This is a genomic window from Neobacillus sp. FW104-15D2, assembly GCF_058790155.1.
Genome location: NZ_JBYTCJ010000034.1, coordinates 1 through 57,671, shown reverse-complemented (window position 1 = coordinate 57,671; position 57,671 = coordinate 1). Strand labels below are relative to the sequence as shown.

The following is a 57,671-nucleotide window of genomic DNA, read 5'->3' as shown; positions in this document are numbered from 1 at the left end:
GTTCCATGTTTTAACGAAGAAGAGGTATTGAGGGAGACTTCAAACCAGTTATCGAAAGTAATAAACGACCTGATAGAAGATTCACTAGTCTCAAAGGAAAGTAAAATTTTATTTGTGGATGATGGAAGCAGAGATAGGACCTGGCAGATAATTGAGGAAGAATGTTTAATTAAAACCTTTGTAACAGGGTTAAAGCTTGCCAGAAATGTTGGACACCAGAACGCACTGATTGCTGGGCTTGAAACAGCTGCAAAACAATCGGATTGTGTAGTATCAGTGGATGCAGATTTACAGGATGATATCAATGTAATACTTTCATTTGTTGAGAAATATTGGGAAGGATACGACATTGTATACGGAGTAAGAGATAAGCGTGATGCTGATACATTTTTTAAAAGAAATACAGCTCTAGGATTCTATCGGTTTATGGATAGGATCGGTATAAAACTTGTTCCTAACCATGCTGATTTCCGGTTAATGAGTAAGCGTGCATTGGATGAACTATTTAAGTATCAAGAGGCAAATATTTTTCTTAGGGGACTAGTCCCATTGGTAGGTTTTAATTCCACTAATGTCTATTATGATCGAAAGGAACGGTTTGCAGGAGAGTCCAAGTATCCTTTAAAAAAGATGCTCGCATTTGCTTTTGATGGGATTACTTCCTTTAGTGTTGCACCCATCCGGTTTGTTACTTTCTTAGGCTTTCTTTCATTGGTTTTAAGTGTTTTTGCTGGAGGATATGCTTTAATACAAGAAATTATAGGTCATACCCAAACTGGATGGAGATCATTAGTTTTATCGATTTGGTTTGTCGGTGGTTTGCAGCTTTTGGGTATTGGAATCATCGGTGAGTATATTGGTAAAATATATAGTGAGGTTAAACGGCGTCCAAGGTATGCAATAGAAATTGATAGATTCTCTTCTAACACCAGGGCAGAGCGTAGTTTAATTCAGAGATGATTTGAAAAAACCAAGACCGCTATATCTTCTCGGACATAGTTTTTAATAACCACTATAAAATAAATACCGAAAGCTTCAATTTATTTAGGTATTTATACTCTTAGCCCTTAGTTGGTTCCTCCTTTGTCAATCTCTGGAGTGGATTTAGTGCTTCTGTCTTTTTGGTTAATATCTCAAATTCCTGCAGAACCAAGACTTTGTTCAAGGTAAAGACCGGCAAAGAAATTTGTATTACCCCATCTTCCTTTGCCAAGCAGCCGAATGCAGCATGCTGTGTAACAATTTGTTTTGCGAGGCTGTTTTCTTTAAGGTTTTCTATATACCTGATCCAAGGCCGAAGGTTTAAAATAATCGAATGCTGAAATAGCACAGATAAAGAGAAAAAAGTTAACGATTTGTAATGGAATCCATATTGTTACAATCTTCATCCTATGTATTAATTTACCACACAAATCGTTGGGATTAATGTGGATATCCTTAGGTAGATCGTTTTCTTCAGGAAAACTTCCTTATTTCTTTTTATCAGACATGTTCATAAAGTAAGTATTTTTTAATTATCTTTTATTAATTCCGTTAAGCATTTTGCTTTGTGAGCCAAAAGTGAGTATATGTTAATTTACTATTTTTCCCGAGTTTCGATAAGACATACGCTACCGATTCTGGCGGAGCACTTATAGATAAATCTATCAGCTATTAAATTAATAATATAATCCCATCCTAACTCATATAAATGATTTCAGGAGGGATGTCTCAATGAACTTAATCAAAAATACTATACTTAAATATACTTCTCAATCCATATTACTAGTTTTATTTATGTTCCTGACTATTTCAATTGTTGTTATCACGAATGTTAAAATAACCTCTCAAGATCTCAATAATTCCATTGGTATATTTAATACAGAAAAACTTTTTGTTCAATTTATTAAATCTGAAAATCATGCCTTTTTTCCTGAAACGGATGAACCTACAATCACACTATCAAGAATTTCAAATATAGTTTTTCAGCTATTCACGGCGATAAAGCCAACCGATGCGAGGACATTTTTAGGAAATGAATTACCTGGGTTAATGCAATATGATACAGAGGTAGTAATCGCTGGAGAAGGAACTAACCTTACGAATCTTCCATACGAATCCTCTCCACCTGCTGAAGTTTTATTAAATGAAAAGAAGGTAGCGGAGGAAAAATTAAATCAGAGTCCCTCAACCGAGGCTCCTGTTACTAACCCGGAACATAAATCAGTATTTATTTATCATACACATAGTTGGGAGTCCTATCTTCCATTATTAAAAGATGCAAAAGTTCCCAACGACGCAATAAGTTCTGATAATAGGGTAAATGTTGTTAGGTTAGGAGAAAGATTAGCAAATGATTTAATGAAAAACAACATAGGTGTGCAGCAGGATAAAACAAATATGACTCAAGATTTAAAGAGTAAAGGGTTGAAAACAACACAAGCTTACTCAGAATCACGGAAAATTGTTCAGGAAGCAGCAGCACAGAATCATGTGTTAAAATATTTTTTTGATATTCACCGTGATTCAGCCCGAAGGAATGTTACTACTAAAACAATCAATGGAGTAGACTACGCTCGACTCTATTTTGTAATAGGAAAAGAGAATAAAAATTATTTAGAAAATCTAGAAATGGCAAAAACACTGAATCAGGAGTTGGAAAAAAAGTTCCCAGGTATTAGCAGAGGAGTTTTCTTAAAAACCTACAATGAAGGGAACGGAGTATATAATCAAGACATATCCAATAAAGCAGTATTGTTAGAAATAGGCGGTGTAGATAATGATCTGGATGAGCTCAACAGAACAGTGGATGCATTTTCTGAGGTACTAACAGACTATTATTGGAAATCAAACGAAGCAAAAGAAGTAAATGGGAACGGATAACATTTCCATCATTGAAATGGACTGAGGGCAGCTGCTTCAGTCCTTTTTCTTATTTGGAAACACAAAAACTATTTATTAGAAAAAGATTAGAAAATGATTAAATTTTCAAAAAATAACCAGTATTAGCTATATATGAAAGGATTAATAAATTACACCCCCGAAATATTGATCTAGTGAGAATTTAGATTATCTAAATACCTTGCTAGATGACATAAAGGGGCGAAGAAAAATGAAGTGGAAGAAATCAGCTTTAACTATTGGGACGGCAGCTTCTCTGTTATTAGGAACCTTGCCAGCAGTATCTTTTGCACGACAGAATGACAAAGTAGTGCTACAGCAGGGGAACGGGGCAGGAATCTTATCAAACGCCAATTACTTTGGCGATCTGGACCCTAGTACAGTTGTATCAGTAGACATTGTCATGAAAATCAAAAACAAAGACAGTCTTGCCCGCTATATTAATGAAACAACAGACCAAAGCAGTAACCACTTCAGAAAGTATTTAGATGTAAGTGAATTTAAAGCGAAGTATGCACCATCTCCAAGTGAAATTCAAGTAATCACTAAATATTTGGATTCGTATGGAATTGAGAGTAATACCTATCCGGATAACCTGATCATTACGGCGAAAGGAACCGTTGATCAATTTAATAAAGCATTTAATGTCGATATTCAAAAAGCTAGTTATAAGGGGAAAAGCTTCCATGCTACAAAGAAAAATCCGACAGCTCCCAAAAATGTGGCAGAAAATATTCTTTGCCTTTTAGGGCTAAGTGATTATTCCAATTTCACAGCCAATTCAGTTAAACGTACGGATACAATAGAACCTCAGGACTCACCTAAAGGACCACTAAGCCTGGCACCGAAGGATCTAGTTGAGCAATATAATGTAGGACCACTTTACAATAAAGGGGCAGATGGCTCCGGCCAGACAATAGGAATTGTCAGCTTGGCTGATTTCAATGTGGAAGATGCGTATTCTTTCTGGAATCAAATGAAGATAAATGTTAAACCTGATCGTGTTGAAAAAATTAATGTTGATGGCGGCACCGACTGGAATGGATATGATGAAACAACATTAGATGTACAGCAATCGGGATCACTTGCGCCAAAGGCGGACATAAAAGCATACTTAGCCCCGAATTCCGATACAGGCTTTGTAGATGGTTTTGCAAAGGCCATTAATGATAATAAAGTTCAATCACTTTCTGTGAGCTGGGGATTAAGTGAAACGATACTTCAAATGGGTGTCCAGGAAAAGTGGGAAACACCTGAATATGCAGAATCCTTTAATCAGCTTTATATGGAGGCTGCTGCCCAAGGTATCTCGATGTTTGCTGCAGCTGGTGATGCAGGGGCATATGATACAGGCAGAAATGGTTACTATGACCTCTCTGTAGACAATCCTGCTGATAGTCCATATATTACAGCCGCCGGTGGCACAACACTGCCTTTCCATTTCTCTTCAGCATCAACTGGTATTACCGTTTCTGTTGAGAAAGAGCGTGCCTGGGGATGGGACTATTTAGGTAATTATTTCACAGCAAGAAATCTACCGTTTTCAAGGCTAGTAGAAGGTGGTGGAGGTGGTTTTAGCACACTCTTCCCAACACCTGACTACCAAAAAGGTGTCAGTGGCGTAAATAGTTACTCTGCTGTACAAGATTTTACATTCAGTGATGACTTATTAAAAGTAACTGGGTTCAACAGTAACCCAGAAGTACTTCATGGTACTGCCACAGGACGTAATATGCCTGACTTATCTATGAACGCTGACCCATACACGGGTTATTATGTATACCTAAGCAACCCAGGTGCACCTGGGGAAAACAGCGGCTATGCTGTCTATGGAGGAACCAGTTTCGTTTCGCCGCAATTAAATGGTTTAACGGCATTGATTAATAGTGCTAACCATACACAAGTCGGTTTCTGGAATCCTCAAATCTATCGTTACGCACAACAGAAAGATTCTCCATTACATCCATTAAACGATGCTGGCGCATCGAACGATAACGGCTACTATACTGGAACTCCAGGCACTATCTATAATCAGGCAACAGGTTTAGGTACACCAGATGTAGCTAAACTAGCTGAAAAATTCGGTAAATAAATTTATATTTTTTTAGAAAGCTTGCAAAGATAATCTATGCAGGCTTTCTTTTGTTTAAAGAACATCCATTATTAAACGGATTAAGCATCCGATTCAATTATTGTATTAGCCTTGTTATATGACTTTATAAAACTTATCACCTAACTTGAAATAGTGAACAAGCCCCTGTTGATTAAAGGAAGAGGGACTAATCTGCATAGTTATCATGCGAAGTTGTGAGAAGATCACTGTCCTTTAATAGAAACAAAGGAATCCAGGAAACTACTCAACATTCAAATTGATAAAAAAATAACCTTAACTCTTTAAAGGAGCTAAGGTTAAAGGTCTTTCTTCTTTATTTTATTTTTTGAATGCGATCTCCAGTTGTTACATTAATTGGAGCTGTTTGTTTTTGTACATAATCAACTAAAGCATCCAAATCTACTTGGCCTGTTACTTGATTTTGACCTGAAGCAAAAGCGGTAAATCCATCGCCGCCACTTGCTAAGAATGAGTTCATGGCAACAGAGTAAGTCTGAGATGGTTCGATCGGAGTTCCGTCTTCAAGCGTCAATGAAACTACTTTGTCTGTTCCTAAAGTGCTGTCATAAGAGTACTTCATACCTGAGATTTGGAGTATACGGCCTGTAGCCCATTGCTGGTTCAATGCCTGACGAATCTGTTCTCCAGTTAAGTTCATTGTAATTAATTGATTATTAAATGGCTGAACAGTGAATAATTCACCCCATGTAATTTCTCCGCTGTTAATATTAGCGCGAATGCCTCCAGGATTAGTAATGGCAATTTGAGCATTCGTTGAAGCACGCTGTGCATCAGTAATAAAATCTCCAATGTTTGATTCACCGCTTGCATTCTGATCCTGTGTTAATGCTGTTGCTGCACTGCCAACCACTTTATTAATTAAAGGTGCTACCTTTGCTTCGTCATTATCTATCATTTGTTTAACCTGAGGGTCAGGCTGAATGGCATCTTGATAGGTATTTACAATTTCTGCATCACTTTTTACTACATCCTTGGTTTTTGGATCAATCCAAAGATGAACATCATCAAAGGCGGTACCATAGGAGTAGGCTTGAACCACTAATTTTCCGTTTACTTTTGTGTTCATGTACGCATGGTTATGGCCGCCAAAAATAACATCCACCTCTGGGTCTATATTTTGAGCAATATCATAGACTCTGCCATTTGCGTTGGAACCGTCCGTTGCTGAAGTTCCTGGATCATGTGCCAGTACAACGATTGTTTTAACGCCTTTTTTCTTTAACTCTTTCGCATATTTATTAATAGCTTCTGTTTCATCTGTAAATTCGATGTCTTTTACATTTGAAGGCATCGTAATAGTAGGAGTTTCAGTTGTTACCACTCCGATAAAACCAATATCCACACCATGGACTTTTTTAATCATATAAGGAGGCAGAATTGGTTTTTTATTGCTAGTATTAACGACATTTGCGCAGATGTATGGATAATTAGCACCCTCAAAATATTCACCGGTATTAGGGTTTTTTCCGCCATAAATTTGACGAAGCATTTCATTCACTCCGTGGTCAAATTCGTGGTTTCCAATCGTACTAACATCGAAATGAAGAGTGTTAAAAATATTAATGGTCGGCTCATCCTGCAAAAGAGCAGATACAGGTGCTGAAGCACCAACATTGTCACCGACAGCAAGCAATAACGTATCTTTAACCTTGGCTTGTTCTTGTTTTAAATAAGCTGCAAGATAATCAGCACGTCCAACAGAACGACCATTTACCTTACGAGTAACATCCAATTGACCATGAAAATCATTGACACCAAGAAGCTGAACTTCAAATGGATGCGGAGTTGTTATGGATGACGCAGTTTGATTCATCTCCGCATGGGTAGTATTTGTAAATGGTAATGTTAATAATGTAGCCAAGCTTGCTGATAAAACCATTAGTCCTTTTTTACGCAAATGAACCCTCTCCCGATAGCATAATAGTTTACGAGAGTTATTATATTATGCGAACAATAGATATATCAAGTAAAATATTGTTCGTATTTACGGTTGATTATAGAACGTGGTATTCATATTAATTACTTTTTAATTGTAAAATGCATATCTTTAGATTTTAATAGAAAGTAATTTATTAACGATTAAAAAACGAACGATTTGTTTGTTTGACAAATTATTGTTCGTTTATTATACTCAGTTTTGTGTTTTTGTGAAGCAAGGATCCTCCATTGTATTAAATGAATAAACTTGTTCCACTTTTGGCAAAATATTTCTATTCGATGGTTAATTTTTATATGCAGTGGAACGAAAGTAATGCTTGCTCTACATTAGAAAAACTTGGCATTCGCCAAGTCCCTTTGGCGGATGACCTAATTTTACTTATGCGTTCAGAATTTAGGGATATAAATTCTGATTAGCTAAAAAAAGCGGAGGTATAACAACATGAAAAAACAAAAACTGGGAGTGGCACTCTCACTGCTGCTGGCGGCTGGAACGCTTTTAGGCGGATGTGGAAAAAATGCCGACAACAACAAAAACAATGCAGGTGGAAAGAAAGGCTTTACGGTTGGAATGGTCACTGACATCGGCGGGGTTGACGACAAATCCTTCAATCAATCTGCTTGGGAAGGCTTGCAGGCATTTGGTAAAGCAAACAACCTGACTAAAGGCAGAAACGGATATGATTATCTGCAATCAACTTCGGATGCAGACTATGTTCCAAACCTAAATACACTAGCACGCCAAGGCTATGACCTGGTATATGGTATTGGTTTCTTAATGCAGGATGCAATTGATGAAATTGCAAAACAACAAAAGGATACTAAATTTGCGATTATCGATTCTGAGGTAAAAGAACCTAACGTAGCAAGCGTTCTTTTTAAGGAGCAGGAAGGGGCCTTCCTTGCAGGTGTCGCTGCAGCAATGACAACAAAGTCTAACCATGTCGGTTTCATTGGCGGTATGAAAAACGCCGTAATTGAACGTTTTGAAGCAGGTTTCATAGCAGGTGTCCATGCAGCAAAGCCTTCAGTAAAGGTTGACTCTCAATATGCTGGCGCTTTTGATAAAGCAGAACTTGGACAGTCTATTGCGTCTAAAATGTATGCAACGGGCGCAGATGTCATTTTCCACGCATCAGGCGGTACAGGCAATGGACTTTTTAAAGAAGCCAATGACTTAAAGAAAAAAGATCCTAAACGTGAAATCTGGGCAATTGGTGTTGACCGAGATCAGAGCAATATGGGTGAGGATGTGGTTCTGACTTCCGCTCTTAAACGTGTCGATGTAGCGGTACAAGATACGGCTAATAAAGCAAAGAACGGCAATTTCCCAGGAGGAAAAGATGTTCTTTATGGATTAAATGAAGGCGGCGTAGGATTAACACCAATTAACGCGAAGGCTGCCAATAAAGATGCAATTGATAAAGCTGTAAAAGATTGGACAGATAAAATCAAGTCTGGAGCGGTAAAAGTTCCCGGCACTCTGGCTGAATTGAAAACATTTAACGCAAAATAATATTGAAAAAGAAATAAGCGGGGGGCTAACCCGCTTTTTCATTTGTTATCGAGCAACAGAATTTATTAAATTTTTTATGCAGAACAGTGTGTTCTCTCTTATAAAGGAGTGTAATAAATGGAAAATGTTTTTGATTATGAGGATATTCAATTGATTCCGGCAAAAGCGATGGTTAATAGCCGGTCGGAGTGTGATACATCCGTTAATTTTGGTGGACGCACGTTTAAGCTCCCTGTAGTGCCTGCTAATATGCAGACGATTATAGACGAGAAGATTGCGATCTATTTAGCAGAAAATAATTATTTTTATATTATGCATCGTTTTTACCCGGAGAAGCGGTTGGATTTTGTAAAAGATATGAATTCTCGTGGGTTATATGCCTCGATTAGTGTTGGGGTGAAGGAAGAGGAATATAGATTCATCCAACAATTAGCAGAGGAAGGTCTATCACCTGAATACATTACTATTGATATTGCTCATGGACATTCTAATGCAGTAATCAATATGATTCAGCATATAAAGAAACTTCTTCCTTCAAGCTTTGTTATTGCAGGAAATGTCGGTACTCCTGAAGCAGTAAGAGAATTGGAAAATGCCGGTGCAGATGCAACGAAGGTAGGCATAGGACCAGGAAAGGTATGTATTACTAAAATAAAAACCGGTTTTGGAACAGGCGGCTGGCAATTAGCGGCCCTTAGATGGTGTGCAAAAGCGGCAAGCAAGCCGGTTATTGCAGACGGGGGCATCCGCACACATGGTGATATAGCGAAATCGATTCGGTTTGGAGCTTCTATGGTTATGATTGGCTCATTATTTGCCGGACATGAAGAGTCCCCAGGAGAAATGATCGAAAAAGACGGAAAGCTATGTAAAGAATACTTTGGATCGGCTTCCGAGTTTCAAAAGGGTCAAAGGAAAAATGTCGAAGGCAAAAAAATGTATGTTGAGTATAAAGGTTCTTTAAAGGATACCTTGAATGAAATGAAGGAGGATCTTCAATCGTCCATTTCCTATGCGGGGGGAAATAAGCTGTCAGCAATCCGTACTGTAGATTATGTTATTGTAAAGAATTCAATCTTTAATGGTGATAAAGTATATTAAATAGGGGTTAAACCTATTTTAATTGTGGTTAAAAATGGTTAATGCTGGTGGAAACTATATATCTACTCGCTCCATAGAGTAAATGAACTGCTGAGCAGCTGTCCAGTGCTGGATAGAAAAGAAATGTAAGTTAAAAACGATTTTCTTAGTACTTTACATTTTTTAATCGTGTGCTATAGTTTACTTTATTCCAACTTAATATTATGATCGAATTACACTAGGGGGGCCTTTGGCTGAGATAGAACATTGTTCTAGACCCTTTGAACCTGATCTGGATGATACCAGCGGAGGGAAGTGGAGCGAATCTTTATGTCAGCCTCATTTATTTTGACATTAACCTTCAAACCATTCATTTCTCTGGAAGTGGGTGGTTTTTTATTTTGTATTTTATTAAGGAGCGAAGAAAATGAAGGCTATATCCGGAGATTTATCTCAAAAAATTGCACACGAAGTGGAATCAAGACAAGAAGAATTAATGGAGCTTCTTACCAAATTAATTTCTTTCCCAACAGTAAGTCCGCCTGCCAGGAATACAAATGACATACAAGAATTTATTCAAGACTACTTAAAAGACCTGGGCTTTAAAACGGAAAAGTGGGATGTTTACCCAGGAGACCCTAATGTTGTTGGGATCTTAAAAGGAAAAGTTTCTGAGCAATATAATAGTTTAATCATAAATGGTCATGTGGATGTTGCAGAAGTAGGTGATGATAAAGAATGGAATAAATCTCCCTTTACTACCTATTTTAAAGACCAATATATTTATGGACGTGGTGTTGCCGACATGAAAGGTGGCATTGCAGCATCGCTATTTGCTTTTAAACTATTAAAAGCACTCGATATTACTCTTCAAGGTGACTTGCAATTTCAGTCAGTGATCGGGGAAGAAGTGGGTGAAGCGGGAACACTCGATTGTACAGAAAAGGGGTATACTGCTGACTATGCAGTAGTAGTCGATACAAGTGATTTACATATTCAAGGCCAAGGCGGGGTCATTACCGGCTGGATAACGATTCAAAGTAAAGAAACCTATCACGACGGTTTGCGCAGGAAAATGATTCATGCAGGTGGTGGCGTGAAGGGGGCTAGTGCGATTGAGAAAATGATGAAAATCATCTCTGGCCTTCAAGACCTGGAACGCCACTGGGCGATTACGAAAAGTTATGAGGGCTTTGAACCTGGTGTTAATACCATCAATCCTGCTGTGATTGAAGGTGGCAGGCATGCCGCATTTGTTGCTGATCGCTGCGCACTTTGGATTACGGTACATTTTTATCCGAATGAAGATTATGAAGAAGTTATCAAGGAAATTGAACAACATATTAATGCTGTAGCCGCTGCGGATCCGTGGTTAAGAGAAAATCCGCCAGAATTCAAATGGGGAGGAAAATCGATGATTGAGGATCGTGGAGAGATTTTTCCTTCCTTGGAAATTGATTCAGAGCACCCTGGGACGCTTCTTTTAGCCGATTCGTATGAAAAATTATTAATCCAAAAGCCAACAATAGGAATGTCACCTACAGTTACTGATGCTGGATGGCTAGGACGGGCCGGGATTCCGACTGTCATTTTTGGGCCAGGAAAATTAGAAGATGCACATTCTGTAAATGAAAAGGTGGAAGTTCGTCAATTACTAGATTTTACGAAAGTATTAGCCACATTTATTGCAGAGTGGTGCAACACTAGAAAGGAGGAATAAACAAATGAAATTTACAGACTTTCTTTTTGAAAAAGTAAATGAAATCTGGCAAAAAACTCACCAGCATCCTTTTGTGGTGGGGATGGGGACAGGAGATTTGCCTGTTGAATCGTTTATTCGGTACATGAAACAGGACTATGTCTTTTTAATCGACTATTCCAAGCTTTTTGCACTAGGTGCGGTCAAGGCAAAAGATATCGAGACGATGGCCGCTTTTGCAAAGCTGCTTCATGAGACATTGCATGGGGAAATGGATTTGCACCGCCAATATGCTGAACGATTTGGTATTACCAACCAACAGCTTGAGGAAACGAAGCCACTCCCAATGAATTTTGCCTATACGCGTTATATGCTATATGTGGCTCAGAATGGTTCTCTTGAAGAATTGATCTCTGCGCTGCTGCCTTGTATGTGGAGCTATTGGGAGATTGGCAAGATGCTTGCTGAAAAGTATCCAGGATCTAAAGAGCATCCTTTATATGGTGAATGGATCAAAATGTATTCATCAGATGAATTTGGTTCCTTGGCCACCTGGCTGATTGATTTGTTAGATCAATTGACTGATGGGAAACCGGACCGGGAACTAGAAGACCTCGAAGACCATTTCCTGACGACATCCAGGTTTGAATATATGTTCTGGGATATGGTCTATCAGGGGGGCGAGTGGCCTGTCTAGTTCACCCATTTTATCAATAAAAGAACTTTCGTATGCTTTTCCCGGTGAAGCTAAGGGAAAGCCCGTTTTTCAAAACATTTCAATGAATGTGCTGCCAGGGGAGTTTGTCTCAGTTATTGGCGCGAGTGGTTCAGGGAAAAGCACGTTATTCAAACTGATTGCCGGATTATTGGAGCCTGACCAGGGACAAATCTGGATTAATGGCCAACAATCTGGAAAGCGATTAGGAAAAGTCGGCTTTATGCCCCAAAAGGATCTGCTTTTGCCGTGGAGAACTGTAGCGGACAACGTTATGCTGCCAATTGAGCTTAGCAAGGAAAAAAAGCAAGAGAAAATGAGTGAAATTATTGAAGGGTTAAACAGATTTGGCTTAGCTGGTTATGAAAAAGCCTATCCCCATGAACTTTCCGGTGGAATGAAGCAACGGGTCGCCTTTTTAAGAACGATTATGACTGGAAGAGAACTTTTATTATTAGACGAGCCGTTTGGCGCCCTCGATTCAATGACGAAGCATAATATGCACAGCTGGTTGTTAGAACTTTGGGAAGATCTGCAAAAAACAGTATTGTTCATAACTCATGATTTGGAAGAAGCGATTCTGTTAAGCGATCGAATTTATCTTCTGCCAGATAAAGGAGCGGTAAAAGAATTAAAGGTGGAGATGCCGCGGCCGAGACGTTCTGACCTTATATATCAAACCGAGTTCATTGCAATGAGAAAAGAATTGGAGCTGCTGATTCACAATGAAAAATAGATTCAAGAATTGGGCAGAGAACTATGGACTGTTTCTATTGGTTGTTGTTCTCCTTATATGTGTATGGGAATGGGTCATTAAACAAGGATTTATTCCATCCTTTATTTTGCCTGCGCCCACATCCATCTGGCAATCATTGATGGAAAATCGGCAGCTTTTGCTGGAACAGCATTTACCTGCCACCTTAAAAGAGGTATTGCTTGGTTTTATCCTGTCCTTAATCGGTGGGGTGATAATTGGGGTTGGCATGCACTTTTCACGAGCGTTAGAAAAAGTACTTTATCCATTTCTCGTTATTTCACAAACAGTGCCGCTGATTGCGATTTCTCCTATTTTTATCATGTGGTTCGGCTACTCCATTTGGAGTAAAATTGCCGTTACCATACTAACGGCGTTCTTCCCAATCGTTGTTAGTACATATGATGGGCTTAAAACTGGGGGAGAAGAGTACCGGGAATTATTGTTAACCATGGGGGCCAATCGCTGGCAAATTTTCAAGAAAGTCCAGGTGCCGCTGGCGCTGCCTGTCTTTTTTTCTGGATTGAAAATGTCTGTTGTTTATTGTGTTGTCGGGGCCACGATTGGAGAATGGCTGGGTGCGAGTGAAGGATTGGGATACTTTAGCAGAAGAATGTCTGGCAATTTGCAGGCGGATGCCGTGTTTGCCTCCATATTTTTGCTGTCATTAATGGGAATCGTGCTCTTTTTACTAATTGGTTTGGTAGAAAAGCAATTATTGAAAAATAAAATTCGTTAAACCCAGAAGGGAAGTAAAAGGAAATGAAAAAAAGTTTTTTGGTTATAATCAGTTTGTTTTTACTATTATTAAGTGCATGTAGTGCTGGAAATAAGGATAACCAGACAGGCACGAAAAATACTTCAAAGGAGAAAGTTCAGAAGGTTACCTTAATGTTAGACTGGTATCCGAATGCGGTTCACTCCTTACTTTATGTGGCAAAGGAAAAGGGATATTTTAAAGAGCAGGGCATAGATGTGGATATCAAGATGCCTGCTGATACAAACGATCCTTTAAAATTGGTTGCTGCAAACCAAGTTGACATGGCTATCAGCTATCAGCCTGAGGTACTTGTAGCAAGAGGAGAAAATATTCCAGTTAAATCATTTGCCGCTCTTGTTCGTCACCCGTTAAATCAATTGATGGTTCCTGCTAATGGTCCGATTAAATCACCAAAGGACTTAGAAGGAAAAACCATAGGTTATCCTTCTATTCCACTGGATGAAGCCATTGTTCAAACGATGGTAAAATCTGATGGCGGTGATCCACAGAAGATTAAAATGGTCGATGTAGGATGGGATTTAATTCCGGCAATGGCAACGAAAAAAACAAACGCGCTTATAGGCGGTTACATCAATCATGAGAAATTGTTGCTTGAAAAAGAGGGACACCCAATGCTTGCATTAAACCCAAAGGAGTATGGCGTTCCAGATTATTATGAATTAGTTTTGGTTGGAAGCGAAAAAGGACTTAAAGAAAAACCAGAAGTGTTTAAAAAGTTTATGGCTGCTATCACAAAGGGACAAAAATATGTTCAGGAAAATCCAGAAAAGGGTCTTTCTATTTTATTGAAGAACGCAGATAAATCGTCACCGCTGGATAAGGATGTTGAAACAAAAAGCTTACAAATTCTTCTTCCTTTAATGGATGCAAAAAATAAAGCATTTGCTTATCAAGATCCACAAACATGGAAGAATGTTGCGGAATGGCTGAAGGACAACAAAGTAGTAAAAACGAAAGTAAATAGTAAAGATGCATTTGTAAATCTCTAAAAGGCATCAGGTACCATCCATTAAGTTGGGTGGTACCTTTTTTGCCTAATAATTAAAATTTTTGACTAGCCACATTTGAAAATAATATATGAAAATAACAAGTGAATTAGTTAGTCAGGAATTAAAACTTAAAAAACCAGAATTCAATTTCTAAATTATATTCAGCAAATTACCTTACTTACTATTTGTTTTTTTAAAAAATTCCTTTTAAAAAAATTTTTTAAATAATTTTTCGTTGACTGGTTTCTAATATAATTACTTTGGAAAACAAAATAACCTCATATAATCATGGCAATATGGGCCATAAGTTTCTACCCGGTGACCGTAAATCACAGGACTATGAGGGAAAGCATTTATTTATTGAGTACAGGTATATTTAATGTTGTCCATTAAAGCCTCGTATTCAAGCTTTCTCTCGGAGAAGCTTGAGTACGGGGTTTTTTGTTATTAAAACTTCTAGGGGGATAACAGCAGTGAAATTAAAAAATAAAACGTTCGTAGCTGCAGCATTTGCATTTGGGTTACTAGTTCCACAGGGAGTAACAAAAACAGCGAATGCAGAGACTACCAGTAATCCGGTTGTTAAGCTTCGTATTCTTGAAACTTCTGATATTCATGAGAACTTGATGAACTACGATTATTATCAATCAAAGGAATGATAAATCGCTTAACGGTAGCGTTAAGCGATTTTTTGTAACGATATGGCCTTATTCCACTAAAGCATCCTTTAGTTTAAGTGAAAATATTCACAATATAATATAATTAAATTGTGACCTACAAAATGCAAATTGCTGTTTTCCTCTCTGCCGCTCACCATTACATACTTCTATTTCTTAATGCTTCCCTGTCAACATTTTGTGGCGGTTGTTCCATCCACCTGTTTTCAATCATCAATTTAATGCCATCATTTGCATATTGGAGTATTTCAGCCACTAATCTTGTGTAGTGTCCTCCTAAATCCTTTCTAAGGCTTGCTCCAATCGCTGCCCCATAACCCGCTACACTAATTGCAGTTAGACTACTGGTTTGAACCATCATTAACTTATCCGAAAAGGGTGCATCAATTGATTTAGAAATGGTTGAATCCCACGTACTTGGCATTGGCACTCCATCTTCTATTAAAACCTGCCTAAACACTGTTTCGTGCTTTGAAGCTATCTCCGTACCTCTCTCCATATATTTTCTAACTTCAGGTGATTTAGCAGTTTGAGAAAAGCCAACGACAAATGTTCTGCCAATGGAGTTGGTTTCTGAATTTTTTGAAATATGGGCTAGTTCAATGACAGTTAACGGACGATGCTTTCCGATTAATCCTGATAAAAATGATTCACTTTGAAGGTATTCAGCTTTTTCCATTGGAGCTATCATAGCAGAACGGACAAAAGCTCCCTTCTTAAGAAGTAAGTCACAAGTATCATTGTAAAGTTTCATAAACATTTGGGATGTATTCGAAAAAAGATCTCTTACGTCGTTTCGTGCCAATACCTCAAGTAAAGCGGCGGCGGCAGCTGTTCCAGCAGCAGCCATATATTTTATGTATCTCAAAGTAAAAAGGTCTGAATATAATCGACCAGCTTTTAAATTTACATCATCTTGTGAGAATCCAATGGGTATTGCGTGATTTTCTTTTTCAAAGATTAATTTGACTTCATTTACAACATACGAACAATTTGTTAAAGCGGTTTGAATAATATCTGTACTTTCAGGGTCTTCATTTACATTGGCAAAATGCTGTACTATACAATAAACCATTGAATTCTGCATATAAGCACTCCACAATGCAGCAACCTCTGAAGAAACAAGTTTCGGGTTATGCTCCATTTTACTCCAGTCTCCTTTATTTTTTTCTTAATATGCACAAAAATGATGAGAACTATTAATTCCAGGTGAAGAAAAAAGCTTGAATGAAACAGAAATGGTTCTAACCATTTTTAAACAAAGCTGCCCCGTATGTTCAATAAGAAATTCAGCAAAAAGGGCGTAAATCCCTCAAAGTAAGGTGTTTATAGATATCTCAAAAAAAAGGACCAAATTGCCAGCATAGCAATTTGGTCAACAAAACCAATAACATTTTTATATACAACAAGCTTTACTTTTTGCAATGTAGTTTCACTTTCTGTGATAATAGCATGCGCAACTCACTTATTGTAAATTGTTTACCATATAAACAGTCCAACCACCATGGCACTTAACAGGGAGACTGCCATTCCGCTTAAAAGTAACTTCCAGACGTTTCTTCCGATTATATGAGATTTTTCTTCATCAACGACGGAATTGAATGTACCATAAATCATCCCCACTGTACTGAAATTGGCAAATGACGTTAAGAAGGTCACTGCAACAGCGACTGTATGCGGGGCAAGGGTACTAATTTTATCCTTAAGGTCCAGCATTGCCACAAACTCATTGGTAGCAAGCTTGATTCCCATTAATTGAGCGACATACAAGGTGTCCTTACCAGACAAACCGAGCAGATAAGCGAATGGGCTAAAAATAAATGAGAAGATTTTCTGAATGGTTAATCCATGAACAAAGAATCCTAAAATTCCATTTAAACCCGCGGTTAGTGCTACATAACCGATAACCATTGCCGTAATGACAATAACCATCCGGATACCAACAAGCATACTGTTGGAGACGGTGGAAAAGAAATCCTTGCGCTGACCTTTCTCAGGTACAAATACGATATCTTCTTCCTTGCTCACTTCAACGGGATTTAACATATTTGCAATCAATAGGGCATTCAAACAGTTTAACGGTATAGCTGCAAATACATAAGTCGCAGGAACCATTGATAAATAAGCCCCTATGATGGACCCGCTGATACTGCTCATGCTCATGATCCCAAAAGTTAACAAACGCTGCTGACTTAATACACTGAGCTGCTGACGGATAACGGCAAGCGCTTCTGTGTTTCCTAAGAACATCATTTGGATAGAGAAGAAGCTCTCAAGCTTTGGCAATCCAGAAACCTTAGCAATTAACCAGCCTACTTTGTCAATAATCCAGGTCAGGATACCGAAATAGGAGAGGATATCAAAAAAGGTAATGATGAAAATAATAGGCATCAAGGCGCTAAAAAAGAAATCCACGTGCTCATTAGCCATGGCCGATGGGAAAACGAAAGAAATTCCTTCATTCGCACAGGAAATAAGCCATGTAAAGAAAGAGGCAATTTTATTAATAGTCCATGTTCCAATCTGGGTTGATAACATAAACCAGGTTATTAGAAACTCTACAATCAATAACAACACGATGAATTTCCACTTAACATTTCGTTTATTTGGTGAAGATAGATAAACTAGTCCTAATACAACTAAAACTCCTATCGCATTCAATAGAAAATACAAGGTCAAAACCTCCCATAAATATTATTCCTATAAACATTTTCCATATACAAAAAAGGCTCCTATTTTTCGCACTTTCAGCCCATAGGACAGAAAGTATGAAAAATAAGAGCAGGGTATGTAACATAGCTTCAGTAAAATGCAAATGAACCATAGAAACTTCACACTGATATTTAGCACACTTCCTCGTAGTCCTGCACTTTACGGCTGCCGGGTAGAAACTATCAGACCATGATAACTGATATTATACAAGGATATTTATTTTATAGGATAGATATCAGTATATCTTTTAGTTTGAATATATCAATATGTTTAGGAAATGTTGTAATTATGATTCTAGTATAAATTTTATGATTATAAATTTTTAGAAGGGGGGTAGCGGTAGAGGAAATATAGGGCAATTAATATTTTCAACGCGGCAAATCAAATATCTTCTTTAAATGAAAAATAACTGTGCCGGTGGAAGGCAGCAAAGCGATTTTTGAAAATACAAGGAATTATATCCACTGTGTGGGTGAGTAGACTTTTCATATTTATATATTCATTTTCTAAAACAGAAAGCGATAATTTGCTTCCTGTTTTCCACTGCTTCTCTTAGTAAATTATGCAATTTGAAAGGTCCTTTCACATTTTAATCTAAAAGCTAAAAAGTCATTAGAGATAGAAAAAGTACTAATACGAGGAACCACAGGGTGCCAATTACCTTTAATACTTGTTTTTCAAGATAATTTATAGCTTCATTTGCTATTTTTTTTCTTCCCATTATCGCTTATAATGAAGAATAAATATTTTAACTTTTCTGACAAATTGTATTTTTTTGGGAATTACATTGAAGAGACTAGTAGAGGTGAGCAGAGAAGGATGAATAACACTATATATTCAGAACAGGTGAATGTTGAGAAGAAGCTGCTTAGTTTAATCAATTCAACAAGAATTCTTACTTCCACACGCGATCTTAATTTAGTGCTTGAACGAATCATTGAAGAAGCTATTCAAGTGATTGAACCAGCCACTATTGGTGTCTTATTTTTATATGATGCCAAATCGAGGGCCTTAATTCCAAAAAGCAATGTTGGATTTGACCATGAATTTATGCGTTCGATCGTTTTAGCAGAAAATGAAGGAATGACAGGGAAGACCTTTTCTGCTAAAAAAGCCACCATTTTTTCCCACATCAAAGACACCCATTTAGCCATGTCAGATTTGAGCTCTGAGAACCATGATTTGTATTTTAAAGCCCTTGGTGTCCTGAAATATCCGGTTAGCACAATATGTGCCCCGCTTCTTTCATATGGAGAATGTATTGGAGTCTTAACAATCGATAGTTACTCGGATGATGTTAATTTTACTGAAAATGAGTTAATGCTTTTGGAGACATTTGCCAATCAGGCTGTCATAGCCATAGAAAATGCCAGACTATTTTCGCAAAATGAACGGGCTACAAAGGTATATACAGAGCTATCAAAAGTTTCGCTATCCAAAAAAGGTCTCCAGGAATTTACTTCATCACTATCGTCACTCATTAATCAAAAAATTGGTATCTTTAATGAATTTTTTGATGTAGTCTCTTCATGTTCTGACGCCGCACAATCCCTTGCCGTTGTGTTAAATCAAACCAATCCTATCTCTTTAAAAAAAGCTTTTCGGCGGAATGCCTATTCACATGAATGTCTCAATTTAAATGGAGTGGAGATAGAAGTTTTCTATTTTCCGATAAAATCGGATTTCATTAATATCGGCTTGCTAACGATTTTTGCCAATAAGGAAGGACTGGACCCCCTCGATATTTTTGCCATCGAACAGGCGATGATACTTTTTGGCCTGGAGATGGTTGCCCAGGAGAAAACATTGACAAACCGTTTTAAATATGAAGGCTACGTACTGGAGCAGTTGTTAAATAATCATGAGTCAGTGGCGGATAACCAAAACTATTTTTCAGAAAAAGATTTGTATATTTTTGTGAAGCTTGAGATTCAAATTTCACAACTTCCATTGGATCAAATAGCAGTCCGGATCCAAAAGTTTGGACGGTTATTATTACAGGAGCTGAGTTATTTTGATTTTAAGTCGCTTGTTTTAGAAAAAAATAATCAATACCATTTGTTATTTATAATTAAAAACCGGCCGTCGGAATATGAAATTATCAAGAAAATCAAAGTGTTCTTCAACCATTTGGACAGGAAAAGCCAAGAAGCGAATATTTTGGAGATGGTTGTGGGAATTGGCAGGATGTTTAACGAACTGCGAAACATTCAAATGTCGTTATACGATTCGGACAAATGTATCGATTATTTAAAGCTCGGAGCGGGCGGCAAGAATATTTTTTCCTATGATGAACTAGGTGTGCACCGCTTGCTTCTAAATGTAAATCGGCTTGACCTAAAATATTATGTCCAGGACAAATTGGGCGGAATTCTAGAATATGACCGAAAAAACAATTCTGAATTGCTGCAGACTTTAAAAGCTTTTCTGGATCGCAATCAAAACTTGAAAGAAACGGCGGAACAGTGTTACGTCCATCTGAACACTGTCAAATACCGGCTGCAGACCATCAAAAAAATTCTCAACGTGAAATCAATTTCTGGAGAATCCTTTTTTGAATTGCAACTGGCTATATATGCCCACAACTTTTACTTAAAATAATCTCAACCTATACAAAAAGGACAAATAGCAGAGTGGCTATTTGTCCTTTTTGTATATTTTTATATTATTCGGACTATTCTATAATTTTTCTAAACAGTTACTTTACATCATAACAGAAAGGAAGTAATGCTTTGACGTTTTCGATTACCGCACGCTGTAAAGAAACTGGAATGGTTGGAGTTGGGGTTTTAACAAAAGCTTTTGGTGTAGGATTCCTAGTTCCGTTTGTAAAAGCGGGGGTAGGGGCAATTTCAACGCAAGCATGGGTAAACACTTCGCTGGGATACAAAGGCCTTGAGTTACTCGAGAAAGGATTTAGTGCTGAGGATACTTTGGCCAAGTTAGTTGAGGAAGATCCGGGGAGGGAAGTAAGGCAATTAACGATTGTTGATGCAAAGGGAAACACGTTTGCCTTTACAGGGAGTGAAACCAATGATTGGAAAGGCCATATGATTGGCGACCAATTTGTCTGTGCAGGCAACCTGTTAACTGGTAAGCAGGTGATTCAGGAAATGGCCAAAGCATTTGAAAACTCCTCGGGAGAACTGGCGGAGCGTCTGCTTAAGGCTATTGAAGCGGGTCAAATGGCGGGAGGCGATAACCGCGGGAAGCAATCCGCCGCGCTGGTTGTCCAGAAGGATCCTTATTTCCCATATGTAAATCTAAGGGTGGATGATCATGAACACCCGGATTTTGAAATCAGAAGATTATTTGAAGTTCATAAACAAGGGCTACTGAAAATCTACGATGAATGGGTGGATGCCATTACGACAGGAAAGGACCCGGCAACCGTTATTAAATAAAAAGGGGGAAACGAAATGATGAAAAATAGACGATTTTTCGTCCAATTTACAGCCTTAGTTTTATTGTTTGCCATGATCTTGAGCGGCTGTTCAAGCCAATCTTCAACTAAAGCGAATAATAGCACGGTAGGATCAGAGGACAAAGGAGCATCCAAACCGAAGTCAGGCGGAATTTTAAAAGTGGCGGTCGTTACAGACCCAGTTGGATTGGACCCTCACTTGGCAAGTGCTGCTTCCACAATCCGAATTATTGAGAACGTATATAGCAGCCTGCTGCGCCTCGATACAAAAAAATACGGTGATCTCCAGCCGGATTTGGCTGAAAAATGGGAGATTTCAACGGATGGAAAAACATATACCTTCCATTTGGTACACGGAGTGAAATTCCATAACGGCCGTGAAATGAAAGCCGATGATGTAAAGTATTCATTTGACCGGATTATGAATCCAAAAACTGCTTCACCCCGGGCCTATCAGTTTAAAAAAGTAGAATCAATCAAAGTTGTTGATGATTATACAGTTGAAATTAAATTAAAGGAACCGTTTGCCCCTTTATTAACGGTACTCGCGGCGCCTACAAGTGCGATTGTTCCAAAAGAAGTCGTTGAAAAAGAAGGTGACCTGCAAAAAGTGGCTGTCGGTACAGGTCCATTCAAGTTAGAAAAGTATATCCCGCAAACAGAAATCGATCTTGTGAAAAACAATGATTATTACGTAAAAGGTCTTCCTTATCTGGACGGAATTAAAATCACCCCAATGTCAGATGAGTCCTCAAGAACTACAGCTCTACGTACAGGAAACGTTGATTTAATTGAACAGCTTCCAGCAAAGGATGTTGACATTCTCAAAAAAGACAGTAATGTCATTGTCCAGGGCGGACCAGGTACAACCTATGATTATCTTGGTTTTAATATGAATAAAGCTCCATTCAATGATGTGAAATTAAGACAGGCGATTTCTTATGTCATTGACCGCAAAGAACTAGTTGATTCAGCGATGTATGGACATGCTACTGCAATTGACGGCGGACCAATTCCAAAAACGCACTGGGCTTACCACGACTTCACCGCGTATAAGCCAGACATCAAGAAAGCTAAAGAGCTACTAAAAGAAGCAGGATATGAAAAAGGTTTGAGTTTCACCATTAAAGTAGGTTCTGCTTACAAAATGCAGGTAGCAATGGCACAAATCGTTAAGGAACAGCTTCAGCAGGTCGGAATTAATGCAAAAGTACAGCAAATGGAATGGGGCCTCCTATTGGATGACTGGAATAAAAAGAACTTTGATGCAATGGTTCTTGGCTGGGTTGGTGCCGTTGACCCTGATGAATGGCTATACTCCCAGTTCCACTCCGGCGAAGATTGGAATGCCTACGGTTTAAACGACCCTGAAACAGATAAGTTGCTCGAACAAGGCCAGATTGAAACCGATCAGGAAAAGCGTAAAGAAATTTACGGTAAAGCGGAAGAAAGAATCGCTGAAATGGCGCCATATGCGTTCTTTGAAGTAGAAGACCAGTATGAAGGCTTAGTGCCACAATTAAAAGGCTATAACACTATGCCAACAGGCTCCTTCATTGGATTTAGAGATGCCTGGTTAAACCGTTGATAACTTCATAAAAGAGAATAAAGCCCATATCAATTGGGCTTTATTCTTTAGGCTTTTAAACTTTATGAATGTAATGCTGCAGGGCGTAATGTGCTTCATTAGATTGGAAGAATAGCAGGTTCAAGGGGTGGACATTTCATTGATAGAGTCGTTGGTCGAAAAATTAACTGATTCATAACGTGAGACATCATACCTTGTCCACTTTAAGCAGTGGAAATTGAAAAATCCCACATACGATAAAAAGGAGGATGAACGATGGGAAATTATATTTTGAAGAGACTGGGAATGCTTATACCGGTATTAGTAGGGATTGGTACGATTGTATTTTTTTTAATAAGCCTAATTCCCGGAGATGCGGTTTCAGTCATGCTTGGAACTAACACGGATCCGCATGTAGCAGCGCAGCTTCGTAAACAGCTTGGTCTTGATCAGCCTGTCTATCTCCGTTATTTCACATGGATGCTAGGAGCCATACACCTCGATTTTGGAGAATCGATCCGGACAGGTAACCCTGTAATGGAGGAATTCTTTTCCAGGCTACCGGCGACATTGGAGCTGGCCTTTCTTTCAATGATAATCTCGCTGATTATTGGTATTTCAACAGGTGTTTTTTCCGCTTTTAAACGGAATTCTATCTTCAGCCACATCAGTTCCACACTTTCCTTAATAGGAATTTCCATTCCGGGATTTTGGCTTGGAACCATGTTAATTCTGCTTATATCGTTAAAATTTAATGCGATTCCACCAGGCGGATTTGTTCCGTTTGCTGAGGATCCGCTGCAAAATCTGAAACTGATGATTTTGCCATCATTAACACTCGGAACTGCAATGGCCGCCGTTGTTATGAGGATGACACGGTCTGCCATCTTAGAAGTCATCGAACAGGATTATATGAAAACGGCACGAGCCAAAGGTGTAACACCGCATTTGTATAAATACAAACACGCGTTTAAAAATGCGCTGATTCCAGTCTTAACAGTTGTCGGCATCCAGGCGGGGTACCTGCTGGGCGGAGCCGTGATAATCGAGGAAGTATTTGCGCTGCCTGGAGTAGGGCGCCTTGCGCTGCAGGCAATTAACCAGCGTGATTATCCGCTAGTACAGGTAACCGTGCTCATGTTTGCCCTGGGATTTGTTCTGATTAACCTCATTGTAGACCTGATTTATGCCCTTATTGATCCAAGAATTAGATATGAGTAAAGGAGTGGTTACGGAGTGGAAACAACAAAAGTGCCAGAGATTCCTAGTATACTAGCCCTTGAGAAAAAGGAACAGGAAGAGGTTTCACAAGGTTTTTATCTTCAATCCTTTAAAAAGCTGGTTAAAAACAAGCCCGCGATGATTGCGTTGATATTTGTCCTTTTAATGGTCTTAACCGCTGTTTTTGCCAAATACATTGCCCCGTTCAGCCCGACTAAGATGTATGCTGTCCACCGACTTGAGGGCCCGTCATCCAAATTCCTTATGGGGACGGATGAATTTGGACGCGATATATTAAGCCGTGTGATTTTTGGTACGCAAATCTCATTAAAGGTCGGCTTGATTTCCGTTGGGATCGCCATTGTATTTGGTGTAAGTCTTGGCTTGCTTGCCGGTTATTATAAAGGCTGGATTGACAACATCATTTCAAGATGTATGGATATTTTATTCGCGTTTCCGGATATTTTGCTCGCCATTGCCATCATGGCCGTATTAGGCTCCAACCTAACAAATGTCATGATTGCGATTGGAATTGTGTCAATTCCGATTTTTTGCCGCATCACCCGCGGAGCCGTCCTTACAGTAAACGAAGCCCAATTTATAGAAGCTGCGAAGTCACAAGGGGTAAGGGATATTGTGATCATGGTCAGGCATATTTTACCGAATATCGCTGCTCCTATTATCATTCAGGCCACTTTGAGCCTGGCGCTGGCAATCCTTGCTGAAGCAGCCCTTAGCTTTCTTGGCCTTGGAACCCAGCCCCCGGATCCTTCTTGGGGAGTGATGCTCAATACTGGCCGCGGAATCATGGAAATCGCTCCTTGGGCAGCCATTTTCCCGGGGATTGCCATCATGGTTACCGTGCTAAGCTTTAACATACTTGGAGATGGATTACGGGATGCACTGGATCCACGCTTGAAAAAATAAGAGGAGTGGTTATAGATGGAAGCATTGCTCGAAGTTAAGGAATTAAAAGTAACCTTCCCAACAGAAAACAAACGCCGGATCAGAGCGATAGACGGAGTCAATTTATCCGTAAGAAAAGGAGAAATTCTTGGTCTGGTAGGGGAATCAGGTTCAGGTAAAAGCATTACCAGCTTATCCATCATGGGCCTAATTTCTGAAAGCGCCAAAATTGAGGGTGAAATTAATTTTTATAAGGAGAATTTGTTGAAAAAATCAGAGTCAGAAATGAGGAAGGTGCGCGGGGAAAAAATCTCAATGATTTTCCAGGATCCAATGACCTCTCTGAATCCTGTCTTTACGATAGGCAACCAGATTAGCGAAGCCATCACATTACATCAAAATGTTTCAAAAACGGAAGCCGAAAAGCGCGCTATAGAACTATTAAAACTGGTAGGGATTCCATCGCCCAAAGAGAGGCTTAAGGAATATCCACATAAATTCAGTGGAGGGATGAGGCAAAGGGCTATGATTGCCATGGCGCTTGCTTGCGAACCCGACTTACTAATCGCCGATGAACCGACAACTGCCTTGGATGTAACGATCCAGGCGCAAATCCTTGATCTATTAAAAGATATTCAGCAGAAAATGGGTATGTCCGTCATCCTCATTACCCATGACTTGGGAGTGGTTGCGGAGACATGCCATCGAGTGGCTGTTATGTATGCTGGCCACATTGTCGAGGAAGCAGATGTTATCACCCTTTTTAAAAATCCCCGCCATCCCTATACAAGGGGACTCATTAATTCGCTGCCAAAGTTAGGCTCGAGCGAAAGGCTGACACCAATACAGGGGCAGCCTCCGCAATTATCTGAGGAAACTGTAGGCTGCCGGTTTGCTTCAAGATGCCCATATGTTACCCAGGAATGCTTGCAGCATGACCAGGTTCTTCAGCAGATTGGCGAAGGCCACCTAGTTCGCTGCCATAAGGAGGTTGGCTAAATGGAACAATTACTCGAAGTAAAACAACTCACAAAGCATTTTGAGATTAAAAATGGCTTGTTCGGTCGCAGCAAAGGATATGTAAAAGCCGTAGACGGAATCGATTTATCGGTAAGAAGAGGCGAAACACTAGGGCTTGTTGGAGAATCAGGATGCGGGAAATCCACGCTGGGTCGGATGCTGCTTCGTTTAATAAATGCCGACAAAGGCGAGATCCATTTTGATGGAAGTGATCTTTTAAAACTGAATAAAGATCAGCTCCGCAAAAAACGCAGGGATATGCAGATGGTGTTCCAGGATCCCTATGCCTCTTTAAACCCAAGGTTATCAGTAGGTGAAATTATCCGGGAACCACTGCGGACGCACGAAAATATGAGTAAGGAAGAGCAGTTGCAAAAGATAAGGGATTTGCTGGAAGTAGTGGGGCTTAATAAATCGCATCTAAACCGTTATCCACATGAGTTCAGCGGTGGGCAGCGGCAAAGGATTGGCATTGCCCGTGCGCTCGCACTTAACCCAAAACTGATCATTGCAGATGAACCTGTTGCGGCATTGGATGTATCCATACAGGCTCAAGTATTAAATCTATTAAAAGACCTGCAAAAAGAGTTTGATTTGACGTATGTTTTTATAGCCCATGACCTTAGTGTTGTACAGTATATCAGTGACAGGATTGCCGTGATGTATTTAGGGAAGATTGTGGAGATTGCGGAAAATGAGGAACTGTACAAAAATCCAAAGCATCCATATACAAAAGCCCTGCTTTCAGCGATTCCAATACCGGACCCCACCATTAAACGGGATCGGATCATTTTGAAAGGCGATCTGCCAAGCCCATTAAATCCGCCTACCGGCTGCCGATTCCATACACGCTGTCCGTTTGCCCAGGAAAGATGCCGTCAGGAAGAACCGGAATTGAAATATGTTGGCGGCTCTACTCAGCAGGTCGCCTGCCATTTCGCATAAAAGAGGAGGAGTTTTTTATGTATGCAAAAATTCTATTCTTTGATATTGAAGGCAGCGGCTATGTTCCGCAGGGAGATAAAATGGTGACAAAGCCAGCGATGTTTATTTTGCACGGCGGTCCCGGCTGTGACCATACATACTACAAGCCCTGGCTCACGCCACTTTCAGAGCACTTACAATTAATTTATGTGGACCATAGAGGTAACGGTTTATCAGAAAGAACGGATATAACCACTTATACGATGAAGCAAATGGCGGACGATGTGGATGAACTGCGCAAATATCTCGGTCTTGAAAAGGTTTATATTTTTGGGAATTCTTTCGGCGGCATGCTCGCGCAGGTTTACGCTATTAATTATCCGGACAGCGTGGAAAAATTAATTCTGGTCACAACGAGCCCAAGCTCAAACTTTGCTGAAGAAGCTTCTGCTATGGCTGAGAAATTGGCTAATCCGGAACAGCTTGCCGTTGCCAATGATATTTTTGAAGGGAAAGTGAAAACAGAGGAAGAGCTGGCTAACTGGTGGAAGGTGATGACCCCTCTTTACTTTTACAACAAGGATGAAAAAATCATGGCTGAAATGGGCGGTCGGATGATTACTTCGCTTGAAGTTGGCGATTATATGTTCCGACATGAGCTCTCGAACTTTGATTTGCGCGAGCAGCTGAGAAAGGTGCAGATAGAAACACTGGTAGTTGGAGCACGGCATGACTGGGTGACGCCTGTCTCGCAGGCGGAAGAGATTCATTCCCTTCTGCCGAATTCAGAACTGGTAATCTTTGAAAACAGCGGCCATATGCCTTTTATTGAAGAAAATAAGAACTTCAATCAGCTGCTGCTGAGCTTTATTCGGAAAGTTGCTGCTGTAAACCCGGCGTAAACTATTTGGGACAAAATTGCTTTCATTTTGCGGAAGCAATTTTGTTTAATAAGGAGGATGTTTGATGGTTGAAATAATTGATTCCCATACCCATGTTGATAAGCTTGATGATTTTGGTTTTGAAGATTCGCCAGAAAAATTAATAGATTTAATGGATGAAGCGGGAATAAAGAGGGCAGTCATCATGACTTATTGTGACGCACCGGTCCTGAAGGAGAATGGCCTTGATTATATCGTAGAATCTGTAAAAAAGTTTCCAGACCGCTTAATTGCATATGCCAGGCTACACCCCCTTGCCAAAGGAAAAGCAATGAAACTATTGGAACAAGCAGTGCGCGACTGGAATTTCAAAGGCCTGAAATTCCATCCTGAAAGCATCACGGTCCATCCGTATCATGAGCTATCGATTGAACTGATCAAAAAAGCAGGCGAGTTAAACATTCCGACCTTATTCCACTGTGGGGATGAATCATTGAGCCTCCCGCTGCAAATCGCGGAAGCAGCCGAAAAATGCCCCGGCTCGAAAATCATCCTCGGGCATATGGGTGGTTATTTCCATGTGGACGATGCCATAAGGGTTGCGGAGAAATATGAAAATATTTATCTCGAAACCTCTGCGATGCCTTATCCTGAAAAAATTAAAGAATCAGTGAGGCGTATTGGCGCAGAAAGAATATTGTTTGCAAGTGACGGGCCAGGCTGCAATCCGGATCTTGAAGTCAAAAAGATTAAGTTTTCCGGAATCAACGATAAAGAATACAGGCTGATTATGTCTGAAAATTATGAGCAAATATTGGAGCGGGTTGGTACAAGATAAGGAGGGATCGAGATGATTATAGATTCACATGTCCATGTTGGAAAATCAATCTTTGGCTACGAATTGGCTCTTGAAGACCTATTAATCACTATGGAAAAATATGAAATTGATAAATCGGTCATTTGCCCTGTTCAGCCGTTTTCTTATCATTTGGAGCCGGAAAATGACTTTATCGCGGAATTGGCCGCCAAGAATTCAGATAGCTTAATAGGATTCTGCCGGGTAGATCCAAGGCAGGGTGACAAGGCTGTTAATGAAGTTAAACGGTCAGTATTGGAACTAGGATTAAAGGGGCTGTTTTTGCATCCATGGGAAGAAGGATACAGGATTACAACAGATTATGTGCTTCCTGTAGTAAAAGAAGCGGCTGACCTCGGGATACCAGTAATGATTGCGAGCGGGTTTCCATGGCTGTCGCATGCCTTGCAGGTTGGAGCGGTTGCTGAGCAGTTGCCGAATGCCAACATCATCATGACGAATGGCGGACAAATCAACATCAGCGGATTGGCCCAGCCGGACTCTTATTTAGCGATGCAAAAATACAACAATCTCTATTTTGAAACTTCAGGTGTGTACCGCCAGGATTTCATTGAAAACTCGATTCAGAGGTACGGATCGGGTCGGGTTTTATTTGGCAGCAACGCACCGAAATTGAACCAGGGCTTTGAGCTTGAGCGTGCCAAGTCCGCAACAAAACGGAACGAAGCTGCCCGGGGGGATTTACTCGGGAATAATATAGCGAAGCTGCTGGGGATTGCCGAAGCAGTTTCGTCCTGAGTAAGTATGAGGCGAAACTCCGCACATTTTCGAGTGGTGGAAAATCAACACGGAGAGTTACTGAAGAAATCTGAGTATTTAGATAGGTTCGTATAAAGGAATGGTCAAACAATCTTATCATCTTTTAATAGGAGGGGTTTATCAAAATGATAGGTTCACAAACAACAGGAAACCAATTTAACAAAAGCACGATAGACAAAGTCGTGATTGGAGTGGGAGCTTTTGAAAATCATGGTTCCCACATGCCTTTCGGGACTGACGCTTTGATTTCAAATACACTTGCAGAAAAGCTGGCTCATCGTGTTGAAGGGTTAATGGTTCTTCCTCCCATCAACTACGGATTAAGCCAGCATTATAATCATCTTTCTTTTACCGTCAGCCTTAGCCCCGATACAATCATTAATGTCATAAAAGATGTACTGAATGAAGTCGTCCGCAATGGAATCAAGAAAATATTAATCATAAATGGACATGACGGCAACATCGCGCCTATCGAATTGGCTGCCCGTCAGGTAAAAGTGGAACACCCCGATGTGACAATCGCCTCCTTAAACGACTGGTGGGTGGCAGCAGGAAAAATGGTGCCTGAAGGATTTTTTGATAAATGGGGTGGCCTTGGCCATGCGGGAGAAGGAGAAACGTCAATGGGATTAGCTCTGTTCAAGGATTTGATTGAAATGGAGCATGCCAAAGGTGTCATTCCTCAACTGCCGGAACATGTTGAAATAAAGTGGAGATTCGAAGAGCTGACTAATACAGGGGCCTCAGGTGATCCAAGTGTTGCGACAGTGGAGAAGGGTAAAATTCTCGAAGAAAAAGTGTTAACCGTATTGGAGAACTTTATCCGTGAAATGGACGAGACAGATTGGTCTTATGGCCTAAATGAAAAGATATCTGAAAAGTTGTAAGGGGCCTGAAGCAATGTTCAATTTAGAAAATAAAGTCGCCATTGTTACCGGGTCGGCCAGGGGAATTGGCAAGGGAATTGCAGCACTGATGGCGAATTTGGGTGCAATTGTCATCGTTAATGATCTAAATGAGGAACAGGCAAGAGTAAGCGCCTCCGAAATGGGGGCTGCTGAAGCGATAAAAGCAGATGTTACCTGCCCGGATGAAGTTAATCACATGGTTAAAAGAGTGATAGAAAGGTTTGGTAGGATCGATATTCTGGTCAATAATGCCGGCATTATCGGCATGGATAAAGTAGAAGACCTAACTTTGGAGAAATGGAACAGAATGCTTAGCGTGCATTTAACCGGAACCTTTCTTTGTTCTCAGGCAGTCATCAAATATATGAAAGAAAAAGGATCTGGAAAAATTATCAATATTTCGTCCAATTGGGGCCAGAGGGGGGCTGCCGAGGCAGTCCATTATTCAACAGTTAAAGCAGGAATCATTGGTTTCACCAAGGCTTTAGCCAGAGAGGTAGCCGGAAATGGGATTTTGGTAAATTCGATAGCACCCGGCCCGATTGACACTGAAATGATTGCGGAAGAAGCAATGCAGTTAGGTGTAAGTGAAGAGCAAGTAAGGTGCAATTTGATTAAGAGCATACCGATAGGCAGGCTGGGGGAAACGAGAGAAATTGCAGGTGCAGCAGCCTATCTGGCCAGCGATTATGGGAACTTTTATTGCGGCCAGATTATTGCACCAAATGGCGGGGAGGTCATGTAAATTTTAAAAGATAAAGTGGCCATTGTAACAGGAGCTGGATCAGGGATTGGCAAAGCAATTGCCCTAGCGTATGCGGACGCTGGAGCCATTGTCGTGGTTGCAGAAATCAATGATCAAACAGGGAACGAAACGGCAGAAGAGATGATCCAAAAAGGGCAGCAGGCACTATTTATCCACACGGATGTATCCTCTGCCAAAAGCATGGAATCTTTGGTATCTTCAACAATAGAAAAATATAAAACGATAGATATTTTTGTGAACAATGCCGGCCTTGAATACTTTACCTCCATTGAGGAGACATCGGAGGAACAGTGGTCCAGGACAATGGAGGTTGACCTGAAGGGTGCTTTTCTTGGTATGAAATATGCCATTCCGATCATGAAAAAACAAGAAGCTGGCAGCATCATAAACATTGCATCTGTAGCCGGGCTGGCTGCGTGGCCCGGGCTTGGAGTTTATTCCGCAGCCAAAGGCGGGGTGGTTCTTTTAACAAAAGCAGCGGCTGCCGAAAACGGAAAATATGGTATTCGAGTCAACTGTATTTGTCCGGGATCGATAAACACTCCTTTATTGCAGGAGCAATTTTTCGGACCGCAAGGCGACAGGGAAACAGCGGAAAAGGAACTGTTGAAACATTATCCTTTAAATCGATTAGGCGAACCGGGTGAAATTGCAGATGCAGCCATTTACCTTGGGAGCAAACTTTCTTCTTATGTGACAGGCCACACGTTAACGGTCGACGGAGGACTTAGCTCCTTCGTTGGGGATTTAATCTAAACAAAGGGAGAGAAAAAAATGAGTAAAAAACTTATTAAATCAGAAAATCTTTTTCAGATTGAATGGCCGAGCACTCCAACGATTTCACCTGATGGACAGCAGGTGGTTTATGAAAAAACTATCGCCCGCAAAGAAGAAGACGATTATGTGACCCATTTGTTTTTAGCAGAAAGTAACGGAAAGTCAAGGATGCAATTGACTTCTGAAGGAACAGTCAATATCTATCCGATTTGGTCGCCAGATGGAAAAACCGTGGCATTTCTTTCTAATCAATCCCACGGAACACAGCTTTGGCTTCTGCCGTTAAATGGGGGAAAAAAGCGTCGACTAACCAATTTTAAGCATGGAATCAGTTCAATGGTATGGTCACCCGATGGCGAAAAAATATATGCACTTGTACCGGTCGAATCAAGCTGTGTTCCGGCAGTTTTTGAAGAAGGAATTTCATCGGAAAGAGCCCAGGAACAGTCTGCAGATGAAACCAAACAGTGGGTGAACGGACCTAAACGATATAACTGGCATCATTATAAAAACGATGGCGCTGGGTTGCAGACCAACCGAAAACGACAGATTGTTGCCATTGATGCTGCTACTGGAGCATTCCAGCAATTAACTGAAGGTAAGAATGATGCATCCGAGCCTGCTGTTTCGCCAGATGGAAAATTTATTTCTTTTATTACTACACCAGTAGAGGATAATATATTGTTTGGCGGGCAAATTTACCGTGTTCCTGCCTCAGGAGGGGAAGTGGAAGTGCTTTATTGTGAAACGAAAGCCAGCACTCCTTCATACTCTCCTGATGGAAAATGGATTGCATTCTTTAGCGACCATGCCCATCAGAAGCAGCTTGCAGTAATTCCTGCCAATGGCGGCCTGGCGAAAGTGGTAAGCAGGGAATATGACGATACCCTTTTTGACTGGACGATTACCGATGTCCGTTACTTCACACATCCGCAGCGTGCACAATGGTCAAAAGATAGCAAGTCGATACTGGCTCTAGGCACCAGGGAAGGGCGGAATGAAATTATTCGTTTTCATGTAGAGCATTCCGGCTCTGCCATCGTAGTCGGCGGGGACCGTGCCATTTTTCACTTTTCCTTCGATGGTCAAAATACCGTAGCCGCGGCATACTCCACAGTCGAGCATCCAGGTAAAATTACCGCGATAACTCTTGATGAAAATCAGACAGCGGAGTGCCGGGTGAGAAATCCAGAAGAAGAGTTTTCGGCACTAGAAGTTGCCCTATTTCCGACTAGAGAAGTGCGCCTTGATAATAGCAATGATCAGTTTGTTGAAGAATTTAGCGTTGTCAAACCTGAGGTGTTTTCATACAGATCGGTAGATAATTGGGTGGTTCAAGGATTTATCCTTAAGCCTGCCAATTTTGAAGAGGGTAAAAGATACCCAGTCATCGTGGACATTCACGGCGGACCTCATGGAATGTTCAGTTTTACCTATTACCACCAGCTTCAGGTATTCGCCGCCCAGGGATATGCTGTTGTATTTGTAAATCCAAGAGGAAGCACAGGTTTTGGTGAAGAATTTACCAATGCTGTTCATGCCGATTATGGCGGAAAAGATTTGGAGGATATCCTGAACGGTCTGGATGAGGTGCTCAACCGATACGAGTTCCTGGATGGGGAAAGGGTGGCGGTTAACGGGCTAAGCTACGGCGGCTTTATGGTGAACTGGATTGTAACCCATACAGACAGATTCTTTACAGCTGTTTCGGAAGGGTCGATTTGTAACTGGATATCGATGTATGGAACCAGTGATATTGGCACCTTCTTCGTAGGGGATGAGCTGGGTGGAACCGATCTTGAAACATTGTGGAATTTCTCTCCGCTCGCCTATGTAGAAAATGTAAAGACACCACTATTGCTAATTCATTGCGAAAATGACTTGAGATGCCCAATCGAGCAGGCAGAGCAATTTTACGCCCACATCAAGAAAAATGGCGGAGAAACAGAATTCCTCCGCATCCCAAATTCCAGCCACCTGCTGCTTCAAACTGGCATCCCTTCGCTTCGAATTGCAAGATTGAACGCCATGACTGAATTCATCAACGACCACAAGCCAGCCGAAGTACTGCAGGCAAACTAAGGAGTGATAGCCATCATCCAATCCATATATAGGATGGTTGAAATTCTCGATACGTTATGTGAGGCTCCCAATTCAATTTCTAATAGTGGAAGGGCATGACTTGCACACCGTATATTAGTGTCTCTGGTCGGAATGTATACTCATGCTGGTGTTCGCAATCATCATCGTATCTTTACTGATTGTCCCGGTCTAGTAAAGCTGTTGCATAAAAAATACTGCCCCTGTGATATTGGGGCTGTATTTTTGTTCAGTACTGCTGGGTACATGAAGGTACTAGAAAAACAGATGAGAGCCAGCACCGGTTGGAGGTTTACAAAGGATAGCGTCCTGATGCCTGTCACCACCCGAAATTTGTCAAAGATGACCGGGATTTTGAAATAATTAAAGAACTTGGAGGGAGAAGTGATTGACAACCACTTCTCTTTTTTTGGCTAATAAGAATTTATATCCATAAATTCTGAACGCACGACGGACAGGAAGTCCTAGTCAGGCGAAAGGCACAGGATGTGCCGATTTGAGCGTGATAAGCAAAACTAAGGCATCCGCTAAAAAGGACTTGGCGAATGTCGAGTTTTTCTAATATTTCCAATTATCAGGACTGACGTCCATCACAATTAGTTATTTAGGTGGACATGATTGACTGTACCCAGAGAAATTTTAAAATACTTATAATCAGAATATTGAGGCTATTGATGCTATAATTCTATTAATAAAGAATCTAAATACATAAAGAGAATGGAGAATTAAAAATGGAAAACTATAGTTATTACTGCAATACAAGAATTGAGATGGGACTTGGGAAGTCGAATGAATTGCCTGAGCTTTTAAAGTCCATGCAAATCGGTTCGTCCGTTTTGCTGGTAAGTGACCCAGGAGTTGTTAAAGCAGGTTTAGTAGGGCCCATTCAATCCTATTTAGAGGAGTCTGGATACCGTGTAGTTCTTTTCGAATCCGTCTCTCAAAACCCCAGAGACACAGAATGTATAGCGGGTGCAAAGTTATTTAACGAGGAAAAGATGGAGGCGGTTATAGCTATTGGGGGCGGCAGTGCAATGGATACGGGAAAAGCGATTGCTCTTCTTGGCCCGAATGGCGGCACACCTGTTGAGTATGTCGAGGGTAAAAAGGAATACGCGAATATTGCGCCGATTATTTGTGTTCCAACCACAGCAGGTACTGGTTCGGAAGTGACCCGTTCCTCGGTAATCACTGAAGCCGCGACACATCGAAAACTCACACTTAAATCTGTTTTATTACGTCCGCTGATGGCCGTGCTCGATCCTCAATTAACGTTTAGTGTTCCCAGATCTGTGACTGCTGCAACTGGTGTGGACGCACTGGTACATGCGATTGAGGGGTATTCGTGCAAAGTCACAAACCCAATTTCCCAAGCATTCGGAGCAAGGGCGATGGCTCAAATTATTTCATCACTGCCGGCTGCTTTCCGGGATGGTGAAAACAAGCAGGCACGCTACTCCATGCTTGAGGGCAGCCTGTTGGCAGGATTATGTTTTGGTTCAACCGATGTTGCGGCTGTGCATTGCCTGGCTGAGGCACTTGGGGGTCTGTATGATACTCCCCATGGAGTGGCCAATGCAGTATTTTTGCCTTACGTGCTGAAATTTAATGCTGAAGAAGAGAAAGAGATTCACGCCGATATGGCGCGGTACATGAAATTTGCATCTGACTCTGATTCAGACGAGAGTGCAGTTGAGAAGCTGATTGTGGGGATACGGGAATTCACAACTACTCTGGAGATTCCTAAATTAAGAGAGTTGCCAGGCGTAAAGGAAGAGGATTTTGACAGGATTGTGGAGTTGGCGGTACAAAACAATTCTACACCAAGCAATAGTAGAACTATTGGAGCGGACGAATATAGGCAAATTCTTGAAAACGCGTATCTTGATATTTTTTAAAATTAAAGGAAAGAAAGAGATAAAACAAGCATTGCTATTTTTCATTAGGGATTTTTCACTTTCATATTGACGAAATGATGGCGATTGCAGGTTAAATGCAATCGCTTTTCTTTTTGATTTTTTCAATTTAAGTGACAGTTATCTTTTATCTCTTAGTAAGTGCATTATCAATCAGTATATCCAAAATATTTCAAAGTTGGAGGAAGAAATTCTCATATATATCAAGTATGATCGTTATTTCATTTTTAATGTTAATATGCGTTCAGCACGATGAACCAAGTCAACGAAGAAAAAAGTATTCCTCCTGTTTTAGTAGGGATTACTCTAAAGCTATCCCTGAAAATTTTATAACAGGAGGGGAGTAAGTATTAATTTTTAATAACTTGACCTTGTTTACTGGACGAGCTTGGTGCCGTAATTTCCGATTGTTCAGCTTTACAATTCTCCGAATGCTTCTCTAAAAATAAGCAGCATTGTTCTGCGATAAACTCTTTGTCATTATCTAATGAAGCGACATGATAGGAATTATATAGGCGAATAGTTTCTTTTATTTCTGAACGGATATGCGTGATAATATAATCTGTGTTTTCTGGTGGTACAACATGATCCTCATCCGACCGGAATGCTAATGTAGGGCAGTGAATGCTAGGAAGCTTTTTCCTGGTATAATCCATTAAAGAAAGCAATTGTTTTATAGACCTTAAAGGAGTTTTGGTATAGGTTATTTCATTTACATTTTTCGCTTTAATATCCGGTTCTCCTTCTTCTATAAATTGCGGGTATTGTTTAGATTTATATTCATTCATAATTGGAATGGAGCTTATTGCTGCATTTATGAGGATTATACCTTTGATATCCGGAAATTCGGATGCGAGATTCAATGTGAGAGTGCCGCCCATTGATTGTCCGATGATAAAGATCCTAGTACAAAACTGCTTCAGTAACTGATATCCCTCTTCCACATTTTGAATCCAATCCTGATAATTGCAATTTTCCATATCCTTATAATCAGTTCCATGACCATCTAACCTTACACCATAAACAGTGTACCCTTTAGATGCGATATATTCCCCTAAAAATCGGACGCTTTGTGGAGTTCCTGCGTACCCATGGGAGATGAGAATTCCAGTACTGTTTCCTTTATAGAAGAAAGGCTCAGCCCCTGGTATAATGATGGGAAAATTTTCAGCCATAAGTTTTGACTCCTTTCATTTATATAAAATAAAAGCACCTACCACATAATGGGGTTAGGTGCCTTTGGTTTTCCAATCAGCGATAAATATTTAAGTAAAACCATCATATACTTAACTAATCCGATGAGTCAAGTGGGTTATAATTTTTTTTACAAAATTTATTGAAGAAATCAAATGAATGCAGAGCCTTAAAATTCTATAGGATAGTCAATGCATTTTAAGGGGGATTTTGAAAAGGATACCTAATGCACTATTTCCTTGTTTCTTTTCGTATAACGGGTGCTACTTCCGTTGCCAATCGTTCAATATTTTCGGAAACTTTATTAAAGGGCATACCACCAATGTCCATTTGGGCCATAAACCGCTGGTGGCCAAACAGCTCATATTGCCGCATGATTTTTTCAATGATTTGCTGTGAGCTTCCTACAAAAAGGGCGGTTTCTTTTCCTGACATCTGATCAAACTCGGCTCTAGAGAAGGTATTATTTTTCCCATGCTGGCGATTGAGGTGCTGCCAATAATTCGAATGATAGGGGTAAAATTCATCTATTGCCTGCTTATACGTTTTAGATATATAAGTGTGCCCGGTTACTCCAACCTTCATTTTTTCAAGATCATGACCGGATTGAGCAGCAGTTAACCGGTATAGGTCAACTAGTGGTTTAAATAAACTTGGATCCCCGCCAAGTATCACTATGGCTAACCCAGTACCTAATCTGCCCGCACGTTCTGCACTTTCCGGTGATCCTCCAACTCCTACCCATACTGGAATCTTTTGTTGAAATGGACGCGGTGAAATTTCTGCATCCTGTAATGAGGAACGATACCGGCCATTCCAGGTAACTAAGTCCTTCTCATTTAGCTTTAGTAAAAGCTCCATATGTTCTTCAAACAATTCGTCAAAATTTTTTATATCGTATCCGAAGAGGGGGAAGGAGTCTAAAAAAGCCCCACGTCCAGTAATGATTTCGGCCCGCCCATTTGATAGAAGGTCAAGTGTAGCAAAATCCTCGAATAAGCGAACGGGGTCTACGGTGTTTAAAACCGTCGTGGCACTTGTCAGCTTAATTCGTTTTGTGACTTGAGAAATGGCTGACAAAACGACTGGCGGTGCGGATACAGCGTAATCTAAACGGTGATGTTCTCCTACACCAAATACATCCAGTCCTGCTTCATCCGCCATTTTTGCTGCTTTGATTATTTCCTCTATTCGCTGCTTGGCGCTGACGGCTTTCCCTGTTAATGGATCAGGGTATAGTTCCGCTAATGTATAAATCCCAATTTCCATACCACATTTACTTGCTTCCTTCAATTTCATCTCCTCCACAAAAATTTAACATGCTTTTGCTTAATACTATTCAATTTTAAAAAAAACGGTATTTGCCATGTTAAATTTTGATCCTGTGAATCTAAGTATTTAAACTATCGGATGAACGGAGAAGGTGCATTTCGCAAAAAAGGATGCGATTTACGAGAAAGCGAACAAGACCAGCATGTGTCAAAAAAAACATGCTGGTCCCGTTAGAAGTTCTTTTTGCATTTCGGGCATTGTTGTTCATATTTTTGCCGCTTCATTTTGGTTTGGCAGTTGGTACAGATGACAACATTCGATTCGGCTTTAAGCATGGCCCCTCTGTCAAGTCCAATGGCTCTGCTTGATTCTAAATTATTAGCTGTGACAATAATGGCAATTGCGGCTACTACTATTCCGATAAAAATCCACATTCATTTCACCTCAAAAAGTCTATGATACTATTATAATCCACTTCCAATTATTTGAAAAATCAGAGCAGGGAACAATCATCTAATAACATTAAAAGGGCCATAATCTGTTACGATTAAGGCCCTTCATTTTATTTAAATAAAACTCCTCACATTGTTATTCCGTCCAAACTTATATATGGCAATCATAAAAAACACAAGGGCAAAAGCGAATAAGGTTGCAAGATTTAAGGAAAGGCTGCTGAGAGTGTGCCCTTTTTGAAGCTCGGTAAGAGTGTCAAGAAGCCATCTTTGCGGCAGGAAGTCGGCGATTTTTTGTGCCGTTTTTGGCATAATTTCTACTGGCCAGAAACATCCGGCAAGCAAGCAGGTTGGCGTCATAATCAGGTTTTGTAATGCACCTGCTGAGGTCGAACTAGTTGCAAAAGCCGTAATCACTAATGATAATCCGACAGAAACAAGGGCGAAAAACATCATAACACCGGTCATTTCCCAGAACGGAATTCCCGCTGATATACCAAACACTTTCGTCATAACTGTCAAGGTGACAAAGACTTGAATAGTCATGATCACCATGTTGACAATGATGTTGGAAAGAACATATTTTTTGCCGTCAATAGGCGCTGACATTAACCTAAAATAGGTGCGGTTTTCTTTTTCTTTTAAAATTAATTCCGATAAACCGCCTGCAGAATTCAGCATAATCATAAGCAGGAAGCCAATCGTCTGAATGGTCATATCATTGTTTTTCGAGGTATCTTTTAAAGAATGAGCAGAAACCTTAAACTCGGCATTTTTGTAATTTTGATAGAGATCATTAAAGACAGCAGTATCCCCACTGGCAGCGATGCTTAACGATTGAAGATTTCCTATATAGTTATTAAGATAGGCTTTTATAAAAGCAGTGACCTGAGCGCCTTTTATAGATACAATTTCTACCTCCGGTTTCTCTCCGTTCATAATAGCCTTCGAAAAACCCGCCTCGAGAATAATCGCGCAATCCAGGGAACCGGAAGAAATCTTACTTTTCATAGTGGTTTCAGATAAATTACTCATCTTAACATTTTCAAGCCCACCAATAAAGCTGGCGGTACTTTTTGAAAGTGTGCTTTGATCCAAATCTACAATACCGGCCTGAAGATTGGCGGGACCTGTATCGCCGTATGCCATAAAGGCAATGAAGATTCCCAGCAAAGGCACTAATAAATAGGAGAAGATTCTCCGCTTATTCGTAAAGATCGAACGTAATGAATTGGCTGCTAGCCATAAAACTTCTTTCATTTTACAGGCCCTCCCGACGTCTAAATGCAACAACTGCGAACAGCAGGAATAACAGTGAAATTCCCAAGTTTAATGAAATGACAGGCAGTGCGGCAGTTAAATCATTGTTATAAATAATTTTGGTTAAAGCTTCCCTTGACCAGGTGAGGGGAGATAAATTCATGATAAACTTTAAAATCCCATCCGCGTTTTCAATTCTGAAATAGGCACCGCCAAAGAAGGCAGCAAGCTGGAGGATAATCATCAGAATCGATCTGATGCCCTGATCGGTTTTAATGATATAGCTAAGTCCAAGCCCGAAGCTGACTGCCAGAAACACTTCTGTAAAAAGAATCAGAAGGACCATTCCTGGATGGATGCCCCAGTCTGCGCCGAATACGAAACGGCTGAATGCCATTACAGCTATGATGCAAACCAGGTTAAGTGCGAGACTGCCAAGAATTTTCCCCAGGAAAATCTCCATTTTGTTGATGGGAGCAATGATTAAACGCACCGCAGTATTGCGGATTCTTTCACTTCTAATAAGGTTACTGGCAGATATTGCACCGTATAAGGCAATCATAGTGGTCATCGCTACAGCATAATAGTCCATTGAACCGGGTGCTTTATCAGCATTTAGGCTAGTTTCCTTTACATAACTGCCTGGAGTGGTGCTGACACTTGCCATTACGGTTTGCACTTGGTCTGGATTTTCCTTTGCCACTTCCGTAATCAGGTTGTATTTATCGGTAAAAGCGGATAACATACCTTCTGCGATACTCGCCTGAATGCTGTTCCGCTCACTGCCGTAAAATTCAATACCTTTATTTGTGACGACAACGTAGGCATCATAATGGTTTTGCTTTACTGCCTTTTTTCCATCCAAGCCTTCTGGAGCTTTATTAAAATGGATATCCTGCTTTTTCGCTTCTTTTATAAACCCATGGAAGGGGGAGGAGAAGCTGCTGTCATTTTTTTCGGTATATAAAACATTGATTTTACCAATTTTGATATTCTTGTCAAAGGCGTTAGATAAAGCAGTGCCAAGAATCAGCATCATCACTATTGGAAAGGCCAGCATAAATACCAGAGTCCGGACATCGCGAATGGTATGTTTAAATTCAATCAGCGCAATATTGAAGATATTCACAGTGATTTCCTCCTTAATCCCTTAAATTTCTGCCGGTCAAAGTAAGGAAGACCGTTTCAAGGTTAGGTGCCTGTTCCTGCAGTGAGCGGATTTCAATTCCTCTGCTTATAAAATACTGAATAATATGGTTCAGGTTGTTCACCTCAGATTGGGAATTAATTTTGATTATGTTTTCCTCAATAGAAATGGAGTTAACTCCTTTGATTTCCTTTAAAGCTGCTTCTTCGAGGTTTTCAGTATTTTTCACTTCAACCCAGATATCTCTTGTATCAGTAATAATGGCTTTCAGCTGCTCCTTTGTTCCTTCAGCAATGACCTTGCCGTGATCAACGATGGCGATACGGGAACAAATCTCTTCAACTTCTTCCATATAGTGACTTGTATAAATGACCGTACAGCCCATCTCGTTGAGCTTACGGACCGAAGTCAGGATGTAGTTCCTTGACTGAGGGTCAATTCCAACCGTTGGTTCATCCATAATAATTAGCTTTGGACGGTGGGCAATAGCACAAGCGATGTTCAGCCTGCGTTTCATACCCCCTGAAAAGTCCTTCGGAAAGCTTTTTTGCTTATCGATGAGTCCAACAAACACCAGTGCTTCCTCAACCCGTTCCTTCAGTTCCGCACCTCGGAGTCCGTATAACCCTGCAAAGAATCTAACATTCTCGTAAGCTGTCATATCTTCGTAAATGGCCAGATCCTGTGGCACAATCCCGATATTCATCTTGGCAAACTTGCTATGAGAAGCAATGTTTTTCTCTAGAATTTTAATTTCTCCTCCGTTGGTTTGGAGGAGACCCGCTATCATATTAATCGTCGTACTCTTACCAGCACCATTCGATCCAAGGAAACCAAAAATCTCTCCTTCCTGAACTGCCAACGACATATTATCAACAGCAATAAAATCGCTAAATTTCTTCGTTAAATTTTTAATCTCCAACACATTCATACTTTCACCTCATATAGTTTTATCGTGCCGTGCCCATTAACATTATTGACCGTCATACACCAGATGAAGATCCTGTCGGTTCACCCGTGTTTGGTTTCTACACATTCCATGCGTTTTCAAAGTTATTGTTCTATTTATTGTCATTATAAGGAAAAAGGGTGAACCAGCATAAGTGCATTAGTTCACCCTTTTTACATGAGAAATTTCACGTCTTTGAAATGAAAATCTTCATTATGCAATCGGGAGGAGGGTGGTAACCGAAAATCCATTGGTACCATCCACGATAATGGTGCCTTTGAGGGAGGCTGTCCGTTCTTCCATTCCAACTATCCCGAGCCCTTTAACCACTTTACCCGACCCAATCCCACGTCCGTTATCCCTGACTTCGACCCGAACCAGCTTGTTTAACACATGAATGTCAATGGAAATTTCAGTAGCACCTGAGTACTTTAATGAGTTCGTCAATGCTTCGGTGAAATTTTCAGTGATAATCTTCCATTGTATCGGCGTAATTAAATCAATATTACCTTTATACACAAACGGCATCCGAAGCTGGTGCTGGATAGAAAATTCTTCTAACATCAGCTTCAAACGCTGCAAGCCCATTTGCTCAGTTGGAGGCTTCATATTTTTTAACGTAATCCGGATATCCTCAATGCCTTCCTTGGAGATGTTAATGGCATTTTGGAGGAGTTCGCCTGCTTTAGCCTGGTCAATGGCCATTAAAGTCTTGGCGGCTTCCATTTGTATCAGTGCACCTGTCATGGAGTGGCCGATGCTATCATGAATCTCTTGGGAGATGCGGTTGCGTTCCTCGAGACGATAGGTATATTCCGAATGCCTAACATACTCCTGATTTTCATTCAGGCTTTTCGAAAGCCGCTGTATATCAAGTCTCATCTTGTCGAGATTATTCTCATAGGAGGTCAGCCGTTCAGTATAACGGCCAGTCATAAAAAAGACTAAAAAGCTAAAGAGGGCAGTTAATCCGTAAACGGCCTGATTTCCTTCTATGAAAAAAACAGGGAGCAGTCCCAGCAGCAAAAAAGGCCACTTTTTCACGAGGAAAGGTGATGCCGCTTCATAAAAATTCATTGGCAGCAGCAGAAGGAACAGCGGGTTCACTTCCTGAATTGAATAACAAATGAGCATGAACGATCCCAACTGTATGCACAGTTTTATTTTTTCCTTTCGAACAAGATAGAGGGGAATATTCATGCTAATGTAAAGAAGAATTAAGAGTATACTCCATGCGAGATTGCCGGTTTCGGAATGAACATAAGAAAAGGCTAAAAATAGGATGATAATTAGCTTGCTGAAAATGATCCATATTTCCATATTCCAAACCTCTTAATCTACTGAACCGGTTAGGTAGTATATAGCAATCTGTGTTCGATGCTCAAGCCTTGTTTTTCCTAAGATGGAGGTAATATAGTTGGCAACCGTACCTTCAGAGATAAACACTTGCTTAGAAATCGCTTTGTTGGAATAGCCTTTTGCAATCAGGGACATAATTTCCATTTCCCGCTCGGTAAACAGACTTTTATCTATTTTTGTTTCATGCTTCCTGCTGCTGGTCATATTTGTTTTAATCTTATCTAGTACAACATCCTGCATCACTGTATTTCCAAAGTACACACTTTTAATCGCATCACGAATCCGTTCCGGGTCTGTGTTTTTTAATAAATATCCCTTGGCTCCATTTTTAATCGCATCCAATATGTATTCATCATCATCAAATGTCGTCAGGATTATCGGTTTCGTTTTCGTTGTTTCAGTTAGGATTTTAGTTGCTTCAACACCGTTCATATTCGGCATCCTAATATCCAGCAGGGCAATATCTACGTCATGGCTTTGACAATAATTGACTGCCTCGCTGCCATCACCGACCGTTTCCAGCACCTCAAAGTCTCCGTAGGTACTTAGAATGATCTTCATACCTTCACGTATAAATGAATTATCATCAGCTATCAAAATTTTAATTTTCATACCTCAGCAGGAAGCCCTGCCAGTCACATCCTTAAAAATTGGTATTATATACCTTTAACATAACAGAAAGAAGGTTTTTTGAGGAGTACTTATAGGAATAAATAAAAAAGAAGGAAAGACAGAAGGGGAAGTTATAATAAAAGGAAGTAGTTCGATAAGTTTATATTATTCATAGTTCTGATTCATAAACATATTAACCTGCTGACAGCTAGTCTTAATTATTTTTAACAAAAAAGGCTCTGATAAACATTAATGTTGATTTATCTACAACAGTTTTGGTAACCCGCCATTTAGCTGGTTTACCCTGACTTTTCTCGATTTACAGTAAGATGTAATTGACAATGGGAGGCAAAATTAATAGTAGTACCGAGGAGGATGTTAGAAAATTAGTAACTTTGGAGGGTAGCTTTTCTTTTTCTTTTCCATTGTAAAAACCTGTAAATTGCCATTTGTTCCTGTAAATAATAAACAACAATAACAGAGTACCTAAATAACCAAACCATTCATATTGGGTTACTCCTAATGATTTGTAAACATTGTTAAGAACGGTATAAAATAACCCCTCAAAAAAACCAAATATCAAGATGATTCGTATTAATTCTAATATAACTCTCATTTCACATCTCTCCCTTGTATTTAAGTTATACAACAAAATGATTTGTGCAATTTAACAGATTTTGAAATAATTAACAGGTAACCAGTTAAATTTAGCCACTGGTATCAAATTTCGTCAATTTTTTAACAGAGACAAAAAAAGGAACCCTTAGAAAGGATTCCTACTTTCATTTTTAACTGTGTAAATACTTCCTTACCAATAGTCCTTGCATTTTGACGACTGCAGGAATGGCCATCCCCAAAATAAGAGTTGGAATAAGCTCAAAAAGAGTTAAAGGCGGAGTTATTAACATATTAAAAGTCTGGATGGCATAAACTCCAATAAAATATAGGCTGCTTCCTATTAACCCAGTCTTCCAAGAAGATTCCTTTAACAACATAAAAGCAAGCGGGATGAAAAGAATAGTAATCGGTACATAGGATGTCGGATAGTGTACCAGATAAAATATTGATTTTGCAAAAAACCTGCACAGGATATACAGTGTGGCAGCTGCCATGGATATTTTTTGATCTCTGAAAATTCTATTTACAATAACAACAAGGAAAGTTACGGCTGCAACGGAATAAGTGGGATAAACCCAAGCCGGAATTCCACCAAAGATTTGTGAAGATGGATTAGAGATTAACTTAAGTATTTCCTCAGAAGCGATGGAGTGATGATGGATATACTGTTCATATGAAATCGCTCCATTTTCTTGCTGCATATTCGGAAATAATAGACATTCCAAAAGAAACATCATAAACCAGGTATGAAGGGATTTCCAAGAAGGTGTGGTGTCATATGTGTACAAGTAATATGCTCTCCAAACGCCAAATATCATAATTCCCGTAGAAATATAATAAACAAAATGAGTAGGGCTCCAAGTTGTTAAATCAATTCCAAAAGCATAATGATAACTAAAGTCCAAGGGTATACCAATCAAAAATAAAATATAACCTATAGTTGTTATATTCCTTGAAAAAGCGTCCATGTACTTACCGTGTTTCCATTCTTGAAAAAGAAGAAAAAGTCCCAGTAAAAGACCCGAAAAGTTTACTAAATGCGGAATTGAATATTTTTCGAATAAATATTTAAAGTGATAAGAAGCGTCCCAGGCGGACCCGGCAAATTTCAGCAGAAATGCTAATACCCAAAAACGAAAATATTTCATAACCTCACCCTCAATCATCCAAGTAATTCAGATAAACCACCATAAAATGCAATCACTATATAATTAACAGCCAGTATAATAGCAAAAAAAATGGCAGTCCTTTTCATTTTTGCCTGCCTAAATAATTTATAAATCAAAATTATACCGAAAAGCACCATTATTACATTGCACGTAAGCAGGATTACGGACTCGATGTTAGAATGCACATGGGTTTCTGGGGCAATGTGTGAAAGAATAAACTGGTTCATTTCAGCACCTCAAATAGATGAATAAATACAATTGTACCATTTAAATCTTAATTTTTTCTTAAATTTTTAATGCGATATAGGTCTTTTTATTTAAGTTTTTACCGGAATTAGACTTTTTATAAGGGGAGAATGTTGATGGAACATGAAGTAAGAGAAGTGATCAATAAGTGTGACCTGGCAATCAAACAGGAGGATTTTGAAACACTGATGAATTACTATACGGATGATGCCATTCTGGTTGTTAAACCAGGAACAATAGCCAGAGGTAAAGAAGAAATAAAAAAAGCCTTTATAGCCATCGCAAAATACTTTAATAACAGTATTGTCCCAACACAAGGGGAAATGCTTTTATTAGAAGCGGGAGACACTGTGTTAGTAATTTCCCAAACTCTGCTAGCTGCTGATAAAAAGGACTCTGAATTTTCGATGGAGAGAAGGGCAACATACGTTTTTAAAAACAAAATGGTCAATGGCTTTGTGCGATCGACAACTCCTATGGTACAGATTTACTCAATAAATAAGATTACGATAAGCGTAAAGAGATGAATGCCGACCAATTATGGGAAACCACTAAATTATTCCTGTTGGATTCGGTGATGTTGAAATCATCATCTGTAATAAAAACAAATAGGACCCTTAAAGGTCCTTGTTTCATTTAAGAATAGGGACCTGGTGGGAATCGAACCCACGAAAAACTCAGCATCGAAATGCCGGCTGCTCTGCCATTGAGCTACAAAATCCCTATCTCTAATATGAACAATTTAAAAAGTTATTATTCATAAGACTAGAAGGAAAAGAAGTAATGCAGAATTTTACTTCTATATATACTCACGCAACCATTATAAAGTTACACCTCTAAGCTCATAAGGAAAAGACACCTATCGGAATGGATTAAATGAATACCACAATTTATAAAGATTAAAAATCTGCTGACGTCACTTAATGAAGGCTTTTCTTGATTTTAAACGCATGGAATTAGAATGAATCCTTTTTCTAGAAAGCGTGGGTTGTTATGCTTTCCAAAATTCTTAAGTTATTGAGTATTATGAGTGGTTTAATATTGTTGGGTTATACGATTTATATTAGGAATGATTTTTCGGATAATAGTTTTTTAATTATGCAAAGTCTCATGGTGAGTATGTTTATATTTGGGGGAATAGATAATTTGCTAAATAAGGAAAGGGTAATGAAGCTTATGGGGCTTTTATACTTTGCAGTGGCAATCTTTATTGCATTTGTTTCAATTTCCAAATATTCATAGGTTCAGATTTCGCTACCCCAATTGTAAGTCCAGAGCTCCAACCTTGCTTCCTATAAAGGTGGCATTTTGTTCTTCGACTAACGAGGAAGGTTAGCGCATGATGCGTTGATTAATTTTATTTTATGGAAATAATAGGAGAATCGTGTTCAGATAAAGAAACACTTAACAGGTGACAAATTTAAGGAGGATGGTATGAGCAAATTTAGTTTATTTAACAAGTTTATGGTACAAGAAGGCGAAAAAGAAAAAATGGTTGAGATTCTATTAGAAGCAGCAGAATCAATGAAAGATCTGGATGAATGTGAAATATATCTTGTGAATATTTCCGAGAATGAACCAAGTTCTGTTTATGTTTATGAAGTGTGGGTTAATGAAAACGCCCATCAAGCGTCTCTAGGTCTTGAAGTTACCCAAACATTAATAAGTCGTGCAAAACCACTTATTACTGGTATGGAAAGAATCAGCACATTAATTACAAAAGGCGGGAAGGGCCTTTCAGCTATTTAAAATTAAATTCCCGTAGATATTAAATAAGAAATGGCTGTCATTTTGGCAGCTTTTTTCTTATTCAAAGCAAAGATTGTGAACAAATATACTAAACAAACGGGTGCTTTAGTATTGGAAGGCTACTGGGAGTAAAGTGAGTCAAGCAAGTATTAACGGAGTAATTCATAGTTTAATATTAGTTCTAAATCATGTGATGACTGGAGATCGCTATATTAACGAAGATAATCTATAAACAATTAGTGGTATAGATATCTTTTGATTTGCCTAAAACTTAATATCCACAAGGTTGTGATTAGGTGCTTTTGGTTGACCAAACAGAAATTGAATTTGAGTATGATAATTACATATTTAACTATTCCGATAAGTCAAGTGGGTTATTGATAAATTAAAAAGTTAAAAATTTCCGAAATCTTATTGACAATAACCTTTGCACACTTTATATTTTATTTAACAAGTTAAAAACCAAGTAAACAAGTTGGTTAAGTATTATATAATTAACAATTGAACTATTTAGCTGATCGGACTACCGAAGGCTCCTATCTCTTATGAAAGAGATGAAGGAGCCTTTTTTGTTGATCTGAATAAGAGAAAGGGAGTATAAAGTTGAGTAAAGTAACCGTACTTAATGGAAGTCCTTCTGGACAGTCAAGATTAAATGGTGTTCTTGATTATGTTGTAAAGCACTTTGAAGCTGCAAGCGTAAGCCATGATGTCATCCATATTCGTAATCTTCCGGCAGAGGATTTAATTCAAGCAAATTTTAACAGTCAGGCAATTAAAGCAGCAAACAAAAAAATCGAAGACTCAGAGATCATTGTCATTATCACTCCTATCTATAAATCATCATTTACAGGAGTGTTAAAAACTTACCTGGATCTTCTTCCGCAAGATGGCCTGGAAAATAAAACGATTCTGCCAATTGCCATTGGTGGCACCATTGGTCATCTCCTAATGATAGATTACGCACTGAAACCGGTGCTTGCTGCGCTTGGTACAACACATATATTAAAGGGGGTCTTCATATTAGATCAGCAAGTAAAAAAGATCGATAATAACCAATTTGAATTAGATCCAGAAGCCATAAATCGGTTAGTAGTATCTTTGAATTCTATTATGGAGAAAGATAAGTTCAAAGCAATAATCAATGTGGTAAATTAGAACTTTTAAAAAAGATTCATCCTGACAATGTCTTGATTAAATTTTAAAGTAAATACTATATTTTTTAATCCGATTAAACATATTGGTTAAATGTAAAATAAAGAGTCTTCATCTTTAGAAGGAATGTTAGGTGGGAGATGTATGCAAAAAAATAAAAAAAAGCCGAAGAAAATTCCGACAAAGGAAAGAAGACAAAGCTTTTTAATTAATAACGTTTACCTAAACTTTCCAGACCTTCAGTTTTATAACTGGTGCAATCAGCAATTCAGTATCAATCGGGGGGTTTTCAATACCATTGATCAATGGTTTTATGATTTTGGAATAACGGAAGTGATTCTTCGAAGGATTTATATTCTATCTTTTTTGAATTTTGTTAGAGAAGCTGAATCAAAGGCTGAACAACAAAAATTCATTCGTTTCGGCAAAAGGGGGCTGGTAAACCGACTCTTTGAATTTATTGTATACCAAGAAAAAAAAGTGAATTGATATTTAACTTCATATAACTAATAGAAAACCGACTAGTCATCTAGAGGCATCTTTTTCCGACCCACTCAAGTGAAGGAAAAAAGGTGCCTTTTCATTTTAACTCGATAGGAGATGACAATGGTAATACATACGCACTTAAAGGAGGATTCACTTGATTAAATTAGAGCGTGTAAGTAAATCATTCGGAAATGGTCAACAGAAATTAGAAGCAGTAAAAGATGTTTCTCTGAATATTGAAAGGGGTGATATTTTTGGAATAATTGGCTTTAGTGGAGCAGGAAAGAGCACATTACTGAGAATGGTGAATTTACTCGAAGAACCGACTAGCGGGCAAATTACAGTAGACAAATACCAGTTGGGGTCAATATCCTCTAAGGATCTTCGGAAATTAAGAAGGAAAATTGGCATGATTTTTCAAACGTTTAACTTATTTAATTCCCGTACGGTGTTTGGAAATATAGCGTACCCTTTAAGGTTAGAGAAAAAGTCAAAGGTTGAAATCGACCAAAGAGTTAAGGAGCTTTTACGTTTTGTTGGACTTGAAGATAAAGCAGACAAATATCCGGAACAGTTATCGGGCGGTCAAAAACAAAGAGTAGGAATCGCAAGAGCTCTAGCGACTTCTCCATCCATCTTGATTTGTGATGAGGCAACTTCTGCTTTAGACCCGGAAACAACGGGTGAGATCTTAAATCTTCTGAAAAGGATAAATGAAGAGTACAACATTACGATTTTATTAATCACACATGAAATGAATGTGATTCGTAAAATTTGTAATCGTGTAGCTGTAATGGAAGATGGGAGGGTCATTGAGGAGGGGCAAGTTTTTGATATTTTCTCGAATCCTCAAGAAAAAACAACGCAAAATTTTATTAGTTCCGTTTTAAATGACAAATTATCTCCCCGGTTACTAAAAAAGGTAAGGAACGAGCATATTGGAAAACTCTATCAAGTTATTTTTTCAGGAGGAAAGGCTAGTCAACCCATTTTATCAGAATTAACAACGAAACATCATATTCACTTTAATATTATTTATGGCAGTATTAATGAACTTCAGGATCAATTATTTGGTAATTTAATCGTTGAATTTATTGGAGAAGATCAGAAAGTGGATGAAGTCATCAAAGAGCTTTCCCAAGTCGTCAAAATAAGGGAGGTAACAAAAGATGAAAGTTGATTGGAGTACGTTTTGGCCAAGAATCTTTGAAGCTACAGGTCAAACGATAACCATGGTCATCTTTACATTAATTTTAAGCAGCATAATAGGGTTGATCATTGGATTATTACTATTTGTTACTCGTAAAGGTAATATCTTAGAAAGTAATCTAATATCGGTCGTATTAAATATTTTAATCAATATAATCAGACCTATCCCATTTATCATATTCTTAGTTGCTATCAGCCCTTTTACACGTTTAGTCATAGGAACGACCATTGGAACAGCAGCTGCCATTCTTCCAATGACGATTGCAGCATCCTTTGCTATTGCTAGAGTAGTAGAAAATAATTTAATTTCCATTGACCCTGGAATCATTGAGGCGGCAAAAGCAATGGGCGCATCTCCAATTCAAATTATATTTGGTGTTTTAATTCCTGAAGCGTTAGGCCCTCTTATACTCGGAATTACGTTTATAACGGTAGGATTGATCGACTTTTCTGCCATGGCAGGAACTGTTGGAGGAGGGGGTCTGGGAGATCTTTCGATGACATATGGTTATCAACGCTTTGACACTTCTGTCATAGTTGTAACGGTTGTGGTTCTCATCCTCCTTGTTCAAATTGCACAATTTTTAGGCAATACCTTGTCCCGATCTTTCTTAAGAAGATAAATAAAAATGGAATTGAAAAGGGGTTTATTAATGAAAAAGAAATTATTTTTATTCTTACTTATGATGATGGTTACAGCTAATGTTCTTACAGCGTGCAACAGTAACGCTGCTAACGGTAAAAGTAAAAATGAAATCGTTACTGTAAAAGTAGGCGTAACAGGATCTGATGGCCAATACTGGGAAATGATTAAAGAAAAAGCTCTTAAAAAGAATATAAAACTAGAATTGGTAGAGTTCTCCGATTATGTGCTGCCAAACACGGCTCTTGTAAACGGAGAAGTGGATATGAACTCATTTCAGCATCTTGCATTCCTAAGCCAGTATATTGCTAAAAACAATGCGGATATTGTGCCAATCGGTTCAACCGTAGTCTCTCCTCTTGGCCTTTACTCGGTAAAGTATAAAAAGGTATCAGAAATTCCGAATGGTGCAGAAATTGCGATTCCAAATGATCCAGCCAATATAGGCAGAGGGTTAAAGGTACTTGCAGCTGCTAAATTGATTGAATTGAAGACAGACGTTGGTCTCTATCCTACACAAACTGATATTACAAAAAATCCAAAGAATTTAAAAATAATCGAAGTGGTGGCCCAGCAGACTCCAAGAGTACTGCCAGATGTAGCGGCATCCATTATTAACGGTGGAATTGCCGGGCAAGCAGGATATACATTAGCTGACGCAATTTTCCATGATGATCCAAATAGTCAAGAAACACGTCCTTACGTCAATGTTTTCGCTGTTCTTGGGAAAAACAAAAATAATAAAACGTTAAAAACAATTGCGGAAATCTATCAGCAGAAAGAGGTAGCTAAAGCAGTTGAAACAGATACAAAAGGTGCAAGTGTTGTTACAAAAGTATCCGTACCGGAATTACAAAAAGTATTAGACCAATTAGTTGAAAATATCAAGAGCGGAAAAGAATAGTAGTCATAGAGTCAGCAATCTTTATTCAATGTTACCTCCGAACTAAATCTCAAAGTAACGTCATGGGAGTGAGAAAATGACAAAACAAATGATACTAAATCTTTTTGACATGGCTGGGGCCATGCACAATTCTCACGGATTATGGAGACATCCCCAAAACAGGCATCATCGATCTTATAATGATTTAAATTATTGGATTGAGTTAGGGAAATTACTCGAAAAGGGAAAGTTTGATGCGATTTTCTTTGCAGATGTTGCCGGAGTTTACGATGTTTATCAAAATAGTAGAGATACTGCCATTCGGGAAGGTGTTCAAGTCCCTTTAAATGATCCGGCTTTTATTGTTCCTGCGATGGCAGCTGTGACAGAACATCTTTCATTTGCAGTAACGGTAAGTACGACATATGAACATCCTTTTTCAAATGCACGTCGATTCTCTACACTGGACCACTTTACAAAAGGCAGAGTGGCATGGAATATTGTCACTTCTTATTTGCCAAATGCAGCAAAAAACTATGGCCATATCAAAATGATTAAACATGACGAGCGCTATGAAATGGCGGATGAATTCTTGGAGGTTTCTTATAAACTCTGGGAAGGTAGCTGGGAAGATCATGCCTATATTGGAGATGCAGAAAAGGGTATCCTTTTTGATCCGGCAAAGGTACATGAAATAAACCATGAAGGAAAGTATTTCAGCGTTCAAGGCCCCCATTTGACTGATCCTTCCAAGCAGCGTACACCTGTTATTTACCAGGCGGGGACGTCTGAACGCGGAAGAGATTTTGCAGCGAAACATGCAGAATGCGTGTTTGTAAGCGGTGAAACCTATGAAAAACTCAAATTTTATATTCAGGATATTAAAGACAAGGCGGAGAAATACGGTCGGAATCCTGACAATATTAAAGCTTTTACTTTTTTAAATGTAATAGTTGCAGAGACATCTGAAGAAGCTCAACGAAAATATGAGGAATATGCTCGTCTGTGGAGTGCTGAGGCTGCAAAAGCACAATATGGCGGGTCAACGGGATATGATTTGTCCAAATATCAGGATAAAGATTCATTTTTTGAATATCGGCACACAGAGCATGGGCAAACGCGGGCTGCATCCTTAACCAAGGATGCCCCAAGAAAGTTAACCGTTAAGGAAGTATTAAACAAGTTCGAGACAATTGACAGGAATCATGTAATCGTTGGAAATCCTAAAGAAGTAGCGGATGCCATCCAAATCCATTTTGAACAAACAGGTATTGACGGTTACAATTTCGCGCATTTTATTACACCTGGGAGCATTAAAGATTTCATTGAATTAGTCGTACCTGAGCTTCAAAGCAGGGGGATTTATAAAAAAGAATACAAGAATGGAACATTAAGAGAGAAATTATTCGGCTCTGGCAGAAACCTATTATCAGATGACCATACCGGTGCGAAGTATCGTCAACTTCGAAACGTAATCTCTCCATAATGTTGGTTGATATACAACAAAGGAGGTTTCTCGATGAATATAGCAGCAGATGAAACTAAAAGTGATTATTTAGAGAATGCCAGTTTATTAGCCAAAGAATTTGCCAAAACAGCAATCGAACGGGATAAAAAAGGTGGAACGGCAATAGTGGAGCGTGATTTAATCCGTAAAAGTGGATTACTCGCTCTCCTAATTTCCAAAGATTTAGGGGGACTTGGTGAGAACTGGAAGACTATTTTTCAAATAATCCGTGAACTTGCAAAGGTGGATGGGTCAATGGCCCATTTATTCGGTTATCATTTTTTGTGCATAAGCACTGTTCATTTGTTTGGATCTCCACAGCAAAAAGAGAAGTATTATCAAGAAAGTGCTGAAAATAACTGGTTTTGGGGTAATGCATTTAATCCTCTCGATGAAAATTTAATAATTGAACAAGAAGGCGCGAAATGGAGATTAAATGGTAAGAAAACCTTCTGCTCAGGAGCCAATGATTCGGACCGATTGCTTATTTCTGCAAAACGGCCGGGAGAAACCAGACCTGTCATTGCTGTTATTCCAACTAACCGCACAGGAATAGTCATCAATGATGACTGGGATAGTTTTGGGCAGCGGCAAACAGACAGCGGATCAGTTATCTTTAATGATGTCTTACTGGAGGCAGATGAAGTACTAAATAATTACAAACAACATCCCGAAGGCTTATTTCCTACTTTACGGACTCATGTAGCTCAAACGATCCTAGTTCATGTTCTCCTTGGAGTGGCAGAAGGCGGATTTGAAGAAGCCAAAAAATACACAAAAAACGTTTCCCGCCCTTGGCTTAATTCCGGTGTTGAGAAAGCGACCAATGACCCCTATACAATCAGGCAATATGGAGATTTGTTCGTTCAGCTAAAAGCTTCAGAAGCTTTGGCACGAAATGCGGCAGATGCACTTCAAGATGCTTGGAATAAAGAATGGTCTCTGACAGAGCTGGAACGAGCAAAATGTGGAATAACAATTGCAACAGCAAAGGTTTCTGCAGCAAAAACAGCATTAGAGGTGACGAACCGAATGTTTGAAGTTATGGGAGCAAGGGCAACTTCAGGGCTGTATGGATTCGATCGTTTTTGGCGAAATGTAAGAACCCACACCTTGCATGATCCTATAGAATATAAAATTCGAGATATTGGAAACTGGGTTCTAAATGATCAAGCACCGAAAATCACCCCTTATTCATAAGAAACAAAAACAGGTTCAGAAAGGATGACTATATAATGGAAATCTTTTGGTTTATCCCTACTAATGGGGACTTCCGTCAATTAAATAATCCCGCCGGTTCACGTCCTGCTACATATAACTATTGCAAACAAATTGCACAAGCGGTGGATGATTTAGGGTATTCAGGTGTATTAATTCCAACAGGAAAAACATGCGAAGAAGGATTTATTGTCGCTTCTACACTCGTGCCTTTAACCAAGAATCTAAAATATTTGGTCGCAGTACGTCCGGGGTTAATGTCTCCAAGTTTCGCAGCACGTTTGTCTTCAACATTAGATCGTTTTTCCGATGGCCGCTTATTAATCAATGTGGTGGCTGGAGGAGATCCGGTCGAGATGGCGGGAGAAGGTGTGTTTTTAACTCACGACGAACGCTATGAGTTAACAGATGAGTTTTTAACCATTTGGCGAAAACTTTTTGAGGAAGAAGAGGTGAATGTACAAGGAGAATATTTACGCATTGAAGGTGGGCAACTACCTTATCAAACCGTTCAAAAACCATACCCGCCGCTTTATTTTGGAGGATCATCAGCAGTTGCCATGAATGTAGCAGCAGAGCACATTGATGTCTACCTGACATGGGGGGAGCCGCCGCAACAAGTCGAGAAAAAAATCAATAAAATGCGTGAACTGGCTAAAGCTCAAGGAAGAACCGTAAAATTTGGTATACGCCTGCATGTGATCGTCCGTCGTACTGAAGAGGAAGCCTGGAGAGCAGCGGAACAGTTAATTGAATATGTCGATGATGAGACGATTGCAAATGCGCAAAACGTATTTAAAAGGATGGATTCAGAAGGACAACGATTAATGACGAGTCTGCATGAAGGGGACCGTTCACGGCTAGAGGTCAGTCCCAATTTATGGGCAGGTGTGGGGCTGGTTCGAACAGGGGCAGGGACAGCGTTGGTCGGAGACCCTGATACGGTCGCTGCACGAATGAAAGAATATGCTGATTTAGGAATTGAAACTTTCATTCTTTCAGGGTACCCCCATTTAGAAGAGGCTTACACAACAGCGGAATTACTTTTCCCCAAACTTCCAATAGCGAGAAAAGATCAATCAAATGAACGAACTTTCCTAAGTCCATTCGGTGGGGATATTAACCCAAAAGTTTCTAACTAGAAATATATACTAATGTTATTACCAAAAGTAGTATTGGAGCCAGATCAGTATCTATCAAATTCCGTTAAATATTCTTGTTAATTAACTTTGTTGAACAAACGGGTACCAGAATTAAAAACAGCAACTCTTTATGGTGAGGGGATCTCTTTTGTAGTACCAAAGAAAAAAGAAATGCTAAAAGCCACCTAATTCGCATATGAATTAGATGGCTTTTTTTGTCGGTATATCAACGTTATTAGATTTTTTTTCCGCAAATTAGCCCTAAATTCATACGTTTTTAGCAGGATGACAATATTTTCTGTCATACTGCGTTTCGGAATGTTAATTCTCTTGCTAATTGACATGCAAATAACGTGCTGAATTCAGATGAAAAAGGATTAAAAGACAAATTAATTGAATATATATAAAGGTTAAAAATCTGCTGCTGACTCCCTCAACAAACTTAGCAATTTAGTTCACGAAGGCCTTTTCTTGATTTCGGTCGAATGGAATTAAGCGGTATTATGGATTGATTTTTATAAGGGGGAATTCAATTATTGGTGGGGTGATTCTTTTTGGAAACAATCCTAATGATGTATGAGCATTTAAATTGGGCTAATCAACGTATTCTTGAAACATTGCAAAGTATTGAAGATGAAAATCAAGATGTAATCCGTTTGTTTTCCCATATCCTTTTTGCAGAAAAAGTATGGATAACTAGATTACGAGGATTGGACAGTTCACAACTGCCCATCTGGTCAGAGGCCGATATAGAAGTCTGTACAGACCTTGTTAAGCAAAATAAAGAAAGCTTAACAACGTTTCTTGCTAATTTATCAAATTTTGACCTAGATAAGTTAATATCCTACACAAATAGTAAAGGGAAAGAGTTTAAGAGTTCTGTACGGGAAATTTTAACTCATGTAGCATTGCATGGTCAGTATCATCGAGGACAGATTAATTCACGACTTCGAGCAGATGGTTTTGAACCAGTTAATATTGATTTTATTACATTTGTGAGATAGAACTTTTCTGGGTAGCCAACGGGGCATTTAATTCATTAAGGAACAGAGCCTTTTTTCTTGTTGTTCCACTAAAGGGGCAGGTTAGCTTTAGAAGGATTTTGGAAGCTTAACGTAGAATATATCGATACTTACATTTAAAACCATCCCTGTTAATCTTTATTAAAGAGGTGTTGAAATGAATACTGTTAATCCTTTTAATATTTTGGCTATATCAGGCAGTTTAAGGGGAAAATCTTTGAACTCAGCATTTTTGCGTGCTGTTATTTCAATGATTCCGTCACAGGGAACCGTCGTTTATTACAGTGAAATGGCACAACTTCCACATTTTAATCCAGATTTAGATTTAGATGCTGCCGATACTACTGTTGCCAATTGGCGTAGACTCTTAAAAGAAGCGACTGGTGTACTAATATGCACACCAGAATATGCCAAAGGAGTTCCAGGTTCATTGAAGAACGCACTTGATTGGGTGGTAT

General features: G+C 39.4%; 49 protein-coding genes, 1 pseudogene and 3 riboswitches (1 of these 53 running past the window's edge). Of the genes and pseudogenes, 38 read left to right on the top strand and 12 right to left on the bottom strand.

The features are described from left to right. The 3 genes from AC3WR0_RS21600 to AC3WR0_RS21590 form a co-directional block, all read left to right on the top strand. Positions 1 to 960: the 3' portion of a glycosyltransferase family 2 protein gene (locus tag AC3WR0_RS21600; RefSeq protein ID WP_492554229.1), read on the top strand. The gene continues 27 nt to the left of window position 1, outside the view; the window shows 960 of its 987 coding nt (coding positions 28-987); the start codon falls outside the window, past its left edge; its stop codon occupies positions 958 to 960. A 753-nt stretch (positions 961 to 1,713) separates the two neighbouring features. Continuing rightward, the gene (spoIIP, locus tag AC3WR0_RS21595) at positions 1,714 to 2,862 is read left to right on the top strand and encodes a stage II sporulation protein P (protein WP_492554228.1); all 1,149 of its coding nucleotides are present in this window, start codon (positions 1,714 to 1,716) and stop codon (positions 2,860 to 2,862) included. Between the two features lie 229 nt (positions 2,863 to 3,091). Beyond that, positions 3,092 to 4,972, top strand: a complete 1,881-nt coding sequence (locus tag AC3WR0_RS21590) for a S53 family peptidase (RefSeq protein ID WP_492554227.1) — start codon at positions 3,092 to 3,094, stop codon at positions 4,970 to 4,972. 334 nt (positions 4,973 to 5,306) lie between these two features. Here AC3WR0_RS21590 and AC3WR0_RS21585 read toward each other — a convergent pair whose 3' ends face one another. After that, entirely contained in the window at positions 5,307 to 6,893 is a 1,587-nt protein-coding gene (locus tag AC3WR0_RS21585) for a bifunctional metallophosphatase/5'-nucleotidase (RefSeq protein ID WP_492554232.1), read from the bottom strand. A 501-nt stretch (positions 6,894 to 7,394) separates the two neighbouring features. Here AC3WR0_RS21585 and AC3WR0_RS21580 point away from each other — a divergent pair. The 8 genes from AC3WR0_RS21580 to AC3WR0_RS21545 all read left to right on the top strand — a co-directional run bounded on the left by AC3WR0_RS21580 (position 7,395) and on the right by AC3WR0_RS21545 (position 15,145). Beyond that, on the top strand, positions 7,395 to 8,468 hold the full coding sequence (locus AC3WR0_RS21580) for a BMP family lipoprotein (RefSeq protein ID WP_492554226.1): 1,074 nt from the start codon (positions 7,395 to 7,397) through the stop codon (positions 8,466 to 8,468). A gap of 117 nt (positions 8,469 to 8,585) precedes the next feature. After that, entirely contained in the window at positions 8,586 to 9,569 is a 984-nt protein-coding gene (guaC, locus tag AC3WR0_RS21575; RefSeq protein ID WP_492554225.1) for a GMP reductase, read from the top strand. Between the two features lie 209 nt (positions 9,570 to 9,778). Next, positions 9,779 to 9,879: riboswitch (TPP riboswitch) on the top strand. Between the two features lie 96 nt (positions 9,880 to 9,975). Continuing rightward, positions 9,976 to 11,268: an acetylornithine deacetylase gene (locus tag AC3WR0_RS21570; RefSeq protein ID WP_492554224.1), complete on the top strand. Its 1,293-nt coding sequence runs from the start codon at positions 9,976 to 9,978 to the stop codon at positions 11,266 to 11,268. A 4-nt stretch (positions 11,269 to 11,272) separates the two neighbouring features. Further along, entirely contained in the window at positions 11,273 to 11,944 is a 672-nt protein-coding gene (tenA, locus tag AC3WR0_RS21565) for a thiaminase II (protein ID WP_492554223.1), read from the top strand. After that, positions 11,892 to 12,698 (top strand): ABC transporter ATP-binding protein, encoded by an 807-nt coding sequence (locus AC3WR0_RS21560; RefSeq protein ID WP_492554222.1) that lies wholly within the window; start codon positions 11,892 to 11,894, stop codon positions 12,696 to 12,698. The genes tenA and AC3WR0_RS21560 overlap by 53 nt, the downstream gene beginning before the upstream one ends. Beyond that, entirely contained in the window at positions 12,688 to 13,455 is a 768-nt protein-coding gene (locus tag AC3WR0_RS21555; RefSeq protein ID WP_492554221.1) for an ABC transporter permease, read from the top strand. Before AC3WR0_RS21560 ends, AC3WR0_RS21555 begins: the two co-directional genes overlap by 11 nt. A gap of 23 nt (positions 13,456 to 13,478) precedes the next feature. Beyond that, the gene (locus tag AC3WR0_RS21550) at positions 13,479 to 14,486 is read left to right on the top strand and encodes an ABC transporter substrate-binding protein (RefSeq protein ID WP_492554220.1); all 1,008 of its coding nucleotides are present in this window, start codon (positions 13,479 to 13,481) and stop codon (positions 14,484 to 14,486) included. Between the two features lie 258 nt (positions 14,487 to 14,744). Further along, positions 14,745 to 14,846, top strand: a riboswitch (purine riboswitch). 113 nt (positions 14,847 to 14,959) lie between these two features. After that, on the top strand, positions 14,960 to 15,145 hold the full coding sequence (locus tag AC3WR0_RS21545; protein WP_492554219.1) for a hypothetical protein: 186 nt from the start codon (positions 14,960 to 14,962) through the stop codon (positions 15,143 to 15,145). Positions 15,146 to 15,302: 157 nt separating this feature from the next. Here AC3WR0_RS21545 and AC3WR0_RS21540 read toward each other — a convergent pair whose 3' ends face one another. Beyond that, positions 15,303 to 16,307 carry a DUF3231 family protein gene (locus tag AC3WR0_RS21540; RefSeq protein ID WP_492554218.1) on the bottom strand — a complete coding sequence of 335 codons (1,005 nt, stop codon included), beginning with the start codon at positions 16,305 to 16,307 and terminating at the stop codon, positions 15,303 to 15,305. Between the two features lie 335 nt (positions 16,308 to 16,642). After that, positions 16,643 to 17,836, bottom strand: a complete 1,194-nt coding sequence (locus AC3WR0_RS21535; protein WP_492554217.1) for a nucleoside transporter C-terminal domain-containing protein — start codon at positions 17,834 to 17,836, stop codon at positions 16,643 to 16,645. 166 nt (positions 17,837 to 18,002) lie between these two features. After that, positions 18,003 to 18,105: riboswitch (purine riboswitch) on the bottom strand. A gap of 589 nt (positions 18,106 to 18,694) precedes the next feature. Between AC3WR0_RS21535 and AC3WR0_RS21530 the strand changes: the two genes are divergently transcribed. From AC3WR0_RS21530 to AC3WR0_RS21460, 15 genes are all read left to right on the top strand, one after another. Further along, complete coding sequence (locus AC3WR0_RS21530) at positions 18,695 to 20,476, top strand: helix-turn-helix domain-containing protein (protein WP_492554216.1); 1,782 nt, start codon at positions 18,695 to 18,697, stop codon at positions 20,474 to 20,476. A 131-nt stretch (positions 20,477 to 20,607) separates the two neighbouring features. Further along, entirely contained in the window at positions 20,608 to 21,279 is a 672-nt protein-coding gene (locus AC3WR0_RS21525) for a DUF1028 domain-containing protein (RefSeq protein WP_492554215.1), read from the top strand. A gap of 15 nt (positions 21,280 to 21,294) precedes the next feature. Next, complete coding sequence (locus tag AC3WR0_RS21520; protein ID WP_492554214.1) at positions 21,295 to 22,887, top strand: ABC transporter substrate-binding protein; 1,593 nt, start codon at positions 21,295 to 21,297, stop codon at positions 22,885 to 22,887. Between the two features lie 255 nt (positions 22,888 to 23,142). Further along, positions 23,143 to 24,087 carry an ABC transporter permease gene (locus AC3WR0_RS21515; protein ID WP_492554213.1) on the top strand — a complete coding sequence of 315 codons (945 nt, stop codon included), beginning with the start codon at positions 23,143 to 23,145 and terminating at the stop codon, positions 24,085 to 24,087. A 15-nt stretch (positions 24,088 to 24,102) separates the two neighbouring features. Beyond that, positions 24,103 to 25,014 (top strand): ABC transporter permease, encoded by a 912-nt coding sequence (locus AC3WR0_RS21510; protein WP_492554212.1) that lies wholly within the window; start codon positions 24,103 to 24,105, stop codon positions 25,012 to 25,014. A gap of 15 nt (positions 25,015 to 25,029) precedes the next feature. Beyond that, a complete protein-coding gene (locus AC3WR0_RS21505) occupies positions 25,030 to 25,992 on the top strand; it encodes an ABC transporter ATP-binding protein (protein ID WP_492554211.1) in 963 nt (320 codons plus the stop codon). Next, positions 25,993 to 26,958, top strand: coding sequence for an ABC transporter ATP-binding protein (locus tag AC3WR0_RS21500; protein WP_492554210.1), 966 nt, complete (start codon positions 25,993 to 25,995; stop codon positions 26,956 to 26,958). A 17-nt stretch (positions 26,959 to 26,975) separates the two neighbouring features. Next, on the top strand, positions 26,976 to 27,839 hold the full coding sequence (locus tag AC3WR0_RS21495; protein WP_492554209.1) for an alpha/beta fold hydrolase: 864 nt from the start codon (positions 26,976 to 26,978) through the stop codon (positions 27,837 to 27,839). A gap of 64 nt (positions 27,840 to 27,903) precedes the next feature. Continuing rightward, positions 27,904 to 28,656, top strand: coding sequence for an amidohydrolase family protein (locus AC3WR0_RS21490; protein WP_492554208.1), 753 nt, complete (start codon positions 27,904 to 27,906; stop codon positions 28,654 to 28,656). Positions 28,657 to 28,668: 12 nt separating this feature from the next. Further along, the gene (locus tag AC3WR0_RS21485; RefSeq protein WP_492554207.1) at positions 28,669 to 29,433 is read left to right on the top strand and encodes an amidohydrolase family protein; all 765 of its coding nucleotides are present in this window, start codon (positions 28,669 to 28,671) and stop codon (positions 29,431 to 29,433) included. A 146-nt stretch (positions 29,434 to 29,579) separates the two neighbouring features. After that, positions 29,580 to 30,341, top strand: a complete 762-nt coding sequence (locus AC3WR0_RS21480; RefSeq protein ID WP_492554206.1) for a creatininase family protein — start codon at positions 29,580 to 29,582, stop codon at positions 30,339 to 30,341. A 13-nt stretch (positions 30,342 to 30,354) separates the two neighbouring features. After that, positions 30,355 to 31,107, top strand: coding sequence for an SDR family NAD(P)-dependent oxidoreductase (locus AC3WR0_RS21475; protein ID WP_492554205.1), 753 nt, complete (start codon positions 30,355 to 30,357; stop codon positions 31,105 to 31,107). A 15-nt stretch (positions 31,108 to 31,122) separates the two neighbouring features. Beyond that, on the top strand, positions 31,123 to 31,884 hold the full coding sequence (locus AC3WR0_RS21470; protein WP_492554204.1) for an SDR family NAD(P)-dependent oxidoreductase: 762 nt from the start codon (positions 31,123 to 31,125) through the stop codon (positions 31,882 to 31,884). A gap of 18 nt (positions 31,885 to 31,902) precedes the next feature. Then, entirely contained in the window at positions 31,903 to 33,987 is a 2,085-nt protein-coding gene (locus AC3WR0_RS21465; RefSeq protein WP_492554203.1) for a S9 family peptidase, read from the top strand. A gap of 749 nt (positions 33,988 to 34,736) precedes the next feature. Next, positions 34,737 to 35,903 carry an iron-containing alcohol dehydrogenase gene (locus tag AC3WR0_RS21460; protein WP_492554202.1) on the top strand — a complete coding sequence of 389 codons (1,167 nt, stop codon included), beginning with the start codon at positions 34,737 to 34,739 and terminating at the stop codon, positions 35,901 to 35,903. A 368-nt stretch (positions 35,904 to 36,271) separates the two neighbouring features. On the opposite strand, the gene AC3WR0_RS21455 is transcribed toward AC3WR0_RS21460, so the two are convergent. From AC3WR0_RS21455 to AC3WR0_RS21415, 9 genes are all read right to left on the bottom strand, one after another. Then, positions 36,272 to 37,096 (bottom strand): alpha/beta hydrolase, encoded by an 825-nt coding sequence (locus tag AC3WR0_RS21455; protein WP_492554201.1) that lies wholly within the window; start codon positions 37,094 to 37,096, stop codon positions 36,272 to 36,274. Between the two features lie 250 nt (positions 37,097 to 37,346). Then, a complete protein-coding gene (locus AC3WR0_RS21450; protein ID WP_492554200.1) occupies positions 37,347 to 38,414 on the bottom strand; it encodes an LLM class flavin-dependent oxidoreductase in 1,068 nt (355 codons plus the stop codon). A gap of 203 nt (positions 38,415 to 38,617) precedes the next feature. After that, positions 38,618 to 38,821, bottom strand: a complete 204-nt coding sequence (locus AC3WR0_RS21445) for a hypothetical protein (RefSeq protein ID WP_492554199.1) — start codon at positions 38,819 to 38,821, stop codon at positions 38,618 to 38,620. 132 nt (positions 38,822 to 38,953) lie between these two features. Then, positions 38,954 to 40,099, bottom strand: a complete 1,146-nt coding sequence (locus AC3WR0_RS21440; protein WP_492554198.1) for an ABC transporter permease — start codon at positions 40,097 to 40,099, stop codon at positions 38,954 to 38,956. Between the two features lies 1 nt (position 40,100). Then, positions 40,101 to 41,228, bottom strand: coding sequence for an ABC transporter permease (locus tag AC3WR0_RS21435; RefSeq protein WP_492554197.1), 1,128 nt, complete (start codon positions 41,226 to 41,228; stop codon positions 40,101 to 40,103). Positions 41,229 to 41,241: 13 nt separating this feature from the next. Then, on the bottom strand, positions 41,242 to 42,177 hold the full coding sequence (locus AC3WR0_RS21430; protein WP_492554196.1) for an ABC transporter ATP-binding protein: 936 nt from the start codon (positions 42,175 to 42,177) through the stop codon (positions 41,242 to 41,244). Between the two features lie 231 nt (positions 42,178 to 42,408). Next, positions 42,409 to 43,515, bottom strand: a complete 1,107-nt coding sequence (locus tag AC3WR0_RS21425; protein ID WP_492554195.1) for a sensor histidine kinase — start codon at positions 43,513 to 43,515, stop codon at positions 42,409 to 42,411. A gap of 12 nt (positions 43,516 to 43,527) precedes the next feature. Then, the gene (locus AC3WR0_RS21420; protein ID WP_492554194.1) at positions 43,528 to 44,166 is read right to left on the bottom strand and encodes a response regulator; all 639 of its coding nucleotides are present in this window, start codon (positions 44,164 to 44,166) and stop codon (positions 43,528 to 43,530) included. Between the two features lie 788 nt (positions 44,167 to 44,954). Beyond that, positions 44,955 to 45,932 (bottom strand): hypothetical protein, encoded by a 978-nt coding sequence (locus AC3WR0_RS21415; protein WP_492554193.1) that lies wholly within the window; start codon positions 45,930 to 45,932, stop codon positions 44,955 to 44,957. A gap of 383 nt (positions 45,933 to 46,315) precedes the next feature. Here AC3WR0_RS21415 and AC3WR0_RS21410 point away from each other — a divergent pair. The 12 genes and pseudogenes from AC3WR0_RS21410 to AC3WR0_RS21355 form a co-directional block, all read left to right on the top strand. Next, a pseudogene (locus tag AC3WR0_RS21410) lies at positions 46,316 to 46,701 on the top strand (YybH family protein). A gap of 932 nt (positions 46,702 to 47,633) precedes the next feature. After that, complete coding sequence (locus AC3WR0_RS21405) at positions 47,634 to 47,948, top strand: putative quinol monooxygenase (protein ID WP_492554192.1); 315 nt, start codon at positions 47,634 to 47,636, stop codon at positions 47,946 to 47,948. A gap of 603 nt (positions 47,949 to 48,551) precedes the next feature. Beyond that, the gene (ssuE, locus tag AC3WR0_RS21400) at positions 48,552 to 49,106 is read left to right on the top strand and encodes an NADPH-dependent FMN reductase (RefSeq protein ID WP_492554191.1); all 555 of its coding nucleotides are present in this window, start codon (positions 48,552 to 48,554) and stop codon (positions 49,104 to 49,106) included. A gap of 141 nt (positions 49,107 to 49,247) precedes the next feature. Next, on the top strand, positions 49,248 to 49,592 hold the full coding sequence (locus tag AC3WR0_RS21395) for a hypothetical protein (protein ID WP_492554190.1): 345 nt from the start codon (positions 49,248 to 49,250) through the stop codon (positions 49,590 to 49,592). 151 nt (positions 49,593 to 49,743) lie between these two features. Then, positions 49,744 to 50,769, top strand: coding sequence for a methionine ABC transporter ATP-binding protein (locus AC3WR0_RS21390; RefSeq protein WP_492554189.1), 1,026 nt, complete (start codon positions 49,744 to 49,746; stop codon positions 50,767 to 50,769). Further along, the gene (locus AC3WR0_RS21385) at positions 50,759 to 51,421 is read left to right on the top strand and encodes an ABC transporter permease subunit (RefSeq protein ID WP_027321112.1); all 663 of its coding nucleotides are present in this window, start codon (positions 50,759 to 50,761) and stop codon (positions 51,419 to 51,421) included. Before AC3WR0_RS21390 ends, AC3WR0_RS21385 begins: the two co-directional genes overlap by 11 nt. A gap of 30 nt (positions 51,422 to 51,451) precedes the next feature. Beyond that, the gene (locus AC3WR0_RS21380; RefSeq protein WP_492554188.1) at positions 51,452 to 52,345 is read left to right on the top strand and encodes a MetQ/NlpA family ABC transporter substrate-binding protein; all 894 of its coding nucleotides are present in this window, start codon (positions 51,452 to 51,454) and stop codon (positions 52,343 to 52,345) included. Positions 52,346 to 52,421: 76 nt separating this feature from the next. After that, complete coding sequence (locus tag AC3WR0_RS21375; protein WP_492554187.1) at positions 52,422 to 53,810, top strand: LLM class flavin-dependent oxidoreductase; 1,389 nt, start codon at positions 52,422 to 52,424, stop codon at positions 53,808 to 53,810. A gap of 33 nt (positions 53,811 to 53,843) precedes the next feature. Next, a complete protein-coding gene (locus AC3WR0_RS21370; RefSeq protein ID WP_492554186.1) occupies positions 53,844 to 55,031 on the top strand; it encodes an acyl-CoA dehydrogenase family protein in 1,188 nt (395 codons plus the stop codon). 35 nt (positions 55,032 to 55,066) lie between these two features. After that, positions 55,067 to 56,191 carry an FMNH2-dependent alkanesulfonate monooxygenase gene (ssuD, locus tag AC3WR0_RS21365; protein WP_492554185.1) on the top strand — a complete coding sequence of 375 codons (1,125 nt, stop codon included), beginning with the start codon at positions 55,067 to 55,069 and terminating at the stop codon, positions 56,189 to 56,191. Between the two features lie 554 nt (positions 56,192 to 56,745). Then, positions 56,746 to 57,195 carry a DinB family protein gene (locus tag AC3WR0_RS21360; protein ID WP_492554184.1) on the top strand — a complete coding sequence of 150 codons (450 nt, stop codon included), beginning with the start codon at positions 56,746 to 56,748 and terminating at the stop codon, positions 57,193 to 57,195. Positions 57,196 to 57,370: 175 nt separating this feature from the next. Then, positions 57,371 to 57,671: NADPH-dependent FMN reductase (locus AC3WR0_RS21355; RefSeq protein ID WP_492554183.1), on the top strand; the 301-nt coding region annotated here is incomplete at its 3' end.

What these genes read in the sequence shown, in the direction of transcription:
- AC3WR0_RS21505 (WP_492554211.1), top strand. Translation starts at nt 25,030, where the DNA reads ATGGAAGCATTGCTCGAAGTTAAGGAATTAAAAGTAACCTTCCCAACA.
- AC3WR0_RS21580 (WP_492554226.1), top strand. Translation starts at nt 7,395, where the DNA reads ATGAAAAAACAAAAACTGGGAGTGGCACTCTCACTGCTGCTGGCGGCT.
- guaC (WP_492554225.1), top strand. Translation starts at nt 8,586, where the DNA reads ATGGAAAATGTTTTTGATTATGAGGATATTCAATTGATTCCGGCAAAA.
- AC3WR0_RS21445 (WP_492554199.1), bottom strand. Translation starts at nt 38,821, where the DNA reads ATGTGGATTTTTATCGGAATAGTAGTAGCCGCAATTGCCATTATTGTC.
- AC3WR0_RS21540 (WP_492554218.1), bottom strand. Translation starts at nt 16,307, where the DNA reads ATGGAGCATAACCCGAAACTTGTTTCTTCAGAGGTTGCTGCATTGTGG.
- AC3WR0_RS21500 (WP_492554210.1), top strand. Translation starts at nt 25,993, where the DNA reads ATGGAACAATTACTCGAAGTAAAACAACTCACAAAGCATTTTGAGATT.
- AC3WR0_RS21530 (WP_492554216.1), top strand. Translation starts at nt 18,695, where the DNA reads ATGAATAACACTATATATTCAGAACAGGTGAATGTTGAGAAGAAGCTG.
- AC3WR0_RS21495 (WP_492554209.1), top strand. Translation starts at nt 26,976, where the DNA reads ATGTATGCAAAAATTCTATTCTTTGATATTGAAGGCAGCGGCTATGTT.
- AC3WR0_RS21370 (WP_492554186.1), top strand. Translation starts at nt 53,844, where the DNA reads ATGAATATAGCAGCAGATGAAACTAAAAGTGATTATTTAGAGAATGCC.
- AC3WR0_RS21480 (WP_492554206.1), top strand. Translation starts at nt 29,580, where the DNA reads ATGATAGGTTCACAAACAACAGGAAACCAATTTAACAAAAGCACGATA.
- AC3WR0_RS21475 (WP_492554205.1), top strand. Translation starts at nt 30,355, where the DNA reads ATGTTCAATTTAGAAAATAAAGTCGCCATTGTTACCGGGTCGGCCAGG.
- tenA (WP_492554223.1), top strand. Translation starts at nt 11,273, where the DNA reads ATGAAATTTACAGACTTTCTTTTTGAAAAAGTAAATGAAATCTGGCAA.
- AC3WR0_RS21455 (WP_492554201.1), bottom strand. Translation starts at nt 37,096, where the DNA reads ATGGCTGAAAATTTTCCCATCATTATACCAGGGGCTGAGCCTTTCTTC.
- AC3WR0_RS21515 (WP_492554213.1), top strand. Translation starts at nt 23,143, where the DNA reads ATGGGAAATTATATTTTGAAGAGACTGGGAATGCTTATACCGGTATTA.
- spoIIP (WP_492554228.1), top strand. Translation starts at nt 1,714, where the DNA reads ATGAACTTAATCAAAAATACTATACTTAAATATACTTCTCAATCCATA.
- AC3WR0_RS21465 (WP_492554203.1), top strand. Translation starts at nt 31,903, where the DNA reads ATGAGTAAAAAACTTATTAAATCAGAAAATCTTTTTCAGATTGAATGG.
- AC3WR0_RS21395 (WP_492554190.1), top strand. Translation starts at nt 49,248, where the DNA reads ATGCAAAAAAATAAAAAAAAGCCGAAGAAAATTCCGACAAAGGAAAGA.
- AC3WR0_RS21375 (WP_492554187.1), top strand. Translation starts at nt 52,422, where the DNA reads ATGACAAAACAAATGATACTAAATCTTTTTGACATGGCTGGGGCCATG.
- AC3WR0_RS21520 (WP_492554214.1), top strand. Translation starts at nt 21,295, where the DNA reads ATGATGAAAAATAGACGATTTTTCGTCCAATTTACAGCCTTAGTTTTA.
- AC3WR0_RS21585 (WP_492554232.1), bottom strand. Translation starts at nt 6,893, where the DNA reads ATGGTTTTATCAGCAAGCTTGGCTACATTATTAACATTACCATTTACA.
- AC3WR0_RS21440 (WP_492554198.1), bottom strand. Translation starts at nt 40,099, where the DNA reads ATGAAAGAAGTTTTATGGCTAGCAGCCAATTCATTACGTTCGATCTTT.
- AC3WR0_RS21385 (WP_027321112.1), top strand. Translation starts at nt 50,759, where the DNA reads ATGAAAGTTGATTGGAGTACGTTTTGGCCAAGAATCTTTGAAGCTACA.
- AC3WR0_RS21430 (WP_492554196.1), bottom strand. Translation starts at nt 42,177, where the DNA reads ATGAATGTGTTGGAGATTAAAAATTTAACGAAGAAATTTAGCGATTTT.
- AC3WR0_RS21450 (WP_492554200.1), bottom strand. Translation starts at nt 38,414, where the DNA reads ATGAAATTGAAGGAAGCAAGTAAATGTGGTATGGAAATTGGGATTTAT.
- AC3WR0_RS21490 (WP_492554208.1), top strand. Translation starts at nt 27,904, where the DNA reads ATGGTTGAAATAATTGATTCCCATACCCATGTTGATAAGCTTGATGAT.
- AC3WR0_RS21405 (WP_492554192.1), top strand. Translation starts at nt 47,634, where the DNA reads ATGAGCAAATTTAGTTTATTTAACAAGTTTATGGTACAAGAAGGCGAA.
- AC3WR0_RS21550 (WP_492554220.1), top strand. Translation starts at nt 13,479, where the DNA reads ATGAAAAAAAGTTTTTTGGTTATAATCAGTTTGTTTTTACTATTATTA.
- AC3WR0_RS21420 (WP_492554194.1), bottom strand. Translation starts at nt 44,166, where the DNA reads ATGAAAATTAAAATTTTGATAGCTGATGATAATTCATTTATACGTGAA.
- AC3WR0_RS21555 (WP_492554221.1), top strand. Translation starts at nt 12,688, where the DNA reads ATGAAAAATAGATTCAAGAATTGGGCAGAGAACTATGGACTGTTTCTA.
- AC3WR0_RS21590 (WP_492554227.1), top strand. Translation starts at nt 3,092, where the DNA reads ATGAAGTGGAAGAAATCAGCTTTAACTATTGGGACGGCAGCTTCTCTG.
- AC3WR0_RS21485 (WP_492554207.1), top strand. Translation starts at nt 28,669, where the DNA reads ATGATTATAGATTCACATGTCCATGTTGGAAAATCAATCTTTGGCTAC.
- AC3WR0_RS21415 (WP_492554193.1), bottom strand. Translation starts at nt 45,932, where the DNA reads ATGAAATATTTTCGTTTTTGGGTATTAGCATTTCTGCTGAAATTTGCC.
- AC3WR0_RS21425 (WP_492554195.1), bottom strand. Translation starts at nt 43,515, where the DNA reads ATGGAAATATGGATCATTTTCAGCAAGCTAATTATCATCCTATTTTTA.
- ssuD (WP_492554185.1), top strand. Translation starts at nt 55,067, where the DNA reads ATGGAAATCTTTTGGTTTATCCCTACTAATGGGGACTTCCGTCAATTA.
- AC3WR0_RS21380 (WP_492554188.1), top strand. Translation starts at nt 51,452, where the DNA reads ATGAAAAAGAAATTATTTTTATTCTTACTTATGATGATGGTTACAGCT.
- AC3WR0_RS21460 (WP_492554202.1), top strand. Translation starts at nt 34,737, where the DNA reads ATGGAAAACTATAGTTATTACTGCAATACAAGAATTGAGATGGGACTT.
- AC3WR0_RS21570 (WP_492554224.1), top strand. Translation starts at nt 9,976, where the DNA reads ATGAAGGCTATATCCGGAGATTTATCTCAAAAAATTGCACACGAAGTG.